This is a genomic window from Clavibacter sp. GW821-FHT01D01, from assembly GCF_059422605.1.
In genome coordinates this window covers 134,880-190,622 of the sequence record NZ_JBWKXC010000005.1, presented here as the reverse complement: position 1 = coordinate 190,622, position 55,743 = coordinate 134,880, and the positions used below count along the sequence as shown (strand labels likewise).

The 55,743-nt window shown below is 71.7% G+C and carries 55 protein-coding genes, 1 tRNA gene and 1 other RNA gene (1 of these 57 cut by a window edge); 24 read left to right on the top strand and 33 right to left on the bottom strand.

Going from position 1 to position 55,743, the window contains the following annotated elements:
• On the top strand, positions 1-213 hold the 3' portion of the coding sequence (locus AC07VC_RS09200) for a DUF4191 domain-containing protein (protein ID WP_317228755.1). Its footprint begins 498 nt before the window's first position; the window shows 213 of its 711 coding nt (coding positions 499-711); its start codon lies off the left edge, out of view; the stop codon is at positions 211-213.
• A 54-nt stretch (positions 214-267) separates the two neighbouring features.
• A complete protein-coding gene (locus tag AC07VC_RS09195) occupies positions 268-987 on the top strand; it encodes a J domain-containing protein (protein WP_494675853.1) in 720 nt (239 codons plus the stop codon).
• Positions 988-1,064: 77 nt separating this feature from the next.
• Here AC07VC_RS09195 and AC07VC_RS09190 read toward each other — a convergent pair whose 3' ends face one another.
• The gene (locus tag AC07VC_RS09190; protein ID WP_494675852.1) at positions 1,065-1,493 is read right to left on the bottom strand and encodes an RDD family protein; all 429 of its coding nucleotides are present in this window, start codon (positions 1,491-1,493) and stop codon (positions 1,065-1,067) included.
• 194 nt (positions 1,494-1,687) lie between these two features.
• Between AC07VC_RS09190 and glnA the strand changes: the two genes are divergently transcribed.
• Complete coding sequence (glnA, locus tag AC07VC_RS09185) at positions 1,688-3,112, top strand: type I glutamate--ammonia ligase (protein ID WP_094115847.1); 1,425 nt, start codon at positions 1,688-1,690, stop codon at positions 3,110-3,112.
• A gap of 120 nt (positions 3,113-3,232) precedes the next feature.
• On the opposite strand, the gene AC07VC_RS09180 is transcribed toward glnA, so the two are convergent.
• Positions 3,233-6,256, bottom strand: coding sequence for a bifunctional [glutamine synthetase] adenylyltransferase/[glutamine synthetase]-adenylyl-L-tyrosine phosphorylase (locus tag AC07VC_RS09180; RefSeq protein ID WP_494675851.1), 3,024 nt, complete (start codon positions 6,254-6,256; stop codon positions 3,233-3,235).
• A 61-nt stretch (positions 6,257-6,317) separates the two neighbouring features.
• Positions 6,318-7,655 carry a glutamine synthetase family protein gene (locus AC07VC_RS09175; RefSeq protein WP_119381111.1) on the bottom strand — a complete coding sequence of 446 codons (1,338 nt, stop codon included), beginning with the start codon at positions 7,653-7,655 and terminating at the stop codon, positions 6,318-6,320.
• A gap of 86 nt (positions 7,656-7,741) precedes the next feature.
• Between AC07VC_RS09175 and panB the strand changes: the two genes are divergently transcribed.
• Positions 7,742-8,611 (top strand): 3-methyl-2-oxobutanoate hydroxymethyltransferase, encoded by an 870-nt coding sequence (gene panB, locus AC07VC_RS09170; protein ID WP_494675850.1) that lies wholly within the window; start codon positions 7,742-7,744, stop codon positions 8,609-8,611.
• 41 nt (positions 8,612-8,652) lie between these two features.
• On the opposite strand, the gene AC07VC_RS09165 is transcribed toward panB, so the two are convergent.
• Positions 8,653-8,835 (bottom strand): SPOR domain-containing protein, encoded by a 183-nt coding sequence (locus AC07VC_RS09165; RefSeq protein ID WP_494675849.1) that lies wholly within the window; start codon positions 8,833-8,835, stop codon positions 8,653-8,655.
• A 74-nt stretch (positions 8,836-8,909) separates the two neighbouring features.
• Here AC07VC_RS09165 and ppgK point away from each other — a divergent pair, with 74 nt between their 5' ends.
• Positions 8,910-9,731 carry a polyphosphate--glucose phosphotransferase gene (ppgK, locus tag AC07VC_RS09160; protein ID WP_104290267.1) on the top strand — a complete coding sequence of 274 codons (822 nt, stop codon included), beginning with the start codon at positions 8,910-8,912 and terminating at the stop codon, positions 9,729-9,731.
• Between the two features lie 83 nt (positions 9,732-9,814).
• Here the strand turns inward: ppgK and rnpB are convergent.
• From rnpB to AC07VC_RS09125, 7 genes are all read right to left on the bottom strand, one after another.
• Positions 9,815-10,192, bottom strand: an RNA gene (gene rnpB, locus AC07VC_RS09155) — RNase P RNA component class A.
• Positions 10,193-10,243: 51 nt separating this feature from the next.
• The gene (locus AC07VC_RS09150; protein ID WP_494675848.1) at positions 10,244-10,978 is read right to left on the bottom strand and encodes a zinc ribbon domain-containing protein; all 735 of its coding nucleotides are present in this window, start codon (positions 10,976-10,978) and stop codon (positions 10,244-10,246) included.
• Positions 10,979-11,065: 87 nt separating this feature from the next.
• Positions 11,066-11,893 (bottom strand): Nif3-like dinuclear metal center hexameric protein, encoded by an 828-nt coding sequence (locus AC07VC_RS09145; protein WP_494675847.1) that lies wholly within the window; start codon positions 11,891-11,893, stop codon positions 11,066-11,068.
• 50 nt (positions 11,894-11,943) lie between these two features.
• Complete coding sequence (locus tag AC07VC_RS09140; protein ID WP_317228747.1) at positions 11,944-12,153, bottom strand: hypothetical protein; 210 nt, start codon at positions 12,151-12,153, stop codon at positions 11,944-11,946.
• Between the two features lie 105 nt (positions 12,154-12,258).
• The gene (locus tag AC07VC_RS09135) at positions 12,259-12,828 is read right to left on the bottom strand and encodes a CbiQ family ECF transporter T component (RefSeq protein WP_494675846.1); all 570 of its coding nucleotides are present in this window, start codon (positions 12,826-12,828) and stop codon (positions 12,259-12,261) included.
• A 35-nt stretch (positions 12,829-12,863) separates the two neighbouring features.
• Positions 12,864-13,565 (bottom strand): energy-coupling factor ABC transporter ATP-binding protein, encoded by a 702-nt coding sequence (locus AC07VC_RS09130; protein ID WP_494676566.1) that lies wholly within the window; start codon positions 13,563-13,565, stop codon positions 12,864-12,866.
• Positions 13,565-14,206, bottom strand: coding sequence for a biotin transporter BioY (locus tag AC07VC_RS09125; RefSeq protein WP_494675845.1), 642 nt, complete (start codon positions 14,204-14,206; stop codon positions 13,565-13,567). Before AC07VC_RS09125 ends, AC07VC_RS09130 begins: the two co-directional genes overlap by 1 nt.
• A gap of 77 nt (positions 14,207-14,283) precedes the next feature.
• Between AC07VC_RS09125 and AC07VC_RS09120 the strand changes: the two genes are divergently transcribed.
• The gene (locus AC07VC_RS09120; RefSeq protein ID WP_494675844.1) at positions 14,284-14,868 is read left to right on the top strand and encodes a TetR/AcrR family transcriptional regulator C-terminal domain-containing protein; all 585 of its coding nucleotides are present in this window, start codon (positions 14,284-14,286) and stop codon (positions 14,866-14,868) included.
• A gap of 75 nt (positions 14,869-14,943) precedes the next feature.
• Here the strand turns inward: AC07VC_RS09120 and AC07VC_RS09115 are convergent.
• A tRNA-Val gene (locus tag AC07VC_RS09115) sits at positions 14,944-15,016 on the bottom strand.
• A 90-nt stretch (positions 15,017-15,106) separates the two neighbouring features.
• On the opposite strand from AC07VC_RS09115, the gene AC07VC_RS09110 reads away from it, so the two are divergent.
• Positions 15,107-15,796: a hypothetical protein gene (locus tag AC07VC_RS09110; protein ID WP_494675843.1), complete on the top strand. Its 690-nt coding sequence runs from the start codon at positions 15,107-15,109 to the stop codon at positions 15,794-15,796.
• A 28-nt stretch (positions 15,797-15,824) separates the two neighbouring features.
• Here the strand turns inward: AC07VC_RS09110 and AC07VC_RS09105 are convergent, their stop codons facing one another.
• Positions 15,825-16,298, bottom strand: a complete 474-nt coding sequence (locus tag AC07VC_RS09105) for a peroxiredoxin (protein WP_317228742.1) — start codon at positions 16,296-16,298, stop codon at positions 15,825-15,827.
• A 249-nt stretch (positions 16,299-16,547) separates the two neighbouring features.
• On the opposite strand from AC07VC_RS09105, the gene aceE reads away from it, so the two are divergent.
• The 6 genes from aceE to AC07VC_RS09075 all read left to right on the top strand — a co-directional run bounded on the left by aceE (position 16,548) and on the right by AC07VC_RS09075 (position 24,248).
• On the top strand, positions 16,548-19,274 hold the full coding sequence (aceE, locus tag AC07VC_RS09100) for a pyruvate dehydrogenase (acetyl-transferring), homodimeric type (RefSeq protein ID WP_317228741.1): 2,727 nt from the start codon (positions 16,548-16,550) through the stop codon (positions 19,272-19,274).
• A 16-nt stretch (positions 19,275-19,290) separates the two neighbouring features.
• Entirely contained in the window at positions 19,291-20,565 is a 1,275-nt protein-coding gene (locus AC07VC_RS09095) for a PucR family transcriptional regulator (RefSeq protein WP_317228740.1), read from the top strand.
• A 94-nt stretch (positions 20,566-20,659) separates the two neighbouring features.
• Complete coding sequence (locus AC07VC_RS09090) at positions 20,660-21,580, top strand: ACP S-malonyltransferase (protein WP_494675842.1); 921 nt, start codon at positions 20,660-20,662, stop codon at positions 21,578-21,580.
• Between the two features lie 31 nt (positions 21,581-21,611).
• Positions 21,612-22,625, top strand: a complete 1,014-nt coding sequence (locus AC07VC_RS09085; RefSeq protein ID WP_317228738.1) for a beta-ketoacyl-ACP synthase III — start codon at positions 21,612-21,614, stop codon at positions 22,623-22,625.
• Between the two features lie 53 nt (positions 22,626-22,678).
• Positions 22,679-22,927, top strand: a complete 249-nt coding sequence (locus tag AC07VC_RS09080; RefSeq protein WP_012038305.1) for an acyl carrier protein — start codon at positions 22,679-22,681, stop codon at positions 22,925-22,927.
• 79 nt (positions 22,928-23,006) lie between these two features.
• On the top strand, positions 23,007-24,248 hold the full coding sequence (locus AC07VC_RS09075; RefSeq protein WP_317228737.1) for a beta-ketoacyl-[acyl-carrier-protein] synthase family protein: 1,242 nt from the start codon (positions 23,007-23,009) through the stop codon (positions 24,246-24,248).
• A 92-nt stretch (positions 24,249-24,340) separates the two neighbouring features.
• Here the strand turns inward: AC07VC_RS09075 and AC07VC_RS09070 are convergent, their stop codons facing one another.
• Positions 24,341-24,859, bottom strand: a complete 519-nt coding sequence (locus AC07VC_RS09070) for a DUF3145 domain-containing protein (protein ID WP_012038303.1) — start codon at positions 24,857-24,859, stop codon at positions 24,341-24,343.
• A gap of 267 nt (positions 24,860-25,126) precedes the next feature.
• Here AC07VC_RS09070 and AC07VC_RS09065 point away from each other — a divergent pair, with 267 nt between their 5' ends.
• The gene (locus AC07VC_RS09065; protein WP_494675841.1) at positions 25,127-25,729 is read left to right on the top strand and encodes a PadR family transcriptional regulator; all 603 of its coding nucleotides are present in this window, start codon (positions 25,127-25,129) and stop codon (positions 25,727-25,729) included.
• Position 25,730: 1 nt separating this feature from the next.
• On the opposite strand, the gene AC07VC_RS09060 is transcribed toward AC07VC_RS09065, so the two are convergent.
• The gene (locus AC07VC_RS09060) at positions 25,731-26,582 is read right to left on the bottom strand and encodes a DUF1684 domain-containing protein (protein WP_494675840.1); all 852 of its coding nucleotides are present in this window, start codon (positions 26,580-26,582) and stop codon (positions 25,731-25,733) included.
• A 95-nt stretch (positions 26,583-26,677) separates the two neighbouring features.
• Between AC07VC_RS09060 and AC07VC_RS09055 the strand changes: the two genes are divergently transcribed.
• Complete coding sequence (locus AC07VC_RS09055) at positions 26,678-26,863, top strand: hypothetical protein (RefSeq protein ID WP_146081627.1); 186 nt, start codon at positions 26,678-26,680, stop codon at positions 26,861-26,863.
• Between the two features lie 72 nt (positions 26,864-26,935).
• Here AC07VC_RS09055 and AC07VC_RS09050 read toward each other — a convergent pair whose 3' ends face one another.
• A complete protein-coding gene (locus AC07VC_RS09050) occupies positions 26,936-28,606 on the bottom strand; it encodes a bifunctional 3'-5' exonuclease/DNA polymerase (RefSeq protein WP_494675839.1) in 1,671 nt (556 codons plus the stop codon).
• Positions 28,607-28,873: 267 nt separating this feature from the next.
• Here AC07VC_RS09050 and AC07VC_RS09045 point away from each other — a divergent pair, with 267 nt between their 5' ends.
• The 5 genes from AC07VC_RS09045 to AC07VC_RS09025 all read left to right on the top strand — a co-directional run bounded on the left by AC07VC_RS09045 (position 28,874) and on the right by AC07VC_RS09025 (position 33,861).
• Entirely contained in the window at positions 28,874-29,077 is a 204-nt protein-coding gene (locus AC07VC_RS09045) for a cold-shock protein (protein ID WP_012038298.1), read from the top strand.
• Between the two features lie 116 nt (positions 29,078-29,193).
• Complete coding sequence (locus tag AC07VC_RS09040; protein ID WP_494675838.1) at positions 29,194-29,481, top strand: hypothetical protein; 288 nt, start codon at positions 29,194-29,196, stop codon at positions 29,479-29,481.
• Positions 29,482-29,625: 144 nt separating this feature from the next.
• Entirely contained in the window at positions 29,626-31,197 is a 1,572-nt protein-coding gene (locus tag AC07VC_RS09035) for a sugar transferase (protein ID WP_494675837.1), read from the top strand.
• 85 nt (positions 31,198-31,282) lie between these two features.
• Positions 31,283-32,485, top strand: a complete 1,203-nt coding sequence (locus AC07VC_RS09030; protein ID WP_494675836.1) for an acyltransferase family protein — start codon at positions 31,283-31,285, stop codon at positions 32,483-32,485.
• Between the two features lie 113 nt (positions 32,486-32,598).
• Positions 32,599-33,861, top strand: coding sequence for an O-antigen ligase family protein (locus tag AC07VC_RS09025; RefSeq protein WP_494675835.1), 1,263 nt, complete (start codon positions 32,599-32,601; stop codon positions 33,859-33,861).
• 18 nt (positions 33,862-33,879) lie between these two features.
• Here the strand turns inward: AC07VC_RS09025 and AC07VC_RS09020 are convergent, their stop codons facing one another.
• Both AC07VC_RS09020 and AC07VC_RS09015 read right to left on the bottom strand, forming a co-directional pair.
• On the bottom strand, positions 33,880-35,100 hold the full coding sequence (locus AC07VC_RS09020; protein WP_494675834.1) for a lipopolysaccharide biosynthesis protein: 1,221 nt from the start codon (positions 35,098-35,100) through the stop codon (positions 33,880-33,882).
• Complete coding sequence (locus AC07VC_RS09015; protein ID WP_494675833.1) at positions 35,097-36,101, bottom strand: glycosyltransferase family protein; 1,005 nt, start codon at positions 36,099-36,101, stop codon at positions 35,097-35,099. Before AC07VC_RS09015 ends, AC07VC_RS09020 begins: the two co-directional genes overlap by 4 nt.
• Positions 36,102-36,676: 575 nt before the next feature.
• On the opposite strand from AC07VC_RS09015, the gene AC07VC_RS09010 reads away from it, so the two are divergent.
• Positions 36,677-37,789, top strand: coding sequence for a glycosyltransferase (locus tag AC07VC_RS09010; RefSeq protein WP_494724458.1), 1,113 nt, complete (start codon positions 36,677-36,679; stop codon positions 37,787-37,789).
• A gap of 52 nt (positions 37,790-37,841) precedes the next feature.
• On the opposite strand, the gene AC07VC_RS09005 is transcribed toward AC07VC_RS09010, so the two are convergent.
• The 3 genes from AC07VC_RS09005 to AC07VC_RS08995 are packed head-to-tail and all read right to left on the bottom strand — an operon-like array spanning position 37,842 to position 40,848.
• Entirely contained in the window at positions 37,842-38,960 is a 1,119-nt protein-coding gene (locus AC07VC_RS09005) for a glycosyltransferase (RefSeq protein WP_494675831.1), read from the bottom strand.
• Positions 38,957-39,508 carry an LbetaH domain-containing protein gene (locus tag AC07VC_RS09000; protein WP_494675830.1) on the bottom strand — a complete coding sequence of 184 codons (552 nt, stop codon included), beginning with the start codon at positions 39,506-39,508 and terminating at the stop codon, positions 38,957-38,959. Before AC07VC_RS09000 ends, AC07VC_RS09005 begins: the two co-directional genes overlap by 4 nt.
• A gap of 50 nt (positions 39,509-39,558) precedes the next feature.
• On the bottom strand, positions 39,559-40,848 hold the full coding sequence (locus tag AC07VC_RS08995; RefSeq protein WP_494675829.1) for a glycosyltransferase family 4 protein: 1,290 nt from the start codon (positions 40,846-40,848) through the stop codon (positions 39,559-39,561).
• Positions 40,849-41,010: 162 nt separating this feature from the next.
• Between AC07VC_RS08995 and gmd the strand changes: the two genes are divergently transcribed.
• From gmd to AC07VC_RS08980, 3 genes are all read left to right on the top strand, one after another.
• Entirely contained in the window at positions 41,011-42,063 is a 1,053-nt protein-coding gene (gmd, locus tag AC07VC_RS08990; protein ID WP_494675828.1) for a GDP-mannose 4,6-dehydratase, read from the top strand.
• Positions 42,060-43,064 carry a GDP-L-fucose synthase family protein gene (locus AC07VC_RS08985; protein ID WP_494675827.1) on the top strand — a complete coding sequence of 335 codons (1,005 nt, stop codon included), beginning with the start codon at positions 42,060-42,062 and terminating at the stop codon, positions 43,062-43,064. The genes gmd and AC07VC_RS08985 overlap by 4 nt, the downstream gene beginning before the upstream one ends.
• A gap of 79 nt (positions 43,065-43,143) precedes the next feature.
• Entirely contained in the window at positions 43,144-44,085 is a 942-nt protein-coding gene (locus AC07VC_RS08980) for a beta-1,6-N-acetylglucosaminyltransferase (protein WP_494675826.1), read from the top strand.
• Here the strand turns inward: AC07VC_RS08980 and AC07VC_RS08975 are convergent.
• The 12 genes from AC07VC_RS08975 to AC07VC_RS08920 are packed head-to-tail and all read right to left on the bottom strand — an operon-like array spanning position 44,082 to position 55,649.
• A complete protein-coding gene (locus tag AC07VC_RS08975; RefSeq protein ID WP_494675825.1) occupies positions 44,082-44,537 on the bottom strand; it encodes a VOC family protein in 456 nt (151 codons plus the stop codon). The two genes, AC07VC_RS08980 and AC07VC_RS08975, sit on opposite strands and share 4 nt — an antisense overlap.
• A gap of 25 nt (positions 44,538-44,562) precedes the next feature.
• Positions 44,563-45,537, bottom strand: a complete 975-nt coding sequence (locus tag AC07VC_RS08970) for a ketopantoate reductase family protein (RefSeq protein WP_494675824.1) — start codon at positions 45,535-45,537, stop codon at positions 44,563-44,565.
• A complete protein-coding gene (locus tag AC07VC_RS08965) occupies positions 45,537-46,388 on the bottom strand; it encodes an alpha/beta fold hydrolase (RefSeq protein ID WP_494675823.1) in 852 nt (283 codons plus the stop codon). The genes AC07VC_RS08970 and AC07VC_RS08965 overlap by 1 nt, the downstream gene beginning before the upstream one ends.
• Before the next feature lie 38 nt (positions 46,389-46,426).
• Entirely contained in the window at positions 46,427-48,160 is a 1,734-nt protein-coding gene (locus tag AC07VC_RS08960; RefSeq protein WP_494675822.1) for a DUF885 domain-containing protein, read from the bottom strand.
• Between the two features lie 57 nt (positions 48,161-48,217).
• Entirely contained in the window at positions 48,218-48,973 is a 756-nt protein-coding gene (locus AC07VC_RS08955; protein WP_494675821.1) for an SDR family NAD(P)-dependent oxidoreductase, read from the bottom strand.
• Positions 48,974-48,998: 25 nt separating this feature from the next.
• Positions 48,999-49,883 carry a MurR/RpiR family transcriptional regulator gene (locus AC07VC_RS08950; protein WP_494675820.1) on the bottom strand — a complete coding sequence of 295 codons (885 nt, stop codon included), beginning with the start codon at positions 49,881-49,883 and terminating at the stop codon, positions 48,999-49,001.
• A gap of 41 nt (positions 49,884-49,924) precedes the next feature.
• A complete protein-coding gene (locus AC07VC_RS08945; protein ID WP_494675819.1) occupies positions 49,925-50,824 on the bottom strand; it encodes an isoaspartyl peptidase/L-asparaginase family protein in 900 nt (299 codons plus the stop codon).
• 53 nt (positions 50,825-50,877) lie between these two features.
• On the bottom strand, positions 50,878-51,714 hold the full coding sequence (locus tag AC07VC_RS08940) for a M55 family metallopeptidase (RefSeq protein WP_494675818.1): 837 nt from the start codon (positions 51,712-51,714) through the stop codon (positions 50,878-50,880).
• A complete protein-coding gene (locus AC07VC_RS08935; RefSeq protein ID WP_494675817.1) occupies positions 51,711-52,784 on the bottom strand; it encodes an ABC transporter ATP-binding protein in 1,074 nt (357 codons plus the stop codon). Before AC07VC_RS08935 ends, AC07VC_RS08940 begins: the two co-directional genes overlap by 4 nt.
• Positions 52,781-53,791: an ABC transporter ATP-binding protein gene (locus tag AC07VC_RS08930; protein ID WP_494675816.1), complete on the bottom strand. Its 1,011-nt coding sequence runs from the start codon at positions 53,789-53,791 to the stop codon at positions 52,781-52,783. The genes AC07VC_RS08935 and AC07VC_RS08930 overlap by 4 nt, the downstream gene beginning before the upstream one ends.
• Positions 53,792-53,793: 2 nt before the next feature.
• Positions 53,794-54,693 carry an ABC transporter permease gene (locus tag AC07VC_RS08925; protein ID WP_494675815.1) on the bottom strand — a complete coding sequence of 300 codons (900 nt, stop codon included), beginning with the start codon at positions 54,691-54,693 and terminating at the stop codon, positions 53,794-53,796.
• Positions 54,690-55,649 (bottom strand): ABC transporter permease, encoded by a 960-nt coding sequence (locus AC07VC_RS08920; RefSeq protein WP_119382113.1) that lies wholly within the window; start codon positions 55,647-55,649, stop codon positions 54,690-54,692. Before AC07VC_RS08920 ends, AC07VC_RS08925 begins: the two co-directional genes overlap by 4 nt.
• Positions 55,650-55,743 lie beyond the last annotated feature (94 nt).

Genomic DNA, 55,743 nt, shown 5'->3' with positions numbered 1-55,743 from the left:
CCCAACGTCCCCGTGCACTTCGTCTTCGTGGGTCCGGACGCCGACTCGGTGGAGCTCCACAAGCTGGCGGGACGCCTCCAGCGCTTCCCCCGCACGATCACCAAGGCGGAGGTCATGGCCGTGAACAACCGCCTGACCTCCCTGGGCCAGAACAGCATGCCCATCCCCAAGGGCGTCGACCCGTTCAAGGTCCGCCCGTCGCGGGCACGCTGATCCCGCTCCCGTCGGCCGTTTGCGCGGGCTCCTCGCCCGGCGCAGACTGAGCCCATGGATCCGGCCTCCGCTGCGGCGCTGCTCGGCGTCGACGCGGACGCCGACCGGCCGACCATCAGCCGAGCCTACGCACGGCGCGCACGGGAGACGCATCCCGACCAGCTCCCCGGGGCCACCCCCCAGCAGCTGCGGGCTGCGCACGAGCGGTTCGTCCAGCTGACCCTGGCGCGCGACGCCCTGCTGCTGGGCCAGCGCGCGCACGCCGGAGCGGGCCCGTCCGCCGGTACTCGTCCGGCAGGCGCTCCGCCGGGACCGCCGCGCCCGCCGTCCCCCTCCCCGACCACGGAGCGGCTGTCGCCGTACGGGCGCTCACGGCGCGAGCGGGCGCGACGCGGTCTCGGACCCTCCATCGCCGCGGTCTGCGCGCTGGCGGGCGTGCTCGTCGTGCTCGTGAGCTTCCAGGACTCCACGCGCGCCCGGTTCACGACCGTCGGCGCCGACCTCACGCAGGGCGCGACCGTCGTCGCGGTCCTCGATCCCGCCTCCCGTGCCAGCGAGTGCGTGGATACGAGCTCCTGCACCCTCCTCGACATGACCGCCCCCGAGGACTGCAGCGCCGCCCTGGTCCGCTTCGAGGTCACGACCGGGCGGTCGGACGACGGCCGGGAGACCGAGAGCCGGGAGCTCGGCGCGGTGCGCGCGGGGTCCCCGGCGCGCGTCGTCCTCGGCGGGGTCGATCCGGAGCTCGTGTACCTGGGGTGCGAGCCCGGCTGAGGTCCCGGCGGCACCGGGGGCACGCGTCCTGGGGCCGTCGGATGGCCGGCCCGCGGGCCGCATCCGCGCTCCGCCGGTCAGGAGGTGCGGACGAGCACCGTCCCGGAGAAGACGTCGTGGAGGCCGCGCTGGTCGGCGTTCCACACGACGGCGGGCAGGACGAGGCAGACGAGGACGGTGCGCACGGCGGGCCGCCACAGCGACACGTAGCCGCCTCTGAGGGGCCGGACGCGCATGCCGAGCACGACGTGCCCCACGCTCCCGCCGAGCGTGACGATCAGGACGTACTGCATCACCGCGAAGACCGCGAGCGTGGCCGTGGCGTCGTAGGCGAAGAAGGCCCAGGAGACGAGCACGGCGAGGGCCCAGTCGATGCAGATGCCCAGGATGCGGCGGCCGGCGCGGGCGACGGAGCCGCGTCCGCGCTCCGGGAGCCCGAGCCGCTCCCCCGGCCAGCGGTTGCGGGACGGATCGCCGAGTTCGGGGTACGTGGGAGTCGCGGGCACCTCCCGATCCTAGGCGCGCATCCCGCGGATCCCCTGATCCGCTGGGGATGCCGGGGGCTCGCGACGCGCCCGGGGTCGTCTGCGTAACATCGCGGAAACACGGCGGTTATGGCGAGGTAACCCCTTCCCCCTAGGGTCGGAGAGGCTGAATCCGTCAGTCCCATCCGCTCCGGCCCCCCTTTTGGAGACACCACATGTTCAGAGACTCATCCGAGGTGCTCGCGTTCATCAAGGACACCGACGTCAAGTTCCTCGATATCCGGTTCACCGACCTCCCCGGGGTGCAGCAGCACTTCAACATCCCCGCGTCGACCGTCGACGAGGAGTTCTTCTCCGTCGGCCAGCTGTTCGACGGCTCCTCGATCCGCGGCTTCGCGAGCATCCACGAGTCCGACATGCAGCTCATCCCCGACGTGACGACGGCGTACGTCGACCCGTTCCGCATCGAGCGCACGCTCATCATGGTGTTCGACATCTACAACCCCCGCAACGGCGAGATCTACGCCCGCGACCCGCGCCAGGTGGCCAAGAAGGCCGAGAAGTTCCTCGCCGCGTCCGGCATCGCCGACACCGCGTTCTTCGCCCCCGAGGCCGAGTTCTACATCTTCGACGACGTCCGCTACGAGGTGAACCAGCACACGAGCTTCTACTCGGTCGACTCCGAGGAGGGCGCCTGGAACTCGGGACGCGAGGAGGAGGGCGGCAACCTCGGCAACAAGACGCCGTACAAGGGCGGCTACTTCCCCGTCAGCCCCGTCGACAAGCAGGCCGACCTGCGCGACGACATCAGCCTCAAGCTGATCGACGCGGGCCTCATCCTCGAGCGCGCGCACCACGAGGTGGGCACCGGCGGCCAGGCCGAGATCAACTACCGCTTCGACACCATGGTGCACGCGGCGGACGACATCCTGAAGTTCAAGTACATCGTCAAGAACACGGCCGAGCAGTGGGGCAAGACGGCCACGTTCATGCCGAAGCCGCTCTTCGGCGACAACGGCTCGGGCATGCACACGCACCAGTCGCTGTGGAACGACGGCAAGCCGCTCTTCTACGACGAGGCCGGCTACGGCGGGCTCTCCGACCTCGCACGCTGGTACATCGGCGGAATCCTGAAGCACGCGCCGGCGATCCTGGCGTTCACGAACCCGACGGTGAACTCCTACCACCGCCTGGTCCCCGGCTTCGAGGCGCCCGTCAACCTGGTCTACTCGGCCGGCAACCGCTCGGCGTCGATCCGCATCCCGATCACGGGCACGAACCCCAAGGCCAAGCGCATCGAGTTCCGCGCGCCCGACGCCTCGAGCAACCCGTACCTCGCGTTCGCGGCGCAGCTCATGGCCGGCATCGACGGCATCAAGAACCGCATCGAGCCGCACGAGCCCGTCGACAAGGACCTCTACGAGCTCCCGCCCGAGGAGGCGAAGAACATCCCGCAGGTCCCTGCGTCGCTCGGTGCGGCCCTCGACGCCCTCGAGGCCGACCACGACTTCCTCACGGCGGGCAACGTGTTCACGCCCGACCTCATCGAGACGTGGATCGAGTACAAGCGCGAGAAGGAGATCAAGCCCCTCGCGCAGCGCCCGCACCCGTTCGAGTTCGAGCTGTACTACGGCGTCTGATCGCCACCCGGGCGTGCCCTGACCGGCCGTCCGCACTACGGGCCGTCCTCCTCCGGGAGGGCGGCCCGTCGCCGTCGGACCGGCGCGGGCCGGGGCGCGAGCCGGTCGTCCGCGGACGCCTCAAGCCCCGCGCGGATCCGGGCGGTCGTCGATGCCGTAGAAGAGCCGCTCGAAGACGGCCCGGGAGCGGCGCGTCACCCCCAGGTACTCCTCCTCGAGCACCGATGCGGAGCCCGGCGGGTACTCCAGGAGCCGCGCGATCGCGTCGAGGGCCGCCCGGTCGGCGGGCAGAACGTCGGCGGTGCGGTTCGTCCACAGCGTCATCGCGGATCGGACGCGGGACGCGAGCACCCAGGCGTCCCGCAGGCGCCCCGCGTCCTCCGCGTCCATGAGGCCCGCGTCCACGGCGGCGTCGAGGGCGCCCGTGGTCGTCGGCGTACGCAGGGCGGGGTGGTCGTGCGCGTGCTGCAGCTGGATCAGCTGCACCAGCCACTCCACGTCGCTCAGCGAGCCGCGGCCGAGCTTCAGGTGGCGCGTGGGGTCCGCGCCCTGCGGGAGCCGCTCGTTCTCGACCCGGGCCTTGATCCGCTTGATCTCGCGGACGTCGGCGTCGCCGATGCCGACCGGGTACCGGAAGCGGTCCGCGAGGGCGGTGAAGTCCGCGATGAGGCCGCTGTCGCCGACGACGCCCCGCGCCCGGAGGAGCGCCTGGGCCTCCCACGTCAGCGACCAGCGCTCGTAGTAGGCGCGGTAGGACGCGAAGGAGCGCACGACCGGTCCGTTGCGTCCCTCCGGGCGGAGGCCGGTGTCGAGGTCGAGCGGCAGGCGCGAGTCCTCGGTGAGGCGCGTCAGCTCGGCGACGATGAGCTGCGCGCGGCGCTGCGCGAGCTCGGGGTCCATGCCCGCGATCGGGCGGAACACGTGCATGACGTCGGCGTCGGATCCGAAGCCGAGCTCCGCCCCGCCGTAGCGCCCCATGGCGACCACGGCGAACTCGGGCCACGGCCCGTCCTCGCGGCGGATCGCGCGCATCACGCCGCGCAGGGTGGCGGTCGTGATGTCGGCGAGCGACGGACCCAGCGTCTCGACGTGGGTGACCCCCACGATCGCGCCGATCGCGAGCCGCAGGATCTCCCGGCGACGCAGGGTCCGGAGCGCGGCTGCGGCGGCGTCGGCCGTGGGATGCCGGTTGACCGTCGCGACGGCCTCCTCCTCGAGCGCTGCCCAGGTCCGCGGGCGGAGGTCCTCGTCGCGGGCGAGCCAGGCGGCGGCCTCGGGGACGCGGTCGAGGAGCTCGGAGACGTAGCGGGATCCGGAGAGCACCTGGGCGAGGCGCTGGGCGGCCCCCGCGGAGTCGCGCAGCATCCGGAGGAACCACGTCGCCTCCCCCAGCGCCTCGCTGAGGCGGCGGAACGCGAGCAGGCCGTGGTCGGGATCCGGCCCGTCGGCGAACCACTGCAGCAGCACGGGCAGCAGATGGCGCTGGATGGCGGAGCTGCGCGACACGCCCTGCGTGAGCGCCCGGATGTGCCCGAGGGCGCCGCGGGCGTCGACGAACCCGATCGCCGAGAGCCGCGCGGCGGCCTGGTCGCTGGTGAGCGCGAGGGTCTCCTCGGGGAGCGACGCGACGGCGGCGAGCAGCGGCCGGTAGAACAGGCGCTCGTGCAGCGTGCGGACGCGCGTCTTGGTCGTGGTCCACCGCGTCACGAGCTCCTCGGCCCGGGCGTCGAGCCCGGTGCTCCGCGCGAGGACGCGGAGGCGCTCCTCGTCCGTGGGCATGAGGTGCGTGCGGTGCAGGCGCTCCAGCTGCAGGCGGTGCTCGAGCAGCCGGAGGTAGCGGTAGTCGCGGGCGAAGTCCCCGGCCTCGGTGCGGCCGATGTAGCCGGCGTCGGCGAGGGCCACGAGCGCCGGCAGCGTGCCCCGGTGCCGGACCTCCTCGTCGGTCTGCCCGTGCACGAGCTGCAGCAGCTGCACGGTGAACTCGATGTCCCGGATCCCGCCCGGCCCGAGCTTGATCTGCTGGTGCAGCTGGTCCGCGGGGATGTTGTCCGTCACGCGGGTGCGCATGCGCTGCACCTGCCCGACGAAGCCCTCCCGGCTCGCGCTCGACCACACCAGGGGCGCGACGGCCTCCGCGTAGCGCTGCCCCAGCTCCGCGTCGCCGGCAAGCGGCCGGGCCTTGAGGAGCGCCTGGAACTCCCAGTCCTTCGCCCAGCGCTCGTAGTACGCGAGATGCGAGTCGAGCGTCCGGACGAGCGCACCGGCCTTGCCCTCCGGGCGGAGGTTGGCGTCGACCTCCCAGAGGGCCGGCTCGACCTCGTGCTCGTCGATCCCCCGCATCGCGAGGACCGCGAGCCGGGTGGCGAGCTCGACGGCGCGGTGCGGCTCGATGACGGGGTCGCCGCCCGCATCCGTGGCGGCCTCCGCGACGAAGATGACGTCGACGTCGCTCACGTAGTTGAGCTCGCGGGCCCCGGCCTTGCCCATCCCGATGACCGCGAGCCGGGTCGCGCGGATCTCCTCGGGCCGGGCCCGGCCGAAGGTGCCGGGGGCGGAGAGCTCGGCGCGCGCGACCGCCAGCGACGCCTCGAGGGCAGCACCGGCGAGGTCGGCGAGGGCGGCGGTGACGGGGCGGACGGCGACGAGGGGATCCGGGTGCACGAGGTCCCAGGCGGCGACGCGCGCGACCAGCGCGCGGTAGCGGATGCGCAGCGCCGCCCGCGCCGGGGTCCCCGTGAGGGCGGCGACCCCGTGCTCGTCCGCGCCGACGGCGGCGAGCAGCTGCTCCCGCACGTCGTCCGGCGAAGGCGCGTGGCCGAGCGGCAGGGCGAACGCGTCGAGCTCGGCCGGGTGCCGGACCAGGAACTCGGCCAGCCCCTCCGACGAGCCGAGGACACGGGCGAGGCGGTGCCGGGAGTCTCCGTCGTCGAGGACGGCGCGCGTCCGGTCCGGGTCGGTCCCCAGCAGCCGCACGAGCGCGTCGAGGGCGCCATCGGGGTCCGCGCTGGGGGTGAGCGCGTCGACCAGGTCCGCCTCCGCCCAGCCCGACAGCTCGGCCGCCTCCGTCAGGGTCGCCCCGACCTCGCTCAGCCGGGCGAAGCCGGCGCGGGCGAGCGCGCCGATCAGTGTCTGTCCGCGTCTCATCGGCTGCTCCGGACTCGTCGGATGCCGCCCGGGGTGCCGGTCGGCCGGTGGGTGGCCCGGGTCAGAGCATCTCGAGGTTGGAGCGCAGCTCGTACGGCGTCACCTGGGCGCGGTAGTCGCGCCACTCCTGCCGCTTGTTGAGCAGCACGTAGTTGAACACCTGCTCCCCCAGCGTCTCGGCGACGAGCTCGGAGCGCTCCATGAGCTGGATGGCGTGGTCGAGGCTCGACGGCAGCGGCGCGTAGCCGAGGGCACGCCGCTCGGCGTCGCTGAGGCTCCACACGTTGTCCTCCGCCTCCGCCGGGAGCTCGTAGCCCTCCTCGATGCCCTTGAGGCCGGCGGCCAGCATGAGCGAGAAGGAGAGGTAGGGGTTCGCCGCGGAGTCGATCGCCCGGTACTCGACCCGGGAGCTGTTGCCCTTGTTCGGCTTGTACAGCGGCACGCGCACGAGCGCGGACCGGTTGTTGTGCCCCCAGGTGACGAAGCTCGGGGCCTCACCGCCGCCCCAGAGCCGCTTGTAGGAGTTCACGAACTGGTTCGTGACGGCCGTGATCTCCGGGGCGTGCCGGAGCAGGCCCGCGATGAACTGGCGTCCGATGGTGGAGAGCTGGTACTCGGCTCCGGACGCGTAGAAGGCGTTGACGTCGCCCTCGAACAGCGACATGTGCGTGTGCATGCCGCTCCCGGGCTGCGCGGCCAGCGGCTTCGGCATGAACGTCGCGTAGACGCCCTGCTCGATCGCCACCTCCTTGATGACCGTGCGGAAGGTCATGATGTTGTCGGCGGTGGTGAGGGCGTCCGCGTAGCGGAGGTCGATCTCGTTCTGGCCGGGGCCCGCCTCGTGGTGGCTGAACTCGACGGAGATGCCGAGGTCCTCGAGCATCCGGACGGACCGCCGGCGGAAGTCGTGCGCCGTGCCGCCGGGCACGTTGTCGAAGTAGCCCGCCGCGTCGACCGGCTCGGGGCCGTCGACGCCGAACTCGGACGACTTGAGGAGGTAGAACTCGATCTCCGGGTGCGTGTAGAAGGTGAAGCCGCGGTCGGCCGCCTTCTCCAGCGTGCGCTTCAGGACGTTGCGCGGATCCGCGATGGCGGGCTGGCCGTCCGGCGTGGAGATGTCGCAGAACATGCGCGCGGTCGGGTCGATCTCCCCGCGCCAGGGCAGGATCTGGAACGTCGTCGGATCCGGGTGGGCCAGCATGTCGGCCTCGTACGAGCGGGTGAGGCCCTCGATGGCCGAACCGTCGAACCCGAGGCCCTCGGCGAACGCGCCCTCGACCTCCGCCGGGGCGATGGCCACCGACTTCAGGGTGCCGGTCACGTCGGTGAACCACAGGCGCACGAACTTGATCCCGCGCTCCTCGATCGTCCGCAGGACGAAGTCACGCTGCTTGTCCATCCACCTGCCCTCTCGTCGGTCTCCAACCTACCGGCTGACCAGGGGCGCGACGGCCCGCCACGGAGGCCCGCCGTAGACTTCCGGACATGCAGACCCCCGACGCTGCCGTCACCCCGCCCGAGCCCGCCCGCCTCCCCCCGGAGCCCGCCGCACCGCCCAAGCGGGTCCGCATCCGGCACTTCGCGCGGGCCAAGGAGCAGGGCCTCAAGATCACCGGGCTCACCAGCTACGACATGCTCACGGCGGGCGTGTTCGACGAGGCCGGGATCGACTTCCTCCTGGTCGGCGACTCCGCCGGCAACACCGTGCTCGGCTACGACACGACGGTCCCCGTCACGGTCGACGAGCTGATCCCGCTCGCCCGCGCCGTCGCGGCCTCCGCCCAGCGCGCGCTGGTCGTCGCCGACCTGCCGTTCGGCTCCTACGAGTCGGGTCCCGACCAGGCGCTGGCGACCGCGGTGCGCTTCATGAAGGAGGCGCGCGCCCACGCCGTGAAGCTCGAGGGCGGGGTGCGGAGCGCGGAGCAGATCCGCCGGGTGGTGTCCTCCGGCATCCCGGTCATGGGCCACGTCGGCTTCACCCCGCAGAGCGAGCACGGTCTGGGCGGGCACATCATCCAGGGGCGCGGCGACGCCGCCGAGGCACTGCTCGCCGACGCCCGCGCCGTCGAGGACGCGGGGGCCTTCGCCGTCGTCCTGGAGATGGTGCCGCAGGAGATCGCCCGCCGCGTCAGCGCGGAGCTGCGGATCCCGACCATCGGCATCGGCGCCGGCAACGGCACCGACGGGCAGATCCTCGTGTGGACCGACTTCGCGGGCCTCACCGCGGGGCGCGTCCCGCGGTTCGTCCGTCGCTATGCGGACATGCGCGCGGTCCTCCTGGACGCCGCGACGCGCTACCGGGACGACGTCACCAGCGGCGCGTTCCCCGCCGAGGCGGAGAGCTACTCCGACTGACGGTACGGGCGCGGCCGTGGGCTCCTCCCCACGAGCTGTGCCTAGTCGTCGTCGCGCTCCTCGGCGGCCCACTGCTCGGCGCGCTCGCGCAGCCGCTGTGGTGCCCGTGCAGCCTCCTCGGCGGTGGCGAAGGGGCCGATGCGGTGGGCGGCCGGGGACAGCATCCCCTTCTCCACCTCGCCCGTGCGGTCGTCGTACCAGTACTGCTCGTCGGTGTCGCTCATGCTGCCGATGGTAGGCCCGTCCGCGGGTCGCGCGGAGGGCCAACCGGGGTCGGCCAGCCGGTAGGGTCGCTCTCATGAGCGACGACGCGACGACCGCAATCGGCATCGACATCGGCGGGACGGGCATCAAGGGCGCGATCGTCGACGTCGCGACCGGCGAGCTGCGCAGCGAGCGCGTCAAGCTGCCGACGCCGCAGGGCGGCGAGCCGGAGGACATCGTCGCCACCGTGAAGCAGATCATCGAGGCGCTCGGCGAGGTCCCCGCGGGAACACCGCTCGGCGTCTGCTTCCCCGCCGCGATCGTGCACGGCACGACCATGTCGGCGGCCAACGTCTCCCCGACCTGGATCGGGCTCGAGGCGGAGAAGCTGTTCGAGGAGCGCCTCGGGCTCGAGATCACGTTCGTCAACGACGCGGACGCAGCCGGCTACGCCGAGGCGCGCTACGGCGCCGCGAAGGACGTGCGGGGCCTCGTCATCATGACCACCCTGGGCACGGGGATCGGGACGGCGCTGATCCACGACGGCGTCCTCATCCCGAACGCCGAGCTCGGCCACATGGACGTCGCCGGACGCCGCGACTTCGAGCGTCGGGCCTCGTACGCCGCGAAGGAGCGCGCCCACCTCAACTGGAAGCGCTGGGCCGCGCGGCTGCAGGTCTACTACGGGCAGCTCGAGAAGCTCATGTGGCCGGAGCTGTTCATCGTGGGCGGGGGCGTGTCCAAGAACCACAAGCACTTCCTGCCCCTGCTGCGGCTCCGCACCCCGATCGTCCCCGCGGAGCTCCGCAACAACGCGGGCATCATGGGCGCCGCGGCCCTCGCCGCGCACGCCGTGGGCGCGAGCACCCACGCCCCGGCGTCCGACCTGGTGGACAAGACCAAGCCCGAGGACTGACGCCACCCGGCCACGGGCCGGGCGCACGGCAGGACGGCCGGGACCCGCGGGGTCCCGGCCGTCCGGTCGTGATGCGCGAGGTGCGGATGGGCCGGCTGATACGCCGGGTTCTGTCCCGGTGCCGGAGCACCATGGACGGCCATCTATCTCGGAGCTGCGTCACCGCAGCCCTCCAGCGGTCTACCCGGGGACTGGACGAGCAGCCTGTGCGTCCCCTGTTCGACCTTGCTCCGGGCGAGGTTTGCATAGCCGACCCGATCACTCGGGCCGCTGGTGGTCTCTTACACCGCCGTTTCACCCTCACCCGCCGCTCGCGCGACGGGCGGTCTGCTCTCTGTTGCACTGTCTCGCGGGTCGCCCCGGGTGGGTGTTACCCACCGCCCTGCTCTGTGGAGCCCGGACGTTCCTCGACGCGGCCGGTCCCGGAGGATCGACCGCGGCGCGACCGTCTTGCCGACCCATCCGCGTGAACGATCCTAGGGGTGCGCGACGCGATGGTCGCGCCGAGGCGCCTAGAGGCCCGACTCGTCCGTGCGGACGAGGATCGCGCTGGACTCGGGATCCAGCACCACGTCGTCGGGGGCGAGCTTGCGGAGGGCGTCCAGGTCGCTCTGGTTCAGCGTGATGTTGCTGCCGAGCGAGATCCCGCGGTGCAGCATCGCGGCCCCGACGCCGTAGCGGGCGCGCTGCTTCTCGTAGAGGGCGATGAGGTCCGCCGGGAACCGGGGCGCGAGCGCGTCGCGGTCCTTCTGCGCCTGCTCGGCCTGGACCCGCAGCTCCGCGGCCGCCGCGTCCCGCTCCGCCTCGGCCCGGGCGATGCGCTCCGCCAGCCCGTCGCGCTCGACGACGACCTCCCCCTGCGCCGCCTGCGCCTCCTCGAGCCGCTGCATGACCTCGAGCTGGACCTCCTCCAGGGCGTCGCGACGGCGCAGCAGCGACTCGAGCTCGCGCTCGAGCGCCTGGACGTCCTTCGAGCTGCCGCCCGACTCGATGCGGGTGCGGTCGCGGTCCATGCGCGCCTGCACGACGGCGACGTCGGACTCGATGCGCGAGAGCTCCGTGCGCGCGTCCTCGACGACGCCCGTCCGCTCCCCGAGCCGCCGGCGGACCAGCTCCATCTCCCGCTGGAGCGCGTCGATCTCCTTCAGCTGCGGGAGCTGCCCGAGCTGCCGCTTCAGGTGCGTGAGCCGGGTGTCGATCTCCTGCAGGTCGAGGAGCTCCTTCTGGATGCTCGGATCTGCCTTCATGCTCTCCCTCTCGTGGTGCGGCGCCGCCGGCCGGTGCGGGTGCGCGGTGCTGTCGTGGATGCGCGCCCGCGGGCGCGCGGTGGGCGGTCACTGCGTGACGACGAAGTCCCAGGGGTCGGTGCGGATGTCGCTGACCGTGACCTCGACGTCCGGCAGGGCTGACCGCAGGGTGTCCGCGGCCTGGTCGAGCCACAGCCACTCGCTGGCCCAGTGGGAGGTGTCGACGAGGTAGGGCGTGCCGCCGCGGAGGGCCGCCGACTCGCGCGCCTCGCTCGCGGGATGGTGCCGCAGGTCGGAGGTGACGTACACGTCCGCCCCGGTCACGCCGGCGGACGCGAGGAGCGAGTCGCCCGCGCCCCCGCAGAGCGCGACGCGCGTGACGGGAGCGTCGTAGGGGCCGGAGACCCGGATCCCCGTGGCGGTCGGGGGCAGGATGCGCGCGAGCTCCCCCGCCAGGCGGCCGAGCGTGGTGGGCGCCGGCAGGTCGCCGACGCGCCCGATGCCGCGAACGCCGCCCTCGGCGGGCTCGAGCGGGCGGACGGTCTCGGGGACGAGGCCGAGGAGCGCGGCGAGCCGGCCCGAGGTCCCCTCCTCCACCACGTCCGCCGTGGTGTGCGCGGCGTGCAGGGCGCAGTCCCCGCGGATCAGGTCGGCGAGGAGCGCGCCCTTGTAGCCGGTCTCGGCGACGGAGGTGATGCCGCGCAGGAGGAGCGGATGGTGGACCAGCAGCAGGTCGGCGTCGGCGGCCAGGGCCTCGTCGACGGTGGCGCGCACGGCGTCGACCGCGAGGTGGATCCGGCGCACGGGGCGGCCGGTGTCCCCCGACACGAGTCCTGACGCGTCCCAATCGGATGCGCCGGAAGGCGGCCAGGCGTCCTCGACGGCACGGACGACGTCGGCGAGGGTGGGGATCACGGTCCCATCGTAACGACGGCGGGGTCGCGGCCCGTCACCGTGCGGTGCGGTCAGTCGCGTCGGGCGGAGCGGCGGGAGGCGTCGCCGCGCTCGGACGGGGCGTCGTCGTCCGCGGCGTCGGAGGACCGGGCCGGCGACGGGACGAGCGGCTCGAGCGGCCACAGGCTCCGCTGGGCGGATCCGCGGTGCGTGCTGGATCCGTGCGTCGCGGCGTCGACGACCGACCAGGCGGCGGCGTCCTCGGCCGTGTCGGAGCTCATGGGGCCGATGCTACCGCGACACGCCCGCGGTGACACGGGTGGCGCCGTGGGTGGATGCGCCGTCGCAGGGAGGCCGATGGCCCGTGGAGGCTCGGCCGCACCGACTCAGCGCACGCCGCGGGCGGTGAGCGCGTCGCCGAGCTCGTCGGCGTGCTTCAGGGCGACGACGAGGAAGGGCACGACGAAGGTGCGGAGGCCCGGGCGGGCGCCGCGGGCCCGCTGGGCCTGTCGGACGTCCCACGCGAGCCGGCCGAGCACCGGGACGGTCCCCGCGGTCACCGTGAGCAGCAGCGACACCCGCTCGGTGTCGACGCCGATCCGCTGGAGGGGACGCAGCCCGCGCTCGATGCCGTCCAGGAGCTCCGTCATAGTGGTGGTGAGCACGAGCAGGCCCGCGATCGCGATCGCCGCCGTGACGCGCGCGGTGTTCGCGACCGCGGGCTCCGGTCCGAGCAGGACGAGCTGGCTGACGAGCGTGAAGAGCATCACCCAGCGCACGGCGCGCACCTGGCCGGCCAGCCGCCGGAGGCCGAGCGCGCCGTCCCCGAGCTGGGCTCCCGCGTAGGCGCCCACGGTGACGACGGCCGCCGCGCCGGCCGCCCACCAGGTGGAGGGCAGGAGCGAGACGCCCAGCACGACGGCCATCAGCAGGAGGAGCTCCCGTCCCGCGGGCATGCGACCGAGCCGGCCGCGCCGCGCATCGCCGAGGGTCACCCGAGCATCGCCTCGTACGCGTCGACGACCTCACCCGGTCCTCCGCTCCGGATCACCCGCCCGCCGGCGAAGAGCACGGCGGCGTCGCACCGGGCGGCGGCGGCGAGGTCGTGCGTGACGAGCACGAGCCGGTGCCCCTCCTCGAAGAGGTGGTCGGCGACCCGGCGCGCGTTCCGGGCATCGAGGTACGCCGTCGGCTCGTCCGCGACCACCAGCTCGGGTCGACGGACGAAGGCGCCCGCGAGGGCGAGCAGCTGCTTCTGCCCGCCGGAGAGCTCGTGCGACGAGCGCTCCGCGAGATGCGCGATGCCGAACCGCCGCAGCGCCTCGGCGACGCGCGCCGCGGACTCGGCGCGGGGCAGCCGCTCCGGACGCAGCGAGAACGCGACGTCCTCCGCGACGGTGGGCATGACGATCTGCGCATCCGGGTTGCTGAAGACCAGCGCGACGCGGCGTCGGAGCTCCCGCGGGCCGCCGGCCGGGTCGACGCCGAGGACGCGCAGCTCACCGGAGCTGCGCTCCACGAGGCCGCCGACGAGCCGGGCGAAGGTGCTCTTGCCGGATCCGTTCTCGCCGATGACGGCCAGGGTGCGCGCGTCCACGTCGAGCGTCACGTCGCGGAGCGCCTCGAGCTCGCCGAGGCGGACGCTGACGCCGTCCAGGTGCAGAGCCGCCGGGGACGCGCCCTCGGGCGTGATCACCGCGTCGCGGTCGTGGCGCCGACCGGCCGGGAGGAGCGCCACCCGCCGGCGCGGCGGAACGCGCGCGGGTACCCGCGGACGAGCGTCATGACGATCCCGGTGGCGATGGTCGCCTTCACGAGGTCCCCCGGGAGGAAGACGAGGCTCGTGAGCGCGGTCTCGGCCAGCGGCAGCCGCGTGACGAGGCTCTGCACGGGGATGCCGACCGCGTAGATGACCGCGATGCCGCCTCCCAGCATCGCGAGCGCGGTGCGCCAGGCCGTGGGCCGCCGTCCGCCCAGGTGCACGACGAGTCCGACGACGGCCGCGCCGAGGATCCAGCCGACGAGGTAGCCGCCGGAGGGCCCGAGGAACACGCCCAGGCCGCCGGTGCCTCCCGACAGCAGCGGGAGCCCGACCGCCACGAGCGCGAGGAGGACGGTGAGCGCGAGCGCGCCGAGGACGGGCCCGAGCACGGCCCCGGCGAGCATGACGCCGAGCGTCTGCGCGGTGATGGGCACGCCGCCCATGACGCTGATGCTGCCGGGCAGGCCCAGCACGGCGACGACCGCGGCCATCACGGCGACGCGAGCGAGGTCGGTGGCGTCGAGCCGGGCCGCGCGCGCGGAGCCGGTGGCGACGGGGCGGGTCGAGGTCATGGGCGTCCTTCGGGTGAGAGGGAGGAGGCGGCGCCTGAACGGCGTTCACCTGAACGCCGTTCACTATAGTGGGGGGCATGGTGCGACAGGGGGCTTCCGGAAGGCGCACCCGCGACGACGTGGCACGCACCGCCCTGCGGATCCTCGACGAGCACGGGCTCCCCGACTTCACCATGCGGCGTCTCGGCGCCGCCCTCGACGTGCAGCCCAGCGCCCTGTACTGGCACTTCCCCGACAAGCAGAGCCTCCTCGCGGAGCTGGCCGACCGGATCGTGGCCGAGGCCGCCGCGCCGCCGGTAGATCCGGGAGCAGGGTGGGGCGAGCGCGTCCGGCAGCAGGCCGCCGCCCTCCGCCGGGCGCTCCTCGCCCACCGCGACGGGGCCGAGGTCGTGGCCAGCACGACCGCGCTCGGGCTGGGCGCCACCGCCGCCCGTGACGCGCTCTCCGCGGCCGTCGCGGCGGGCGGTCTCGGGGAGCGGGAGGCGGCCCGCGCCGCGGCGGCGGTCCTGCACTTCGTGCTGGGGCACGTGACGCACGAGCAGCAGCGGATCGGGCTCCGGCGCCTGGGCTTGCTGCCCGTCGAGATGGACGGCGACGATCCGGACGGGGACTTCGCCTTCGGCCTCGACCTGCTCGTGCGGGGACTGACGACGCGGGCATGACGCGAGGCATCGGGCGGATCGGCGGAGCCGTCGACACCCGTCCGGCCCCCCGAGGGCCCAGCGTCCCTGGCGAGGTGGGCCCTGCCGGGCTCGAACCGACGACATCCACGGTGTAAACGTGGCGCTCTACCAACTGAGCTAAGGGCCCTGGCGTCCGGTGACCCGGCGCCTGGCCATGCTAGCCGAGGGCGTCGGCGCGCCCCCGCTCCGGCGCACCGGCCCGTCGTAGCCTCTCCCCGTGCCCACCCACCCGTCCCGCCGCGCGGCAGCGGAGCCCCGCTGGCCCGCCGCGGCGGGGCTGCTCGTCGCCGTGGCCCTGTACGGCGTCGCGCCGACCGCCGTGCCCTCCGGGGTGCGCGCCGCCGTGGTCGTGATCGCGGTGGCGCTGCTCGTGCCCCTCGTCGCCCTCAACCCACTACGGCTGACCCGCGAGACGGCGTGGTCGCGGGGACTGGGGCTCGCGCTCGGCGGGCTGCTGCTCGTCGCGAACCAGGTGAGCCTCGTCGTGCTGGTGATCGCGCTGGTCGACGCCTCGGAGGCGGGTCCGGAGCTCCTCCTCACGGCGCTCCAGGTGTGGACGACGAACGTCCTGGTGTTCGCGCTGGTGTTCTGGGAGCTCGACCGCGGAGGTCCCGTCGCGCGTCGCACGCGGGAGCGCGCGGCGCTGGCGCCCGCCGACTTCCGCTTCCCCCAGGACGAGGACGCGGGCGCCGTCACCGAGGTCGCCCGCCGCTCGTCGGAGCACGCGGACTGGGTGCCGGGCTTCGTCGACTACGCGTACTTCTCGCTCACGAACTCGATGGCGTACAGCCCCACCGACACCATGCCGCTCAGCCACCGTGCGAAGGCGCTGATGGCGCTCGAGGCCTTCGCCGGCTTCGTGATCCTCGCGCTGGTCATCGCCCGCGCTGTCAACATCCTGAGCTGACGCCCCGTCGGACCGGGCGGTCGTCCGGTCAGGCGGGGACGAGCGCCAGGTCGCGGATCGCGCTGCGGTACGCCTCGAGCTCGCGGGCCTCGCCCGGGGCCGTGATGAAGCTGCCGCGGATGATGCCGCGCGTGTCGATGAGGAAGGTGGCGCGGTTCGCGAACCCCTTCTCCTCGAGGAACACGCCGTACTCCTTCGCCACCTGGCCGTGCGGCCAGAAGTCGGCGAGGAGCTGGAAGTCGATCCCCTGCTGCTGCGCCCACGCGCGCAGCGTGTGCTTGCTGTCGACGCTGATGCCGATGAGCTCCACCCGGCTGTCGGCGAACAGGGCGAGGTTCTCCTCGAGCTGGCACATCTCGCCGGTGCACGTCCCGGAGAACGCCAGGGGGAAGAAGACGAGGGCGACCGCGCGGTGTCCGCGGTACTCGCTCAACCGGACCCGCTCGCCGTACTGGTTGGCGAGCTCGAAGTCGGGAGCCTGTGTGTCGTTGGCCAGGGCCATGGGGTGCGGATCCTTCCGTGCCGGCGAGTGTCTCCTGTCTGGCACGAGGACCGATCCTACGCCGGGGATCCGCGATGTCCAGCGGCGGGCGTGGACGCGCGGCGGGGACCGGGATCGGGCGCGCCCCCGCGGCGTCCGTCGCGGGCGGTCGGCATGGGTAGGCTGGCTCTCGGCGTACGCGCGGTCTCGCACCCTTCGAGCCCCGTGGCACCGAAGACGATGTCTGCACACCACAGGAAGAGGTCGAGGGTGACTGTCAACGACCAGGATCCGTACTCGGTGAACCACACCGACCAGGATCCGGAAGAGACCGCCGAATGGAACGAGTCCCTCGACGGGCTCGTCGAGACGCAGGGCCGGGGTCGCGCGCGCGACGTCATGCTCAGCCTCCTCAAGCGCTCCAAGGAGCTGCACCTCAACGTGCCGATGGTCCCCACCACGGACTACATCAACACCATCGCGCCGGAGAACGAGCCGGACTTCCCGGGCGACGAGGACCTCGAGCGCCGCTACCGCGCCTGGATCCGCTGGAACGCGGCCGTCACGGTGCACCGGGCCCAGCGTCCCGGCATCGCGGTCGGCGGTCACATCGCGACGTACGCCTCCTCGGCCGCGCTCTACGAGGTCGGCTACAACCACTTCTTCCGCGGGCAGGACCACGCGGGCGGTGGCGACCAGGTCTTCGTGCAGGGCCACGCCTCCCCCGGCACCTACGCGCGCGCCTTCCTCGAGGGGCGCCTGAGCGAGCACCAGCTCGACGGCTTCCGCCAGGAGAAGAGCCACCAGGGCGGCGGGCTCTCGTCGTACCCGCACCCGCGCCTCATGCCGGAGTTCTGGCAGTTCCCCACGGTCTCGATGGGCCTGGGCCCGATCAACGCGATCTACCAGGCGCAGGCGAACAAGTACCTCACCAACCGCGGCATCAAGGACGCCTCCGACCAGCAGGTCTGGGCCTTCCTCGGCGATGGCGAGATGGACGAGGTCGAGAGCCGCGGCCAGCTCCAGGTCGCGGCGAACGAGAAGCTCGACAACCTGAACTTCGTCATCAACTGCAACCTGCAGCGCCTCGACGGGCCCGTCCGCGGCAACGGCAAGATCATCCAGGAGCTCGAGAGCTTCTTCCGCGGTGCCGGCTGGAACGTCATCAAGGTCGTCTGGGGCCGCGAGTGGGACGACCTGCTCGCCCGCGACACCGAGGGCGCGCTCCTCGACCTCATGAACCGCACGCCCGACGGCGACTACCAGACCTTCAAGGCCGAGAGCGGCGCGTACATCCGCGAGAACTTCTTCGGTCGCGACGAGCGCACCGCGAAGCTCGTCGAGGGCTACAGCGACGACCAGATCTGGAACCTCAAGCGCGGCGGTCACGACTACCGCAAGGTCTACGCGGCGTTCAAGGCGGCCAGCGAGCACACGGGCCAGCCCACGGTGATCCTCGCGAAGACGGTCAAGGGCTACGGCCTCGGCCCGAGCTTCGAGGGACGCAACGCGACCCACCAGATGAAGAAGCTCACGCTCGACAACCTCAAGCAGTTCCGCGACGAGATGCGCGTGCCGATCACGGACGCCCAGCTCGAGCAGGACCCGTACCTGCCGCCGTACTACCACCCCGGTCAGGACGACGAGGCGATCCAGTACATGCAGGAGCGCCGCCGCGCGCTCGGCGGGTACTCGCCCGAGCGCCGCACGGCGCACACGGCCATCTCGCTGCCGGACGACTCGGCGTACCGCATCTCCAAGAAGGGATCCGGCACCCAGGAGATCGCCACGACCATGGCGTTCGTCCGCCTGCTGAAGGACCTCATCCGGTCGAAGGACTTCGGCAACCGCGTCGTCCCGATCATCCCCGACGAGGCCCGCACGTTCGGCATCGACGCATTCTTCCCGACGGCGAAGATCTACAACCCGAACGGCCAGCACTACACCTCGGTCGACCGCGAGCTGCTGCTCTCGTACAAGGAGAGCCCGCAGGGCCAGATCGTGCACGTGGGCATCAACGAGGCGGGCGCCCTGGCGGCGTTCACCAACCTCGGCACCACGTACTCCACGCAGGGCGAGCCCCTCATCCCGATCTACGTCTTCTACTCGATGTTCGGGTTCCAGCGCACGGGCGACGCGATCTGGGCGGCCGGCGACCAGATGGCGCGCGGCTTCCTCATCGGCGCGACGGCCGGGCGCACGACGCTCACGGGCGAGGGCCTGCAGCACGCCGACGGGCACTCGCTCGTCCTGTCGCAGACGAACCCCGCGGTCGTCTCCTACGACCCGGCGTACGCCTACGAGATCGGGCACATCGTCCGCACGGGCCTCGAGCGCATGTACGGCGGGGAGCACGAGGACCCCAACGTCATGTACTACCTCACGGTCTACAACGAGCCGATCATCCACCCGGCCGAGCCCGAGGGCGTGGACGTCGACGGCATCGTGCGCGGCGTCTACAAGCTTAAGGACGGCTGGATCGACGGGCCGAAGGCGCAGCTGATGGCATCCGGCGTCGCCGTGCCGTGGGCGCTCGAGGCGCAGAAGCTCCTCGCCGACGACTGGGGCGTGTCCGCCGACGTGTGGTCGGTCACCTCATGGGGCGAGCTCCGTCGCGACGGCCTGGCGGCCGAGGAGCACAACCTCCTGCACCCGCACTCCGAGACCCGGGTCCCGTACCTGGAGGAGAAGCTGCGCGGCGCCGAGGGCCCGTTCGTCGCGGTCACCGACTTCTCGCACGCGGTCCCCGACCAGATCCGCCAGTTCGTGCCCGGGGACTACTCGACCCTGGGCGCCGACGGCTTCGGCTTCTCGGACACCCGCCCGGCCGCCCGCCGCTTCTTCGCGATCGACGGACCGTCGATGGTCGTGAAGACGCTCCAGCGCCTCGCCAAGCAGGGCAAGGTCGACCAGGACGCGCCGAAGTGGGCCATCGACAAGTACCGCCTGCTCGACGTGAACGCGGGCACGACCGGATCGGCGGGCGGCGAGGCGTGAGCTGCGCCGACCTGACGTGACCACGAGCGATCGGCACGACACCGACGTGGAGACCGGGGAGACGAAGGCGGAGACGCTGACGTGGCTCCGGTCCCTCTCGGGGGAGCTGGCGAGCGCGACCCTGCAGCGGCTGGAGGACACGCTGCCCTGGTACGGCGACATGCCGCCGGGGCGGCGCTCCGCCGTCGGGCTCGTCGCGCAGGCCGGCATCACCTCGTTCATCCACTGGTATGACGACCCCGACTCCACGCCGTGGATCGCGGCGGACGTCTTCGGCGCCGCGCCGCGGGAGCTGCTGCGCTCGGTGAGCCTGCAGCAGACGCTGCAGCTCATCCGGGTGACGGTGGAGGTCGTCGAGGACCGGGTGCGGGACCGTCACCGCACGGTCCGCGACGCGATCCTCCTGTACTCGCGCGAGATCGCCTTCGCCGCCGCCGACGTCTACGCGCGCGCCGCCGAGGCCCGCGGACTGTGGGACGCCCGGCTCGAGGCGCTCGTGGTCGACAGCATCCTGTCCGGCGAGTACGACGACGAGCTGCCGTCGCGCATCGCGGCGCTGGGCTGGCACGGGCACGGCGAGGTGTCGGTGCTCGTGGGCACCGCACCGGCGGTGCTCGACGTGGACCAGCTGCGCCGCACGGCGCGGCACCTCGACGCGGACGTGCTCATCGGGGTGCAGGGCAGTCGCCTGGTGCTCGTGATCGGCCGGGCGTCGCCCGCGGTCGTCGATCCCGAGGCCCCGGCACCCGAGACGCCGCCCGTCGCCTTCCTCGAGATCGCGACGCAGCTGGAGCCCGGCTTCGGCTCCGGCCACCTGGTCCTCGGCCACGAGGTGCCGAGCCTCGTCGAGGCGTCCCGCAGCGCTCGTGCCGCCCTCGCGGGGTTCGCGGTGGCACGGTCCTGGCGGAACGCGCCCCGGCCGACGCTCGCCGACGACCTCCTGCCCGAGCGCGCCCTCGCGGGCGACCCGCTCGCCCGGTCCACGCTCATCAACCGGATCTACAAGCCGCTGCAGGCGCACTCCACCGAGCTCCTGGCCACGCTGTGGTGCTACCTCGACACCGGGCGCTCGCTCGAGGCGACCGCCCGCGAGCTCTTCGTGCACCCGAACACGGTGAGGTACCGCCTGAAGCGCGTGTCCGACGTCATCGGCTGGGACGCCACGGGAGCCCGCGAGGCGCTCATCCTGCAGGCGGCGCTCATCATCGGCAGCATCGCGGAGGCCGGCACCGCCGTCCCCAAGCAGCAGGGCTCCGGGCGCGCCCGCCCCAAGCGCCAGGCGGCCCGGTGAGGGACGCCGCGTGTGGCCTCGTCACAATGTCGCGCCGGATCCTCTGTAGGACGTCGACTCCGGCGCTCCTCGCGCCGGGCGGGAGGATGGACGGATGATCATCGTCGTCTGCCCGGGTCAGGGCTCCCAGAAGCCCGGCTTCCTCTCCCCCTGGCTCGAGCACCCCGAGCACGCTCGACGGCTGGGTGAGCTCGGCGACGCCGCCGGGCTCGACCTCGTCACCCAAGGCACGACCTCGGACGCCGACACGATCCGGGACACGGCGGTGGCCCAGCCGCTCATCGTGGCCGCCGGCATCATGGCCCTGCACGCGCTCCTCGCCGACGGCCGCGACGCGTACGTCGCGGGCATCGCCGGCCACTCGGTCGGGGAGATCACCGCCGCCGCCGGCGCCGGGATCGTCTCCGACGCCGAGGCCATGGCGCTCGTACGCACCCGCGGCGACGCGATGGCCGAGGCAGCCGCCGTCACCCGGACCGGCATGAGCGCCGTCGTGGGCGGCGACCAGGACGCGGTCCTCGCCCGCCTCGCGGAGCTGGGCCTCGAGCCGGCGAACTTCAACGGCGGAGGGCAGATCGTCGTCGCCGGTGCTCCCGAGGCCCTCGCGGCCCTGCAGGCCGAGCCGCTGCGCGGCACGCGCGTCATCCCGTTGCAGGTCGCCGGCGCGTTCCACACCCACCACATGGCGCCCGCCGTGGCGACCCTCCGCGAGGCCATCGCCCCGCTCGCCCCCCGCGACCCGCGCTTCCCCATCTGGACGAACCGCGACGGCAGCCGCGTCGAGTCGGGTGCAGCCTTCCTCGACCTGGTCGTCGGCCAGGTGGCGAGCCCCGTGCGCTGGGACCTCTGCATGGAGGCCTTCGACGAGGCGGGCGTCACGGGCCTCATCGAGGTCGCCCCGGCCGGCGCGCTCACCGGCCTCGCCAAGCGCGGCCTCAAGGGGCTGCCCACGCTGGCCCTCTCGACGCCCGACGACCTCCCGGCGGCCATCGACATGCTCGACGCGCATGCCTGATCCCGCCGCACCCGACACCGAACAGGCAGACATGACCGCCCAGTCCCGCCCCACCATCCAGACCGCGCCCGTGGTCGAGCGCTTCACCCGCATCTGGGGCCTTGGCGCCGCGCGCGGCGAGCTCGACGTGCCGAACGAGGACCTCATCGGCCCCATCGACTCGTCCGACGAGTGGATCCGCAAGCGCACCGGCATCATCACGCGGAAGCGCGCCTCGGCCGACGTGGACGCCGTGGACCTCGCGACCACGGCCTCGCTCGAGGCCATCGCCAAGGCCGGCATCCGCCCGGAGCAGATCGGCATCGTCCTCGTCTCGACGGTCAGCAACACCGTCCAGACGCCGTCGATGGCCGCGCTCCTCGCGGACCGCATCGGCGCGAACCCCGCGCCGGCCTACGACATCTCCGCCGCGTGCGCCGGCTACACCTACGGCATCGCGCAGGCCGACTCGTTCATCCGCTCGGGTCTCGCCGAGTACGTGCTCGTGGTCGGGGCCGAGAAGCTGTCCGACATCGTCGATCCCACCGACCGGTCCATCTCCTTCCTGCTGGGCGACGGCGCGGGCGCCGCCATCGTCGGCCCGAGCGACACGCCCGGCATCTCGCCGACCGTGTGGGGCTCCGACGGGTCCAACTGGGACGCGGTCGGCATGAGCGGCACGCTGAAGGGCATGCGCGACGGGTCCGCCTGGCCGACCCTGCGCCAGGACGGCCAGAAGGTCTTCCGCTGGGCGGTGTGGGAGATGGCCAAGGTCGCCAAGGAGGCGCTGGACCGCGCCGGGATCACCGCCGACCAGCTCGCCGCGTTCATCCCGCACCAGGCCAACATGCGCATCGTCGACGAGTTCGCGAAGCAGCTCGGCCTCCCCGACACCGTCGCCATCGCGCGCGACATCGAGACCACGGGCAACACGTCCGCCGCGTCGATCCCGCTCGCGACGCACCGCCTGCTCGCCGAGGACCCGTCGCTCTCCGGTGGCCTCGCGCTGCAGATCGGGTTCGGCGCGGGACTCGTCTTCGGCGCGCAGGTCGTCGTCCTGCCCTGAGCCCCACCGCCCCATAAGCTGTTCCGGTCATCACGAACCACGAGGAGAAACACATGGCACTGTCCACCGAAGAAGTCCTGGCCGGCCTGGCCGAGCTCGTCAACGACGAGACCGGGATCGCCACCGACACCGTCGAGATGGACAAGTCGTTCACCGACGACCTGGACATCGACTCGATCTCGATGATGACGATCGTCGTCAACGCCGAGGAGAAGTTCGACGTGAAGATCCCCGACGAGGAAGTCAAGAACCTCAAGACCGTCGGCGACGCGGTCACGTTCATCACCAACGCGCAGTCCTGATCGCGCGGACGACGGCCGGTCCCGGAGCCGGGGCCGGCCGTCTCCCCTCCCCTTTCCCGACGTCGAGGAGACGCCACGCATGACCACCCCCAAGAAGATCGTCGTCACCGGGATCGGCGCCACGTCGCCCCTCGGCGGAACGGCGGAGGACACCTGGCAGGCGCTCCTCCGCGGCGAGTCGGGCATCAGCACCCTCGAGCAGGACTGGGTGGCGAAGTGGGAGATCCCCATCACGTTCGCGGGTCAGGCGAAGGTGCCGTCCTCCGAGGTCATGCAGCGCATCGAGACGAAGCGCCTCGACCCGTCCAGCCAGTTCGCGCTCACCGCCGCGCGTGAGGCCTGGGCGGACGCGGGCTCCCCCGAGGTCGACCCGCTGCGGTTCGCCGTGGACTGGGCGACCGGCATCGGCGGCGTGTGGACGCTCCTCGACGCCTGGGACACCCTCCGCGAGAAGGGGCCGCGCCGCGTCCTCCCCATGACCGTCCCCATGCTCATGCCCAACGGCCCCGCGGCAGCGGTCGGCATGGCACTCGGCGCCCGCGCCGGCATCCAGACCGTGGTCTCGGCCTGCGCGTCGAGCACCGAGTCCATCGCCAGCGCCTACGAGCACCTGCAGGCAGGGCGCGCCGACATCATCGTCGCCGGCGGGTCCGAGGCCTCCATCCACCCCCTGCCCATCGCGTCGTTCGCGGCGATGCAGGCGCTGTCCAAGCGCAACGACGACCCGGCGCGCGCGTCGCGCCCATACGACATCGCGCGGGACGGGTTCGTCCTCGGCGAGGGCGGTGCCGCCCTCGTCCTCGAGACGGAGGAGCACGCGAAGGCCCGTGGCGCCCGCATCTACGCCGAGCTCGTCGGCGGAGCGGTCACGAGCGATGCGTTCCACATCACCGCGCCGGACCCCGAGGGCACGGCGGCGGCCCGGGCGATGGTGCAGACCATCGAGGGTGCGGGCTACTCCCGTGCCGACGTGTCGCACATCAACGTCCACGCCACGAGCACGCCGGTCGGCGACATCGCCGAGTACAAGGCGCTCGAGCGCGTCTTCGGCGACGCGGTGCACGGGATCCCGGTCAGCGCGACCAAGGCCTCCACCGGCCACCTCCTCGGCGGCGCCGGAGCGATCGAGGCGGTCTTCACCGTCAAGGCGCTGGCGGAGCGCACCGCTCCCCCGACGATCAACCTGACGGAGCAGGATCCCGACATCCCGCTCGACGTCGTCACCTCGCCCCGCGCGCTCGGCGACGGCGACCTGCTGGCGATCAGCAACTCGTTCGGCTTCGGCGGGCACAACGCCGTCATCGCGTTCCGCAGCGTCTAGCGACGGGCGCACGACGAAGGGCCCCGACCGATCGGTCGGGGCCCTTCGTCGTGCATGGGCGGGAGGAGGAGCCGCCGGCCGGGTCGCTGCGGTCAGCCGACCTTGTGCAGCCAGACGACCGGGCTGAAGTCGCTCGCGTGGCGGAACGCCTCGAGCTCGTCGTCCCAGGCCTGGCCCATCGCGAGCCGGAGCTCGCGGTGCAGCTCGAGGGTGTTCGACCCGGCGACGTCGAGCGCGTAGCGGATGCGGTCCTCCGGGATGACCGTGTTCCCGGCTGTGTCGGTCTGCGCGAAGAACACGCCGAGGTCGGGCGTGTGCATCCACCGCCCACCGTCCCGTCCCGGTCCCGCGTCCTCGGTGACCTCGTAGCGGAGGTGCTCCCAGCCGCGGAGGCCGCTGGCGATCGCGGCGCCCGAGCCCTCCGGACCCTCCCAGTAGTACTCGGCGCGCATGGCGCCCTTCAGCACCGGCTGCGGATCCCACGTGAAGTTCACGGCGTGACCGAGCGCACGACCGGCGGCCCATTCGACATGGGGGCAGAGCGCGCGTGGGGAGGAGTGCACGTAGAGCACTCCTCGAGCCGGTCTTGAGTTGGCGACGGGTGCTTCCATGGGGTCTCCTCCATCCGATCAGATGCGTCTTCCCCAACGATCTGCGTGCGATGGACGAGCTCCACACCTGCCGGTGCGGCCGGCGCGAGCGCCGACGGGTCTCATCATGCCCGGTGATCCTGGGGATCGGCAACATCGGCTGCACGACGCGCCGGGCCGCCGCCGGTACGCGCGGCATCGTGCGGACGCGGCGGGTCCCCCGGGAATGCATTCCCGGAATGCCTAGGCTCCAGGTGGCGGTCCGCTGGGCCGGGAAACGAGGAGTCGATGTCGGTACGGCACGCGCTCCTCGCGGTCCTCACCGAGGGCACCTGCTACGGCTACCAGCTGCGGACGGAGTTCACCCGACGCACCGGCACCGCCGCGCCGCTCAACGTCGGCCAGATCTACAACACCCTCGACCGGCTCGAGCGCGACGGGCTCGTCGTCAAGGGCGCCACGGATGACGCGGGGCACGTGCCGTACACGATCACGGCCGCCGGCGTCGCGGAGGTCGGGTCGTGGCTCACTGCGAGCGTGGGAGCGGTCGGGACACGGGACGAGCTGCTCGTGAAGGTGACCCTCGCGCTGTCCCTGCCCGACGCGGACGCGCGGGAGGTCGTGCGGGTGGAGCGCGAGGGCGCGCTGCGAGAGGCGACGGCGCTCGCCCGGCTCCGTCGCGAGCTGGAGGCAGCCGAGGGCGGGCTCCCGCTCGCGCGCCTGCTGGCCGTCGAGGCGCAGGAGGCGCAGACCGCCGCGCGGCTGTCCTGGCTGGACGCGGCGGAGCGTCGCATCGACGAGGCGCGGGCCACGGGAGCGGGCCCGCTCGGCCTCGCCGTCGCCCCGCGCCGCGGACGTCCAGCACGACGCGGCGGGGACGCCGACGCCTGAGCTAGTGGAGCAGCCCGCCGCCCTTCGCGAGCACGTTCTTCTCCCCCGCCTCGATGCGGACGGCGAAGCGGTTCTGCTTCGGCGGCATCGGGCAGTTGAAGTTGTAGCTGAACGCGCAGGGCGGGAGGTAGGCCCGGTTGAAGTCGAGCGTGATCGTGCCGTCGGGCGAGGGCGCGACCATCAGGAAGCGGCCGACCCCGTAGGTGGACTCGCCGCTCGTCGCGTCCGAGAAGACCAGGAGGAGGGCGCGTCCCTCGCGGAACGCGGCCAGCTCGTAGTCGACGCCGTCCTTCGTGAAGGTGATCTCCCCCGGCACGACCTTGTCCTTCGTGGCGCCGTCGTCCTTCAGGTGCTCGAACCCCATCGCGCGGCCGCCCTCGATGGGCGTGAAGTCGGCCTTCACGACCCACTCCTCGGAGTACGGGTACGCGTCGATGCCGCCGAAGTCGCGGATCGCCTCGGACTGCGCGTCCCACACGCGGAGCGCGTACGTGCCCTCCTCGCTGGCGATGACGAACGCCGAGACCGTGTCGCTGGCCACGACGGCGGAGGGCTGCGGGTCGTCGCGGCCGCGGACGACGGCCTCGCCGTCCACGAGGACGCCGTCGACGCGGAGCCCGTCGGCGGCATCGGCCTGGACGCGGAGTCCGGAGACCCCCGGCTCGAGCGGGGACCAGACGCCCGGGATCCCGTACACGGGCTGCGGGGCGGCGTCGTGCGAGATCCACTGCGTGTTGACGAGCGCGAGGTTCCCCTGGGGCAGCACCACCATCTGCTCGCGCCGCGAGCGGTAGACGGCGAGCACCTCCGCGGGATCGGCGGGGGCGGGTGCGGCGGTGGCGGGATCGGTCATCCCCCCATCCTCGCCGTCCGCCCGGCCCCCGCCAAGTCGTCCGCGTGTCCCCGGCCGGGGTTCACGCGGATGGGGCGCGAGCGTACGTTCGGAGCATGAGCACAGACCACGAGAGCACCTCGACCGACGAGAACGGCACGACGACCCACACGGAGGAGCACGTCGAGACGTCCTCCTCCGTCACCGAGGAGAGCGGATCCGACGAGACGACCCCCGACGGCTCCGGCAGCAACACCAGCGAGGGCGAGGACCACGAGGGCGACGTCGGCTCCGGCGGCTGATCCCCGGCTCCCGCCGTCGGCGACGCCCGGTCCCCTGCGGGGCCGGGCGTCGCCGTGCGCGGGCCCGCTGCCTCACTTCGCCTGGGCGTAGTCGTCGACCACCGCGATCATGACGGGGAAGTCGACGGGGGCACCGCCGAACAGCAGTCGGCCGGCCTCGGCGGCGGCGTCCGTGACGGCGGCGCGCACCTCATCCACCCGGTCGTCCGGCGCGTGCACCATCACCTCGTCGTGGAGGAAGAACACGAGGTGGGGCCGCGAGTCCGGCCGCTCCATCGCGGCCAGGCGCCGCCGCAGGCCCGCCAGCCAGCAGAGCGCCCACTCGGCGGCGCTGCCCTGCACCACGAAGTTGCGGGTGAAGCGCCCCTGGTCGCGGGCGGAGGTGCGCGCACGGGCGGCGTCGGCCGCAGACGCCTCCCCCGCCCGGCCCACCTGCTGCACGTCCCGCCACGCATCGGACGGGGGCGGCGAGGACCGTCCAAGACGCGTGCTCACGACCCCGCCGCTCTCGCCCGCCCGTGCGGCGCCCTCGACGTAGCCGGTGGCCCGGGGGTACGCGCGGACGAGCCGCGGCATCAGCCGGCCGCTCTCCCCCGAGGTCGCGCCGTACATGGCCCCGAGCATCGCGACCTTGGCGTGGGCGCGCGTGTCGACGACGCCCGTGTCGACGAGGCCCTGGTACAGGTCCGTGCCGCGGCCCGCGTCGGCCATGGCCCGGTCCTCCGCCAGCGCCGCCAGGATGCGCGGCTCGAGCTGCGCGGCGTCGGCGACCACCAGCCGCCAGCCGGGATCGGCGCGCACCGCGGATCGGATCTGGCGCGGGAGCTGCAGCGCGCCGCCGCCGCTGGCGGCCCAGCGCCCGGTGACGACGCCGCCGGGCACGTACTCCGGATGGAAGCGGCCGTCGCGGATCCACGTCTCCATCCAGGTCCAGCCGTTGGCCGCGAGGAGGCGGGACAGCTTCTTGTGCTCGAGCAGCGGGGCGATGACCGGGTGGTCGATCTCCTGCAGCTCCCACTGGCGGGTGCTCGTGGCATCGATGCCCGCGCTTCGGAGCGCCCGCAGCATGTCGGGCGGGCTGTCGACGTTGAGGTCCGGCGCGTCGAGGAGCTCGCGGATGCGGGCGGCGAGCCGCAGGATCGCGGGAGGCGCGCCGCCGTGCGCCGGTCGTCCGCCGAGCAGGTCGACGAGCAGCGCGTCGTGGACGGCGGTGTCCCACGGCAGCCCGTCGGCCGACATCTCGGCGGCGACGAGGGCGCCGGCGGACTCCGCCGCGAGGAGGAGACGCAGGCGACCGGGCTCCGCGCTGCCCGCGACGGCCTCCAGCTGGAGGCGCAGCTCGGCGACGAGGTCGTCGGGCGACCCGCCCTCCGGGGTGTCGAGGTCGTCGAACAGGGTGGCGGCGGCGGATCGCTCCCGCTCGACCGGTGCGGCACGGTCCCACGGGCCGACCGGCCGGCGGGCGAGGGCGCTGTCGGCGGTCAGGGTGGACAGCCGGAGGATCGCGTGGCAAAGACGGAGGTCGTGGCAGCGCGCGACGCGCACGCCCGCCGGGAGGAGCGTGCGGGACCAGGCGGCCGTGTCGTCCCACACCCAGCGCGGGGAGGGCTGCTCCCGCTCGCGGGACGCGGCGATCGCGGGCCACTCCTCGGAGGCGACGTCGCGCTGGCCTGTGACCGCGCCCGTCCCGTCGACGTCGATCAGGCGCACGCCGTCCGGCGTCCGCGCGACCAGGATGTGCATCCCCTCATCATCCCGTCACCGACCGACTCCGGAGACCCGTGCCGGCTCACGCCGCCGCCGTTCGCGACCCCTCACGGCACGTCATGCAGGGAAACGCCCACGAGAATCTGCGCGCATCCCCCCTCGCGCGCGGTTCACCCGCTAGGGTTGGTGACAAGTCGTCAGGTCCTCACGATCCGACCGGTCCGCCGGGAGGCTCACGAGGGGCAGACGACCCGCGGTCCCGGGTCCCGGGATCGATGCATCTCTTTTGAAGGAAATTTCGTCATGGCAACAGGCACCGTCAAGTGGTTCAACGCTGAAAAGGGCTTCGGCTTCATCGCTCCCGACAACGGAACCGCGGATGTGTTCGCTCACTACTCCGCGATCGCGACGGGCGGCTACAAGTCGCTCGACGAGAACCAGAAGGTGGAGTTCGAGGTCGCCCAGGGCCCCAAGGGTCCCCAGGCTGAGAACATCCGCCCGCTCTAACGCCACCCGCTCACCACTGGTGAGCGACGCACGCTGAGCTTCCGAGGACGGCTCCGACCATGTGGTCGGGGCCGTCTTCCATTTAACGAGCGCTTCCCCGTGCGAGAGCATGGAACGTGCCCTCCTACCGCATCACCATGACCGTCGGCGTGCTCCGCCCCGGGGCCGACCCCGCCGCCGTCCTGCCCGCCGCCGCCGGCGAGGCCGCGCGCATCGCGACGCTCGAGGCGAACGACATCCAGGTGGTGCGCGGCGAGCCCCGGCTGACCGTGCGCTTCACCGCCGACGACGACAGCGCTGCCGAGCGCATCGCCGGCGCCGTCCGCGCTCGCACGTCCGAGCTCGTCGACGTGCCGCGGGCGAGCATCACGCGCCGGGACGGCGGCACCTGGACCCGCATCTGAACCCGCCCCCGAGGGCGTCGTCCCGTCAGCACCCGTTCCGGGCGCTCCCCCGTGGTCGCGTCGGGAATGCTGAGGAACCGCTGTAGTCTCTCCCTCGGGAGTCGACGGCGCCTCAGGGGGACGCACCATCGGCTTGGGGGGACGATGATCGAACAGCAGACGACGCACGAGGACGACGCCCGGGATGAGGCGCCCGCGAGCAGGGTCCGCATGTCGGATCGATCAGCCCGAGGTCTCCGACCGGATTCCGGTCCCATCACGCAGGCCCACGGCGCGCGCGCCCACGACTGGCGCAGGACCTACGCCCTCGGACTGGTCGTCACCGATCTCCTCGTGCTGGTGTGGGTCGTCTTCGGCGTGCAGATCGCCTGGTTCGGCGTCGAGACCTCGGACGTGCAGTTCTCCGGCAACACCGCCGACATCGCCGTCAGCTACTCGGTGCTCTCGGTGATCATCATCGCTGCCTGGATGTTCGTGCTCGGCGTCTACGGCACGCGCGGGTACCGCGTCCTCGGCACCGGCCCGCAGGAGTACCGCCTCATCCTGGACGCCACGGTCCGCCTCTTCGGGCTCGTCGCCATCGTGGCCTTCCTCTTCCGCATCGACTTCGCCCGCGGCTACATCATCATCGCGCTGCCGCTGGGTCTCCTCACCCTGTGGCTGAGCCGCTGGATGTGGCGTCAGTGGCTCAACGTGCAGCGCGCGAAGGGCCGCTACTCCTCGCGGGTGCTGCTCATCGGCTCCGAGCAGTCGACCACCTTCCTCGCCCGCGAGCTCGCCCGCCAGCCGTTCGCCGGCTACCTCGTGGTCGGTGCGTGCATCCCGTCGGGCATGATCGCGGCGACCCTCCCGGGCAGCAGCATCCCGGTGCTCGGCAAGCTCGACGACCTGCAGGGCGCCATGCGCGCCGTCGACGCGGACACCGTCGTCATCGCCAGCAACGACGAGCTGTCCGCCGAGCGGATCCGCGAGCTCAGCTGGTCCTTGGAGCCCGGGCGGCAGCACCTCGTGGTGGCGCCGAGCCTCACCGACATCGGCGGTCCCCGCATCCACACGCGGCCGGTGGCGGGACTCCCGCTCATCCACGTGGAGACGCCGCGCTACGAGGGCACCAAGCAGTTCGCGAAGCGCGCCTTCGACATCCTGGCCAGCACCGTGATCCTCCTGCTCTCCTCTCCCCTGCTGCTCGTGATCGCGATGACGGTCCGGTTGAGCACGCCCGGACCCGTGCTGTTCCGTCAGGAGCGCGTGGGCATCAACGGCCGGCCCTTCCAGATGCTCAAGTTCCGCACCATGGTGACGGACGCCGAGGCGCGCCTCCTCGAGCTCGAGAAGCAGGCGCGGGACGCCGGCAACTCCGTGCTCTTCAAGATGAAGGACGACCCCCGGGTCACGCCCATCGGCAGGTTCCTGCGGCGGTACAGCCTCGACGAGCTCATGCAGCTCATCAACGTCCTGAACGGCAGCATGTCCCTCGTGGGACCGCGCCCGCCGCTCGCCCGCGAGGTGGAGGCGTACGAGACGAAGGTGCACCGGCGCTTCCTCGTGAAGCCCGGCATCACCGGCCTCTGGCAGGTGAGCGGCCGTTCGAACCTCTCGTGGGAGGACAGCGTGCGCCTCGACCTCTACTACGTGGAGAACTGGTCGATCGTGGGGGATCTCGTGATCCTGTGGCGGACGGCGCGGGCTGTGCTGGCGCGGGAGGGGGCGTATTGATGCGGCGGTCGGTGACGCAGCGCACCGGCGGAAACCGTGCCGCCGACGCCGCCGCCCGGACAACAAATTGCGGCGGAGACCGCGAATGCCGACGCCGGTGATGGCCGCCGACGCCATCCACGACGACAGGCGGCTTCCTGCGTTGACCGGGGTGCGATTCCTGGCGGCCATGACTGTACTCATCTCGCACTTTGCACACCGCGGTCTCATCGTCGTTCCGTCCGCGGCAGTGGCATTCGTCGACGGCGGGCGGACGGCAGTCGCCCTCTTCTTCGTGCTTTCCGGATTCATCCTCGCGTACAACTATGCCGACTTGACCGGACGTCGTGACCGCCGGAGGTTTTTCGTGAACCGCATCGCCCGGATCTACCCCGTCGTCATACTCTCTCTCATGATCGGGGCTATCGGCGTCGCCTATGTCGTGCTCGCTGACGATCGTCTTCGACTCCTGGACTGGTACGCGCTGAACCAGCGGGATCCGGTCGCTCTCATCGTGAGCTTCGCGAGCCAGCTGACCGTGACCACAGGCTGGTTCCCGGCGGCCCGGATCAATCAGCCATGGAACAGCCCCGCATGGAGCATCGCATGCGAGATGTTTTTCTATTTGCTGTTCCCGTACCTCATCGTGTTGATTCGTCGGTTGCGATCCACTGGCTTGGTGATCCTCGTGATCATCGCGTTCGCGTTTCAGATCATCTTCATCGTCGCAGTTCAGGCCGTGGCGCCGATGGGACAGCGTGGATTTCTTGTCAGCCAATTCCCCGTCACGCACCTCTTCGACTTCCTCGTCGGCGTAGTGGCGGCACTTCTCTTCCGAAGAGGAGGCCGCGAGTGGCTGCTCGTCGGTCGGCGGCGTCTCGTCGCGCTGGTCGTCGCGAGTGCATCGATCGCCGTGCTCTCGTTCACTGTGCCGGTGCGGCCGGCGTACCTCTTGCTCACTCCGTTCTTCGCGATCCTCATCCTCGGCCTTGCTGTGCCGCCGAGACGAGGGGCATCCTGGCTCGCCGCACGGTGGCTGCTGCTCCTCGGTGAGGCGAGCTTCTCCCTCTATCTGATCCACGTTCCCTTGATGAACCTGATGAGCCTCACAGGGTCCGCGCCGTGGTTCGGCTGGGTGTGGGTGTTGCTTACTATTGGCACGAGCGTCCTAGTGCTCGCCTTCTTCGAGACTCCGGCACGTCTAGCCACCAAGAAAGCGTTGAACAACATGCTGGAACAGCTAGGGAGACGAGCCGCGACGGATGTCGTCGTGCCTGCACCCGACGCCCCCGCGAGGGATGCATCATGAGGTCCGCATCGCGCGCGCGGACTCGTCTGACGTCGCCGTCTGGCTCAGATGCCGAGCCGCCGACGGCGAAGATCAAAATAGCCGACGTTACGCGACACGCTAGCGCTGACGCCTTGTTCGACCGCAAGCCAGCGCGGATCATTGCAGGGCTGACCGCCGCGCTGCCTACGCTCTCCGCCATCGTGCCACTCACCAGCGTCGCTACCGCGGTCTTCTTTCCGATCCGCTCACGGAAGCCATGGTCGCGCTGGAACAAAATCATCATCTCCACCGCGACGCTCTCGGTGGTCATGATGGTGGTTTCCGGGCTCATGGCGGTCTCCGGGCCGCAGTGGCCTCAAATATTGAGCGCCGTGGTATTCGGGCTATGCCTTGTTGGATTCTCGAAGGTTGCATCCGATGTGTCTACGACGGCGCAAATCCTCGCTGTAGCCGGTCTTGGTACGACGGTCTACTTCGCGGTCACGGGACGCAACGACTCCTACGACCTTGCCGTGCTGTGGAAGTACGGGGTGGCCCTGCCCTTCACCGTCGCTGTCGTCTACCTCACGTGCCGATTCCGCGGTCGTCTGGCGCCGATCGTCACATTGGGTGCCATCGCCTTCGTTAGCCTCGTGCTCGAGTACCGCTCCTTCTCCGGTGTCTGCCTCGCTGCGGTAGTGGCGTGGATCTTTCACTCGCGGGCCGGCACCAGCCGCTGGTGGGGCCTGCGGGCAGGGTCCCTCGGCGTCCTCCTCGCCGTGCTCTTTAACGTCATCATCAACATCATTGAGAGCGGTGTCTTCGGCGCCTCGCTTCGGCAGAAGACAGAAAATCAGCTCGACGGTGGTGGGCCTGCGATCTTGAGCGGCCGTGTTGAACCGCCGTTGTCAGTAGCGGCCATCTCCGAGAAACCGTTCCTCGGATGGGGCAACCCGCAGGAGATTGGGGAGCGCACCCTGAGCCTAGGTGGCCGCTTGGCGAATGCCATCGGGATGTACGACCTACCTGCCTACCGTCGAATTTGGATCCGGAGTGACGGGCAGGTTTCGCTTCACTCGATCCTCTTCGAGTCGTGGGTGTCCGGAGGCGTCCTCGCTGCGCTGTTCCCTATTGCGCTGGTAGCCCTCTTCGCAACCGCGCTATTCAAGGCCCGAGGCCGTTTCTATCCCCTCATCGCGGTCGTGTGTGTTCAGGGAATATGGGACGTCTTCTTCTCGCCCTGGGCGGTCAACCGGTCGTCGCTGATGGCTCTCGGTGCTCTTCTTGCCATTTTCGCCGTCACCCAACGGGGTATGGCTCGTGAAACTGTATCTTCATCACGGTCTCATCGAAAGTTCCGTAAATTGGGCGGCATTCCTGATTTTGGCTCGTCTTCAAGGCACGGGCCTACTTAGCACCCGGCATGACCTTCGTTACGCGCTCTGATTTCGACTCCGGACCATGACGACCACGAGCAGCACGAAGATTGTCGCTTGCGCACAGACGAAGGCCCATGCAGCTCCGACCGGGCCTGCTGTTCCTGCAAAGAGGGCAACGAGGACCAGCTGTAGGAGTACGGCGGAGGTGGTGACGAACGACACCGGCTTGTCGTACCCCAGCGACTGCTGGAAGATCGCGAGCGGCTGATTGGCGATGGCGAGGAGCGTACCCAGGGCTAGCACGCGCAGGACGGACGCCGATTCCGCAAAGGCTTCTCCGACTAGGAGATCCACGAAGAATGGCGCTGCGACGATCACGAGCACGCAGGCGCCCATGGCGGCGATGGGGAGCCAGAGGGCCTTGCGAACTACGGGCCAGGCGTTCCTCCAAGACCGTGCGCGCGCGACCACAGGGACAGCTGAGGCGGCGAACGCGGATACTGCGAGGGACATGGGCTGCGTCCATCGATTGACGGCGCCGTAGATTCCCGCGGCGGCAGGACCGGCGACCGCGGACATGATCGCGACGTCGAGAGCTTGCGACGTGACCGCCACGCTGCTCAGCCCGTAGAAGCCCGACCCTCTCCACGGGACGCGACTGATGCGCCTAGTCCTCCGAAGCGCCTGCCGATCCGGCATGCGAGTCACGAGGAGCACGGTGCTGGCCGTCGATCCCAAGACCAGCGCGATCCAGAGGGCTGCAGCTCCTTCCACGCCGAGCAACATGCTGAGAATCAAGATGCTCAGTCCGACGACGCGGTCAAGGATGAGCGACAGTGCCACCGTCAGCATCCTGGACTTGGCGCGCAACGGCACCTGCGCAGTCTGGCTGAGCAGCAAGAACATCGCGACCGGCGCCGCAGTCCAGAGTAGGTCTGTGGGAGACCAGATGAGGAGGCCCGTCCCGACGATCAGCAGGACGACGCCGGCGAAGGCGAGCTTGCCGAAGGCGCGCTCGGTGAAGTGCTCCGCGGTGAGGTCCCCGCGCGCCGCCTCGCGGAGCCAAAGGGAGTTCGTGCCGAAGTCGATCAGTCCCACGGCACTGGACGCGATGGCCACGGCCGTGACCGCGTGACCGAATGCCTCCGGGCCGCTCGATCGCGCCGCGAGTAGGTAGATGACCGCCGTCAGGATCTGAGCGAGGGCCGTCGAGCCGGCAAGGAAGGTGGCCTGGCGTCCCAGACCGCCGGAAGGGACCGGCGCGGCGTCCGTCACAGTAGAGCCGAAGTGAATCTGGAGGAATTCATACCGGAGACGGCGAGGGGCCGGTCGGCGATCGATGCGTCGGCCATGCCCTGAGCGATCGCCTCGACGGAGAGGGGCGTCCACCGCGCATGCGTGGGTACGGCACGGGCATCGTTCCGGAGGCTCGACGCGCCAGACACGAGCAGGCGCGTGCCCGAGACCACGGCCTTCCCGAAGATGCCGCTCGGGCCCTCATTGGAGTGCGCGAGGACGACGCAGTCGACCGCGGCGATTGCGGCATCGAGCTCCTTGTCCTCGAGCATGCGGTCGACGACCACGACGCGCGCGCCTCTCTGGCGCGCCTCCGAAAGGTGGGGCTTTGCCTCGGCGAGCTGCCCGTCCAGGATCGCGCCCCCGACCAGGAGGCCCACGCCGTCTCCGGCTATGCGCGTGAAAGCCTCTGCCACCATCGGGAGGTTCTTCCGCGCCGTGATCGCGCCGACCACGGCGAACCATCGGCGACCGCGGTCGAGGCCCCACTGCTCCCGCACGTCGAATACGTCGTCCGCCGTCGCGGCGAGGGTCACCGGATCCTGCGCAACGGGGAATCGGGATTTGCCAGCCCAAACGGAGGACTTGAGGACCGCGACGGTCGTCGAGCCCCGGAGGCTCACGAGCGTCATGGTGGCGAACTTGAGGATCTGGCGGACGAAGGAGCGGATTCCTTGACTGGGCCGAAGGTCGGGCTCGCGCATGATCAGTGCGGTCATATGGGGGAGGTCGCGCCCGCGGCGCGTCAGGAGCGGGATCAGGTGGCGATCTCCATCAGGGATGACGACGCGTCCAGCACCCATGTCCCGAGCCAGCTGCGAGACGGGGTGCACATCGGCGCTTGGGATCTCCACAACGGTGAACGACGACGGGAGCCCCCGCAGGAACTCGACGGCCTGTGGGCTATCCATCTGGCTCGGCGTCGTCACCAAGACGGGCTGCCCACCTCTGTCGATGATGGCATCGGCGAGGAGGCGCACGTAGTAGAACCTGTGGCCGCTCGCGTTTCCCTCGAGGATGAATACGGGTCCATCGGGTGCTGGCGAGGACCCACGCAGCCGAGGAGCGCTCATGCGCGGCTCCCACGGGTGGGTGAGAGGCCGTGCGACCGGAGGACGGTCCGGGTCAGCACGCGCGTCCGGGAACTCGCGTCCGGACACAACGGTGGCGGCCATTGCTGGCCTTACGAGTGGCGTGTCGCTGCCAGACGGATCCTTCCGGCATCGCGGTTCGTCCCCAGTCCCCCATGCGAATCCTGTCCCCCTATGTTCTCGGCCCCGAGAGTTCACCCGGTGCCGAGACCAGTATGCCGGGCGGGGCCCCTCGCCCCGACCCCTAGCCACGCATGCCGGGGACCACGCGACGGTGCAGCCTGCACTACTCTCGCCAGCGGGGGAGGGTGTCGCCGCAGGAGCGGCGCCTTGCGCGCACCGAGGCTGGTGGCATGAAGCCGACCGCTCTAGCGGCTGTTCGCACCCCTATCGTCGATGAGGGGGACCATGGGAATCGTCGTGACTCAGACCGCTTCGGTCAGGAGCTTGACTTGAGGATGCGGGTGGCTATCACCCAGCCGTACATCCCGGGCTACCGCGAACGACTCTGGGCCCTGGTGATCGACCGACTGTCGGAGGCGGAGGTCGACTGCCGCGTCTTCTATGGCGGCGACGTCGAGCAAGAGCGGGAGGTCGCCGCCCGCGGTGACAGCATCGAACCCACGTGGGCAAGCAGGGTCGGTGCCTGGACGCTCCAGCCTGTGCGCTCCATTCCGAAGTTCACGTTCCGGCGCCTCCCTCGCACCTGGCGAGGACGCGACGTGCTTCTCGTGACCGAGATGCAGGGCACCAACCTGAACGCATGGATGCGCGCGGGGCTGCGTCAGCCGTACGTCACGCTGGGGCACGGGATCTCGGAGACTACGACCCAGTCGTTCCTCGCGGATGCCGCGGAGGACCTCCTCAATACTCTTGCCACGCGGGTGCTGACGTACACGGAGACAGGTCGTCGGCACGTGCTGGCCTCGACTCGGCTGCGTGAGGACCAGGTCTCGGCGTTCCGGAACTCGACGGACACATCGCGTCTGCAGCGTGCCATGGACGCGGTCACGCCGGCCGACGAGGCGGCGTTCTTGGACCGGCACCGCATTCCACGAGACGCGCAAATCTCCTTCTTCCTCGGCGCGCTGAACCGCTTCAAGAGCGTGGACTTGCTCGTGGACGCGGCACGCATCGCCTTCGCCGAAGATCCCTCGCAGTGGCTGGTCATTGCGGGCGACGGGGAGTCGCGGGAGCTGGTTGAGGCTTTGGCCGTCGACTCAGGCCGAGTGGTGCTTCTGGGACAAGCTACAGCGGAGACCTACGCACCGGCTGCAGCCATGTCCCGACTCCTCCTCAACCCGGGACGCGTCGGCCTGGTCGCCGTCGACGCGCTCGTGATGGGTCTTCCGATCTTGACGACGGTCGGCGCCGCTCACGCGCCGGAGCACGAATACCTCCGGCCCGGAATTGACGTGGTCGAGGTCCAGGCGACGCCGGAGGACTACGCGAGTGCGTGGATCGGCCACGGAGGACGCGTCGACGCGCCATCCGCCAACCAACCGACCATCGAGGCCGCGGCGCAGGTAATTTCCAACACGATCCTCGACGCACTCGACGCACTCGACGCCCGGTAGGCCGCGCGCGGCCCTCGCGTCGAAGACGTAGCACGGGGAGCCGCCGTGGCGGCTACGAAGAGAACTTGTATCGCGAGACGAGCTCTTCTGCCACCGCGGCGATGCCGAATGCTCCCGCGACGCTGGACCGCATGCCCCGCTCCAACTCGCAGCCGATGGTCGGAGAAGTGAGTAGCTTCTCCACGGCAGCCGCGAGCTCACGTGCCGACCCGTCGGTGACCAGGGCGGCCCCCAGGGCGTCCAGCTCTTCCGCGATCCCGCAATCCTCCGTGAGGACCACTGGCGTACCTACAGCCATCGCCTCTAGCACCGTCATAGGAAATACCTCGCGCACGCTCGGTAGCACGTAGACAGCCGCCCCGGCCAGACGCTCCGTGGATTCTCCTGGGGCGACGCTGCCCTGGTAGGTCAGTGGCAGACCAGGGTGCGCGGCGATGTAAGCAGTGAGCGCCGCGAGGTCGCCTTCGTCGGGGCCGACGACGGAGAAGCGCACTCGGACACCGCGCTCGTGCAGCAAGGTGGCCATCTCGGCGAAAGCGAGCACGCGCTTGCGAGGGTGCAATCGGGCGAGGAAGAGGACCTCGGGATCCGAATCCGGCTCCCGGTGCACGGGCGCGGAGACCGACGCCACGCCGTTGCGAACATGGACGACGCGCGCATCTCCGCGGGACACGGCGTCGAGCGACTCCTCCTCGGCGTTCGTGAGCGCCAGCACGGCTCGTGCGCCCGCGAGGACGCGGCGGACGGAGACGGCGTCGAGGATACGCGACTTGACGCGCGCGTCTTCGGTCACCATCCCATGGGTCTGCAGCACGTACGGCACGCCCGCCCGTCGACAGACCTCTGCGGCCGAGAGGGCAAGCAAGTGCCGTCCTATGTGGATGTGAACGACGTCGAACTCGCGGACGTGACGCCGCAGCCCCGCGATCAAGCCGGGAGAGACCAGGCCGCTGAACCCGAGGCCGGGGAGCGCGTGCGCATGGAACAGACGCACGTCGACGCCGTCAACGGACAGGTCGACCTCGCCGTCCCATCCTGCGACGAGCACTACGCGATGCCCCTGCCGGGCAAGCTCGCGGCACTGCTCCACCGCGACGGCGACGGGACCCCCGAAAGCACCGTCTGCGGAGACGTACGGCAGGACGTGGGCGATGCGCAGGGGTCGAGTCACGATGTGGCGAAGCGCGAGCCGACGATCGCGCAGTCCGGGCCGGACACGATGGCGCCGGCGGGGACGTCGCCCGCGACGACCGTCATGGGCCGCGCGAGCGCCGAGCGGCCGACGTGGGCGCCGCCGAGCACGAGGCAGCGCGAGGTGATCCACGCGCCCGGCTCGATGACGATGGGCCGCGTGATCAGGGCCATGTCGCGTCGGTGCGCGTGGCTTCCCGTGGTGAGCATCGTCTCCTGGGAGAGGACGACGTCGTGGCCGACGGTGATGAGGTCCTGGTTGTGGAACCAGACGCCCTCGCCGATCCACGAGCGGTCGCCGATGCGGAGCTTCCAGGGGAACTTGACCCGGGTGCGGGGGCGGAAGACGACGCCCTCCCCGATCTCCGCGCCGAACGCCCGGAGGGCGCGGATGCGGAGGCCGGAGCTGATCTGCCACGGGTTGGTGACGAGGAGGAGCTCGACCGCCGCCCACAGGTAGACCGTGCGCCTCGGTCGGTCCCACGCCTGGTGCTCCCCGGGGGCCTGGGACAGGTCGATGACGGGCACGTCGGTCCGAGCGCTCGGGGCGGAGCCGCCCGGAGCGCCGGTCGCCGCCGTCACGCCGGGACCCCGGCGCGGATGGTCGACAGCTGCTGCGCGAAGCGCACGTAGCGGGCATGCGCGCTGACGGGCGAGTAGCGGTTCTGGTACATCCGCTGCGCCGCGCTGGTCAGGTGCGCCGACTGCGCTGCGTCGCAGCGCAGGTCCTGCGCCGCCTGGAGCAGGCGCTCGGGCTGGCCGGGCGGGATGATCGCCGCGGCCCCGTGCTCTCGCACGACGCTCTCGGTGATGCCGCCGTCCTCGACGGCGGCGATGATGGGGCGACGGCTGCTCGTGTACGACGTGAGCTTCGACGGCATGCTCATCTCGCGCACGCCGGGCTTCTCGTTGAGCAGGAGTGCGTCGGCCGCGGCGAGGGCGTAGGGGTAGTCGTCGCCGTCGAGCGGCGGAACGAAGCGCAGCGACCGGATCCCGGCACCCTGCTCCTCGAGCGCGGCGCGCTGGTTGCCGTCGCCGACCAGCACGAACTCGATGCCGAGGTCCCGGGTGTCGGACAGGCGCGCGGCCTCGACCACGGACTCGAGACCCTGCTTCATGCCCATGTTCCCGGTGTGGACGACCGTGAAGGCGTCGTCCGTCCATCCGAGGCGCGTGCGGGCGGTGGCGGCGGAGACGTCGACCGGCGTGATGTGGGTGAAGTTGGGGAGCCCCGAGATGCACTGCTCCTCGACGCCCTGCTCGATGAGGAGGTCGCCGAAGCGCGGCGTGATGACGCCGATGCGGTCCGCGCGGCGGAGGAGCGCGTACTCCCCCGAGGCGATGAGGCGGGAGGCGCGGCCGCCCGTGGTGCCGGACTCGCCCGCGGCGTTGCCCGTGAGGTCCTGGACGAGCACGCCGAAGGGCCGACGGCCGTGCCCGAGCGCTCCCGCGGCGAGGCCGGCGAGCGAGGGCGTGACGGCGATGACGACGTCGCTGGTGTCGCGGCGGACCTCGCGGAGCGCGCCCTGCAGGAAGCTCGACTCGAGCTTCGCCCGGCCGACCAGGTCGGGCGTCTCCGGGATGGAGTGCCGGACGCGGGTGATGCGGACGCCGTCGCGCATCTCCTCCCAGCGGCGGCCCTCGGCGTACCGCTCGTCCTGCAGCTTCCACTGCGGGTAGTGCGGGATGCCCGTGATGACGTGCACGGACGCTCCCGCATCCGTCAGCGCCTCGGCCATCGCCGTCGTGTACGGAGCGATTCCCGTCGTCTCCGGCCAGTAGTTGATGCCGACCAGGCAGACCGTGAGGCCCCCCAGGTCCTGCGACGTCTGCGTGCGCGCAGCGTCGGTCGTTCGTAGATCCCCCATGGGGTCATTCTGCCTGCTCGACGTTTCGATGTCGTTAACGCCCCGCGCGCCGTCGTACCCCGATTGCCGCCGCATGCCGCCGCCACGTTAGATTCGACCCGACGGCGCGCGCCGGGCATCGCCCCGCAGCCGTCCACATCACATGAGAATCTGGGGGGATCCATGGCCAAGAAGGCCTTCATCACCGGCATCACCGGGCAGGACGGCTCGTACCTCGCCGAGCTGCTGCTCGGCAAGGGCTACGAGGTCCACGGCCTCATCCGCCGCTCGTCGACGTTCAACACGTCGCGCATAGACCACCTCTACCAGGACCCGCACGAGGACGGCGCGAAGCTCTTCCTGCACTACGGCGACCTGAGCGACGGCTCCCGGCTCACGACGCTGATGATGCAGATCCAGCCGGACGAGGTCTACAACCTCGCCGCCCAGTCGCACGTGCGCGTCTCCTTCGACGAGCCCGAGCACACCGCCGACACCACGGGGACGGGCACGATCCGACTGCTCGAGGCCGTGCGCCTCTCCGGCATCGAGACCCGCTTCTACCAGGCCTCCTCGAGCGAGCTGTACGGGGCCACTCCCCCGCCCCAGAGCGAGACCACGCCGTTCTACCCGCGCTCGCCCTACGGCGCCGCGAAGCTCTACAGCTTCTGGATCACCAAGAACTACCGCGAGGCGTACGACATGTTCGCCGTCAACGGGATCCTGTTCAACCACGAGTCGCCCCGTCGCGGCGAGACCTTCGTGACCCGCAAGATCACGCGCGCGGTCGCCGCCATCCAGGCCGGCACGCAGGACCACGTCTACCTCGGCAACCTCGACAGCATCCGCGACTGGGGCTACGCCGCCGAGTACGTCGAGGGCATGTGGCGGATGCTGCAGGCCGACGAGCCCGACGACTTCGTGCTCGCCACCGGCGGCAACTTCACGGTCCGCGACTTCCTGGAGACGGCGTTCTCGCACGCCGGGCTCGACTGGTCCGAGCACGTGCGCTTCGACCCGCGCTACCTGCGCCCCACGGAGGTGGACGCCCTCGTCGGTGACGCCTCGAAGGCGCGCGAGAAGCTCGGCTGGGAGGCGACCGTCGACACCACGATGCTCGCCCGCATCATGGTCGACGCCGACATCGCGGCGCTCTCCTCCGAGGGCAGCCCGTGGATCGACACGGTGCGCCTCGCCAGCTGGGGCACGGCCGAGCCGACCCCGGTCCAGGCGTGACCGCGGCCGCCGCCCCTGCCGCGGACGAGCGCGACGCCGTCGCCTTCGCGCCCGCACCGCTCGACCGATCGGCGCGCGTCTATGTCGCCGGGCACCGCGGGCTCGTGGGGTCGGCCATCGTCCGCCGGCTCGAGGCGGAGGGCTTCACCGACGTCGTCGGCCGCACGTCGGCGGAGCTCGACCTCAAGGACCGGGACGCCGTATTCGCCTTCTTCGCCGCCGAGCGTCCGGTGCACGTCGTGCTCGCGGCCGCGAAGGTCGGGGGGATCCTGGCGAACAGCACCTACCCCGTGGACTTCCTGAGCGACAACCTCCGGATCCAGGTCAACGTCCTCGACGCAGCCCTCGCGCACGGGGTCCAGCGGCTGCTGTTCCTCGGCTCCTCCTGCATCTACCCGAAGCTCGCACCGCAGCCCATCACCGAGGACAGCCTCCTGACGGGCCACCTCGAGCCGACCAACGACGCCTACGCCATCGCCAAGATCGCGGGCATCATGCAGATCCAGGCGGTCCGCCGCCAGCACGGGCTGCCGTGGATCTCGGCCATGCCGACGAACCTCTACGGCCCCGGCGACAACTTCTCGCCGCAGGGCTCGCACGTGCTGCCCGCGCTCATCCGCCGGTACGACGAGGCGCGCGCGTCCGGGGCGGAGTCGGTCACCAACTGGGGCACCGGGACGCCGCGTCGCGAGTTCCTGCACGTGGACGACATGGCGGCCGCGTGCCTGCACCTGCTCGAGCACTACGACGGTCCGGAGCAGGTCAACGTCGGCACCGGCACGGACGTGACGATCCGCGAGATCGCGGAGACCATCGCGCACGTCGTCGGCTACGAGGGCCGCACGGAGTGGGACGCCACCAAGCCGGACGGGACGCCCCAGAAGCTCCTCGACGTGTCCAAGCTGGCGGCGGCCGGATGGACCTCCTCCATCGGGCTCGACGCCGGGCTCCGCTCCACCGTCGAGTGGTACCGCGAGCACATCACGACGCTGCGGGAGTAGCGCTGCGGTTCCGGCGTCCAGCAATCGCCGTGCCGTGCAATCGAAGCACCACCGCAGTTCGATCAGACAGGTACCAGCCATGACCGTCTTTCTCATCTACACGTTCCGCGAGCCGGAACTCCTCAGCCGTACGATCCGGCGCCTGGCACCCCATCAGGTCGTAGTGCACATCGATCAGAAGGTTGACGAGAGGCCGTTCGCATCGGCTGTGGCGGCGGCGGACAGAGGTCGAGTGGAGTTCCTCGCCGATCGTGTGCGGGTGAATTGGGGCGGCTACTCCCAAGTGCAAGCGATCCGCGGGCTCGTTGTAGCGGGTATCGCGCGTGCCCGTCACGACGAGCACCTCGTGCTCCTCTCCGGGCAGGATTACCCGATCCGACCCGTGGCGGAGCTCGAGGACATGCTCGTCAAGTCCGGCGGCAAACAATATCTGCGGTACTTCGACGTCTCGACATCGGACACTAAGTACACTTTGCAGGTCGATCGCCGCTACCACCGCGACCTCGCCTTCCTCAGTACTCGGACCACCAACCCGCGTCTCAGACGTACACGCAACTTGACCATTCGCCTGCTCGAAGCCGGTTCCCGCCTGAGGGGTCGGCTCCGCCCGCCATCCGATTTCCGAGTCGCGCACGGCGTGACGCACTTCGCGATGACCGCGGATTTCGCCGCCAGCCTCGAAGCGTCGGTGACACCATCCATCGAGCGCTACTTCAAGCGCATCTTCGTCGCGGAGGAGAAGTTCTACCAATCGCTCGCTCTTAATTCACCGCGCGGCGCAGAGACCGGAGGTACACTTGCAGGCGGGGCCGAACCCTATTCGGGGCCGGGCAACTGGCGATATGCGAACTTGCACCACATAGACCCGTCCCTGACGAAGGTCTACACAGAAGCCGACTGGCGCGAAGTCGTCGAATCGCCCGCGTACTTCCTGCGAAAGCTCGAGTCAGGGCGGAGCGCCACGCTGTTGGAGCGGATCGACCGAGAACTGCTCGGAGCCGAAACGCCTCCACACGACTAGACCCCGTCGGCCGCGCGCTCGAGCTCCGCGATGTCGAGGCGGCCCATGGCGAGCATCGCCTGCTGGGCGCGGGCGGCGCGGTCCGGGTCGGGGTCGCCGAGGAGGGCGGGCAGGATCGTCGGGACGATCTGCCAGGAGACGCCGAACGGGTCGGTGAGCCAGCCGCAGCGGCTCGGGGCGCCGCCGTCGGCGATGAGCGCGTCCCAGATGCGGTCGAGCTCCTCCTGCGTCTCCACGGGCACCGAGAGCGAGAAGGCCGGGGTCTGCGGGAACATCGGTCCGCCGTCGAACAGGAGGATCCGCAGTCCGCCGACCGACACCGTGGCGGAGCCCGCCGGACCGTCGCCCGCGGGCAGGTCGACGACGCGGGAGTCCGGCAGCACCTCGGCGTAGAGCGTCGCGGCCTCCCGCACGCGCCCGTCGAGCCAGATGAACGGGGTGATGGCCTGCATGACGTCCTCGTCTCTCCTCGGATGGTCAGCGTACCGGCGCGGACCCTCCCGCCGGGAGGGCGGCGACGCGCGCGGCCAGTTCGTCGAGGTTCCGGACCTCGCACGTGCGGCGGCCCTCCTCGATGTCGTGGATCATCTCGACGATCATGTCGAACACCGGCCCCTTGATGTCGCGGTGCACCTGGTCGACCTCGGTCTTCCTCCGGCGCACCATGAGGTCGCGGTAGATGCCGCTGTGCGTCTTCGCGCTCCGCCGGTTGAAGGCCGCGAGCCGGTCGAGCGACCCCTCCAGGTCGTCCGGCTCGAACCCGTCGAACCCCTCGACCTGCACGGGCGCCTGGGCGAGGACCTCGCGGGCGAGGGCGACCATGAGCGGTCGGTAGGCGGGGCGGTCGAGCGTGTCGGCGATGGGCAGGTCGGAGACGGCGCCCGCCCAGAGCATCGCGCCGTAGACCTCCTTGCCCCACAGGTAGCCGAGCACGTTCCCGGTCGCCCGGGCGTAGGGCAGGGCATCCACCATCTCGCGGACCCGGGGCGTGATCTCCCCGCCCGCCAGCTCGCCGACGTGGAACGCGGCGACGTTGCCCTGCAGGATCCGGCCGGGACCGAGGAGGTCGGCGCCGACGTTGACGAAGCTCGACACCACCCGCTCCGGGCCGAGGACGTCGACGAGCACGTCGGCGGTGAGGCCGTTCTGCACGGTGAGCACCCAGCCGTCGGGCGCGAGCCGGTCGCGGAGGAGCTCGGCCGCGGACGCCGTGTGGAGGCTCTTGACGGCGACGATGGCGTGGTCGATGCGGTCGGGCAGGCCGTCGGGCGTCACCGCGTCGACGCGGACGGTGAACTCCTCGACCGGTCCCTCGATGCGGAGCCCGTGCTCCCGGATGGCGGCGACGTGCTCGGCGTCCTGGTCGCAGAGGAGGACGCGGTGGCCGGCCCGAGCCATGTGCGCGCCCAGGGTCCCGCCGATGGCGCCGGCGCCGATGACGACGACGTCCATCAGGCGACCTCGGCGCTCGGGTGGACGCGCTCGAGGAACCCGCGGAGCGTCTGCTGGAACAGCTCCGGCTCCTCGGTCTGCGGCGAGTGGCCGGAGCGCTCGAACACGACGAGCTCGGCGCCCGGGATGAGCGACGCGATCGTCTCCGAGGAGCTGACGGGCGTGACCCAGTCCCGGCGCCCCACCGTCACGAGCGTCGGCACGGCGATCCCCGGGAGCCGGTCCTTCACGTCGTACGCGCCCCAGTTGTGCTGGAAGCACCAGTTGTGCGCCTCGTGCCGGTAGATGCCGGCCTCCACGCGCTCCGCCGACCGGACGGGGTCGTAGTCGAAGTCGTAGAGCGGGATGATCTCCGCCCAGCGCGCCTTGAGGTCCTCGTCGGAGGTGATGCGACCCGACCAGTAGCGGTCGAACGACTCCCAGTCGATCTCGATCCGGTCCTGGTTCCGCGCGTTCTCGAACGCCAGCTCCAGGTTCGATCCGTCCGGCGACGTGTCGCGGAGGATGATCCCGCTCACGTGCTCCGGGTACGCGATCGCGTACTCGAGCGCGATGAACCCGCCGTAGGAGCCGCCCGCGACGATGACGCGGTCGACGCCGGCCCACTGCCGGATCCCGTCGAGGTCGGCGGCCCACTGCGCGTGCGAGTAGGGCTCGATGCCCTCGCTGCGGCCGCAGCCGCGGGCGTCGTAGACGATGACGCGGAAGCGGTCGGCGAGGGGGCCGAAGGTCGAGCGGGGCTCCGCGAGGGAGCCGATGCCGCCGCCGCCGTGGTGGGCGATGATGACGGGCGCGTCCTCCGGGCCCGTCACCTCCACGTTGAGGCGGCAGCCGTTGATCGTGATGTCCATGTGTCCTTCTCGTCGCGTGGGTGGTCGGGTGTCGGATGTCAGGCGGGGACGGCGTCGCGCCAGCGGGTGACGGTGCGCTCCAGCACGGAGAGCGGCACGGCGCCGTCGCCGAGCACGACCCCGTGGAACCCCGGCAGCGTGAAGCGGTCGCCGAGCGCCCGGCGCGACTCCTCGCGGAGGCGCAGGATCTCGCGGCGGCCGATCATGTAGGCGAGCGCCTGACCCGGCCAGGAGATGTAGCGGTCGACCTCGCTCTGCACGTGGGCGCGCGTCGTGGCGGTGTGCGCCCACATGAAGTCGACGCCCTGCTGGCGCGTCCAGCCCAGGTGGTGGATCCCCGTGTCGACGACGAGCCGGCACGCGCGGAGGGCGAGGAAGGACAGCATCCCGAGGCGCGAGACGTCGTCGGTGTAGAGGTCCATCTCGTCGGCGAGCTGCTCGGAGTACAGGCCCCAGCCCTCGTTGAAGCTGCAGGCCTCCACGTCGAGGTGCCGGCGATAGCGCGGGATGTCGAGCGTCTGCGCGGTGGCGAGCTGCAGGTGGTGCCCCGGCACGGACTCGTGGAACGCAAGGCACTCGTACTCGTAGCGGTACCGGGTCTCCGGGTCCGTCGCGAGGAGGCAGTGCGCACCGGGGCGGCTGCCGTCCACGGCGGGCGGCCGGTAGTAGGCCAGGGCGGAGTGCTCGGCCTCGATGGGGTTGATCACCTCGAGCACGCAGTCGCCGATGTCGTAGGCCGGGAACAGGAGCGGGCGCGCCGCCTGCGCGCGGTCGAGGGCGCCCTGCGCCACGTCGATGATCTGCTGGCTGGTCTCGAAGCGGAGGGCCGGGTCGTCGCGCATGCGGGCGGCGATGCGGGGCAGCTCCCGCTCGCCGAGCGCCCGGCCGCCGATCTCCGCCCAGCGCGGGACCATGTCCTCGAGCACCTGGAGGCCGATGCGGTGGATCTCCTCGGGGGCGAGATCCGTGGTGGTGTGGCGGCGGACGGCGTCGAGGTAGCCGTCCGCTCCGCCGGCGGTGTGCTGGATGCCGACGCGGTCGTCGGGGCGGGCGCCGGGGATCAGCTCGTCGGAGAGGCGCGCGGCGAGGCGGGCCATGGCGGGGCGGATGGACGCCTCGACCGTGCGGCGGGCGCGGTCCGCGGCGGCGACCGCGGCGGCGCCGCCCGCACGGGTGGGGCCGAGGAGGGCGTCCTCGTCGATCGGGAGGGCGAGGTACCCCTCGAGCTGCTGGACCGCGTGCTCGAGGCCCATCCGCGTCGACGGCCGCCCCGCGGCCGTCTCCTCGGCGTACCGGTCCCCCAGCGCGTCGAGGACGGCGGCGATGCCGTCGAGGCGGGAGAGGTAGCGGTCCGCGGCCGGCGCGTCCCCGATGGTCATGGCCGGCACCGCCTGGAAGACGAGGCCCTGCCGGCTCACGTAGCCCTTCGCGGAGGCGTTGGCCGCCCAGAGCGAGTGGCGCGCGTCGTCGGACGCGCCGCGGGCGAGGACGGCCAGGACGTCGCGGTCGGTGCGCTGGGCGTCGTCGAGCTCGGCGTCGTCGAGCTCCCCGGCCTCCCGGGCGACCTCGGCGAGGGCGGATGCGGCGTCGGCGCTGGCGGCCGCGCCCGGGTCGCCGGCCAGATGGTCGAACTCGTCGATGCCGAGGAGGGTCGCGTTGTAGGGGTCGTACGAGTGCTGCACGTGGAAGTAGCGCTCGCCGAGCGCGGCGAGGCGGGCGGCAGCGGCCGTCGGGATCGCGGCGGTGGAGACGGCGGGGACGGGGTCGGTCATGGTGCTCCTGGGCGTGGGTCGGTTCGGGCGCGGGTCGTGACGGGCGCGGGCGGCGGATCAGAACAGCGAGTGGCCGCCGTCGATGGACAGGGTCTGGCCGCTGATCCACCCGGCGTCCGGATGGGCGAGGAACACCACGCCGCGCGCGATGTCCTCGGGCGTGCCCGTGCGGCGGACGGGGATGCGCTCGAGGAGCGCCCGCTGGCCGTCGGGGCCGTAGGACTCCCACTGCGCGACGGTGGTGGGGTTGGACAGCACGAAGCCGGGGGCGATGCCGTTCACCGTGATGCCGTGGGGCCCGAGCTCGTGCGCCATCTGCCGGGTGAAGCCGATCTGCGCGGCCTTGGCGGACGCGTAGGCCTGGATCCCCGTGAGGCTGACGCTGCGTCCCGCCCCGGAGGAGATGACGACGATGCGGCCGGTGCCGCGCGCCTTCATCGACCGGGCCGCGGCGCGCGTGCAGGCCATCGTGGTCGTGAGGTTCGCGCGCACGACGTCGTCCCACGCGGCGTCCGTCAGCTCGTCGATGGGGGTGTGCGTCTGGCCGACGACTCCCCCGGCGACGTTCACGAGGACGTCGACGTCGCCGACGGCGGCGAAGAACGCCTCCACCTCGGCGGTGACGCTGAGGTCGACGGTGTCGCGGTCGACGCCGTGGACGCGGGCGCCGGCGTCGCGCAGGGCCTCCGCGACGGCACGGCCGATGCCCTGCGCGGTGCCCGTCACGACCGCGGTACGGCCGGCGAACGGGAGCGCCGCGGAGGCGGAGCGGGTGGGGGCGGCGGTGTCGGTGGGGGCGGCGGTGTCGGTCACGCGGGTTCCTGTCGTCGGGGGTGGATCACGGGGCGTCGCCCTCGGCGGGCGGCTCGACGTCGCCCGCGCGGTAGGCGCGGAGGATGTGCACGGACTCCTCCCACTGGCGCATGCGCTCGAGGCCGGACTCGCCTGTCGCCTGCAGCACCTGCTCGACGAGCGCCTCGAGCAGCACGAGCAGCGCCGCCATGGAGTCGAACGGGATCCCGTCGACCTTCACGGGGAGGACGACGTCGGCGCCCTCCGCGGCGGGGCTCAGCCACTGGTCGGTGATGATGATGGTCGAGGCGCCCTGCCGGCGCGCGAGCTCCGCGGCCTCCTTCGCCGCGAGCTCGTACCGCCGGAGGTCGATGATGATGGCCAGCGAGCCGCGCCCGAGCCGCAGGTACCGGCCGATGTCGTGCCCGAGCGGCTCCCCCACGAACTCGATCCCCGGCACGACCTGGTCGAGCTGGGTCGCGAGGAGCATCGCCAGGAAGCGGCTGAAGTAGCCGCCGGACACCACGACGTGCTTGGGCTTCCCGGCGAGCAGCTGCACGGCGCGCTCCAGCTCGCTCGGCGGCACCGTGTCGCGGAGGCCCTCGACGAGCTGGATCCGGCTCGCCGTGGACCGGGAGAACAGCTCGCCGTCGTCCGCGCTCGGCCGGCTCCGCGTGGTGCGGGTCACCGGGCTGTTCATGTGGTGCGTGATCTCGTCGCGGAGGCGCTGCTGGAAGTCGGGGTAGCTGCCGATGCCGAGGCGCGTGACGAGGCGCAGCACCGTGGGGGTGCTGGTGCCCGCGGCCTTGGCGAGGGTGGCGGCGCTGCCGAGCCCGGCGCTCGGGTAGCTCGCCAGCAGGGTGCGGGCGACCTTCCGCTCGGCGGGCGTGAGCTCGTCCATGCGGGCGAAGATCTCTTCCTTGAGGGGCATGTTCCGTCTTTCCGTCGGGGGGTGGGCGGGATCGTGCGCTCCTATGTCAGCACGACGAGCCGTCCGTCCCGCGGGAACGCCGCGAACAGCGTCGGCGAGTTGTGGGCGATGACGAGCGTGCCGTCGCCGCCCACCGCGACGAGGCCGCCGCTGGCGTGACGCGCCGTCAGCTCGGCCTCGACGGTCGCGAGCACGGCCTCCTCGAGGGTCGACCCGAGGTAGCGGACGCGCGACGCGATGTCGTGCGACACCACGCCGCGGAGGAACGACTCGCCCTCCCCCGTGCAGGAGACCGCGGCCACGCCGTCGCGCGCGTACGTGCCCGCGCCGATGACCGGGGTGTCGCCGACGCGGCCGATGCGCTGGTTCACCATGCCGCCGGTGCTGGTCGCCGCCGCCAGCGCACCCGTGCGGTCGCGGGCGACCGCGCCGACGGTGCCGTGCCGGGCGCCCTGGAGGAGGTCGGCCCGGACGCGGGCGAGCTGCCGCAGGCGCGCCTCGGTGACGAAGTACGCGGGCTCTGCCGTGGCGAGGCCCCAGCCGGCGACGAGCTCGGCCGACGGCGCCACGAGGAGGACGTGGTCGGTCTCCTCGAGGACCGCGCGGGCCGCCCGCACGGGGTTCCGGGCGTGGCGGGACACCGCGACGGCTCCGGCGAGGCCGGCGCCCGTCATCACGGCCGCGTCGAGCTCCGCCTCGCCGTCGGCGGTGAGGGCGGCTCCGCGGCCGGCGTTGAACAGCGGGTCGTCCTCGAGCCGCTCGACGGCCGCGCACACCGCGTCGAGGGCGGATCCGCCGCCCGCCAGCACCGCGGAACCGGCGTCGTGCGCTCGGGTGAGGCCCGCCTCGAAGGCGGCGGCCTCCTCCCGGGACAGCTCGAGGATCCGTCCGCCCGCGCCGCCGTGCAGCGCGAGCGCCGTGCCGTCGGGTCCGGGTGGCACGCTCCATGAGCGCGTGGCGCGCGGCGCCTGCGCGGACTCCTCCGCGAGGCCCATCAGCGGCCCCCGGCCTGCCGGGTGATGTAGTTGACGGCGACGAAGGAGCGGAAGACCTGGAGCAGGTCGTCACCCTCGATGCGGACGCCGCGCTCGGTCGACTTCTCGGCGCCGCGGACCCAGGACGCGACGTCGGCCATGTCGGCCGTCTGGACGTCGAGCTCGAGCACGGCGGGCCGCGCGATCCCCGGCAGGCGCATGCCGCGCTCGGCCACGGTCCGGACGGCCTCCTCGGCGCCGAGGCGGATCAGGCGGCAGGACTCGTCGGGGTGCAGGTTCAGCGCGCTGAACCGCGACGCCGACTCCTTGGTCTGCACGTGGACGGCGTCGGGAGCGAACGGCTCCGTCTCCGTCCAGGTCACGGCGTCGCCGGAGACGAACGCGATGGGGACCCCGTAGTGGTCGGCGACGAGGGCGTTGATCCCGCTCTCCCCCACCTCGGTGCCGTTGACGCGGGCCCCCGAGAACACCTCCGGGTTGTACGTGTGCGACATGGTCGACGGCGGCCCCGAGATGGAGCCGTGGTACCCGACGAGGAAGATCGCGTCGAACGAGTCGTCGAGGCCCTGCATCATGTAGCCCGGCTTGTGGCGGCCCGAGAGGTACTGCGCGCCGCCCGCGATGCGGCGCGGGTCGAGGTTGGCCATGCGGCTGTGCGAGTCGTTGAGGACGATCTCCGTCGCCCCGCCCGCGATCGCGCCCTCGATGGCCGCGTTCACCTCCGCCTGCAGGAGCTCGCAGCCGAGCGCGTAGGCGGCGCCGCTGTCCGGCCGGCACTGCTCCCAGTCGACGACGCCGGCGACGCCCTCCATGTCGAGCGACATCCAGATCCTCATGCGTTCCCCTGTTCCTGTCCGTCGGCGCCCGTGGGGGCGTCGAGCTCTCGGGCCCGGATGCACGCGCTCGCGTGCCCGGGCGTGACGGCCTCGAGGGCCGGGTCGGTGGTGCGGCACGCCGCGACCGCGTACGGGCAGCGCGGGTGGAACCGGCATCCGCTCGGCACGGCGAAGGGGCTCGGCGGCTCGCCCTCCAGCACGGCCTCGGCGTTGACGCTGCCGGCCGACATGCGCGGGATCGAGTCGATGAGCGCCCGCGTGTACGGGTGGCGCGGATCCCGGAAGAGCTCCGCGGTGTCGGCGACCTCGACGATGCGGCCGAGGTACATCACGGCCACGCGCTGGCTGAGGTGCTGCACGACCGCGAGGTTGTGCGCCACGAACAGGATGCTCAGCCCGAGCTCGCGCTGGAGCCGGGCGAAGAGCTCGAGGATCGTCGCCTGCACGGAGACGTCGAGGGCCGAGACGGGCTCGTCCGCGATGAGGATGTCCGGGCGGACCGCGAGGGCGCGCGCGATCGCGATGCGCTGCCGCTGGCCCCCCGAGAACTGGCTCGGGTACGCGTCCAGCGCGTCCTCCTCGAGCCCCACCAGGTTCAGCAGCCGCACGCTCTCGGCCCGCACCTCCCGGCGGGGCACGATGCGGTGCAGCGTCAGGAGCTCCGCGAGCATCGCCCCCACGCTCATGCGCGGGTTGAGCGACGAGTACGGGTCCTGGAACACCATCTGGATGCGCCGGCTGGCCTCGCGGTCCCGCCGGGCGGGCATCGGCGCGCCGTGGTACTCGACGTCCCCCGAGGTGGGCGCGGTGCTCCCCACCAGGATCTTCGCGAGCGTGGACTTGCCGGATCCCGACTCCCCCACGAGCGCGAGGATCTCGCCCTTCCCGAGGTGCAGCTCCACGCCGTCGAGCGCCGTGAGGTGGGATCCCGCCTCGCTGCGGCGGGTGATCTGCGACAGCACGGATCCGCCCACGCGGTAGGTCTTGGTGATGTCGGCGACGCGGAGGACCGGCGGTGCGGCGGCGTCGACCGCCTGCCCCGCTCCGGACCCCGCGACGACGGCGCTCACGCCGGCACCCCCAGGAACACGCGCGACGACTCGATGCAGGCCGCCCGGTGATCCGGCGCCACCACCTCGAAGGGCGGCATCGCGACGGTGCAGGCGTCGACCGCGAACGCGCAGCGCGGTGCGAACGGGCACCCGGAGGGCCGGTTCGCGACGTTCGGCGGGAAGCCGGGGATGGCCACGAGCTCCCGGTCCGGCTGGTCGAAGTCGGGCGCGGAGTCCAGCAGCCCCTTCGTGTACGGGTGGCGCGGGTCACGGAAGACGTCCTGGACGCGGCCCGCCTCGACCACGTGGCCCGCGTACATCACCGCCATGTCGGTGCAGGTCTGGTTGACGACGGCGAGGTCGTGCGTGACGAACGCGAGGGCCGCGCCGGTCTCGACGCACAGCCGCTCGAGGAGCCGGAGCACCTGGTGCTGCACGGTGACGTCGAGGGCGGTCGTGGGCTCGTCGCAGAGCAGCAGGCGCGGTCGGCAGGAGAGCGCCATGGCGATCATCACCCGCTGGCGGAGGCCGCCGGAGAGCTCGTGCGGGTAGGCGCGGGCCCGCCGGGCGGGATCCGGGATGCCGGTGCGGGCCATCATCTCCACGGCGAGCTCGAGGGCCGCCTTCCGTGACAGGCCGAGGTGGCGGCGCGGCCCCTCCGCGATCTGCTCGCCGACGCGCATGACGGGGTTCAGCGCCGTCATCGGCTCCTGGAAGATCATCGCGATGCCGGGGCCCATGAGCAGGCGGCGCTTCGCGGCGGGCATCGGCACGAGGTCGACGCCGTCGAACAGGATGCGGCCGGAGAGCACCTCGACGCCCTTCGGCAGGAGCCCCGCGATCGCGCGGAGGGTGAGGGACTTGCCCGATCCGGACTCCCCGACGATGCCGAAGCGCTCGCCCTCGAGGACCTGGAACGACAGGTCGTCCACGATGGCGGTCGGCGGGCCGCCGCGGCGGCGGATGCCGAGCGTGAGGTGCTCCACGCTGAGGAGCACGGCGGGGGCGGGGGTCGCGTCCTGCACGGTCACTTCCTTCTCTCCGGGCTGAGCATGTCGGACAGGCCGTCGCCGAGGAGGGACAGGCCGAGGCTCGTCACCACCACCACGAGGCCGGGGATGGTGGCCTGCTGCCACTGGGTGGTGATGAACTCCTGGCCGTCGACGATCATCGAGCCCCACTCGGCGGTGGGCGGCGCGATGCCGAGGCCGAGGTAGCCGAGGGTGACGATCGCCATGATGTCCATGACGATGTCGCTCATCCCGTAGATGATCGCCTGGCTCAGCACGTTCGGGCCGATGTGCTTGACGAGCACGCGGCCGTGCGACATGCCACCGAGGCGGGCGGCGACGACGTAGTCCTGCTTCTTCGCCACGAGCACCTCGCCGCGCACGATCTTGGCGTAGGAGACCCACGAGACCGCCGCGATGGCGAGGTAGATGCTCTGCTCGCCGGCGCCGAAGACGAACACCAGGACGATGACCATGACGTAGAACGGGAAGGCGAAGAACACGTCGACGATGCGCATGACGACGGTGTCGAGGATCCCGCCGAAGTAGCCGGAGACGGCGCCGACGATCGTGCCGAACACGAAGGGCAGGAGCACGGCGAGGAAGCCGACCCGGAGGTCGACGCGCGCGCCCCAGATGAGGCGGGACAGCACGTCCCGGCCGTACTTGTCGGTGCCGAGCCAGTGCTCGGCGCTCGGGGACTGCAGCGCGTTCGGGAGGTCCTGCACGATCGGGTCGTACGGGGCGATGACGGGGGCGAGGATCGCGACGAGCACGAGCGCGCCCGTGATGATGCCGCCGGCCACGAGCGGGCCGTTGCGGTACCAGGGCTGCAGCGCCCGGGAGCCGCGCCGGCTGCGTCGCCGGGCCTGGAATCCCGCGAGCACCGCGGTCGGGGTGGTGATGCCCGTGCTCATGCCGCGTCCTTCCCGCCGAGCGTGACCCGGGGATCGAGCATCGTGTAGACGACGTCCGTGAGGATGCCGACGATCACGACGAAGAGGGCGACGAAGAGCGTCACCGCCTGGATGGTGGGGAAGTCGCGGCTGAAGATCGCGTTGACCATGAGCGAGCCGAGGCCCGGCAGCGCGAACACCTTCTCGATGACGAGCGAGCCGCCCACGAGGTAGCCGAGGTTGACGCCGATGATGGAGACGGTGGGGATGGCGGCGTTCCGGAGCACGTGGTCGCGGAACAGGTGCACGCCCGCCGACCCCTTGGACCGCGCGGTGCCGACGTGCTCCGACTCGAGCACGTCGATCATCGAGGCGCGGAGGCTCCGGATCACGGTGGGGCTCATCGCGATGGCGAGCGTCAGGGCGGGCAGGAACAGGAAGCGCACGTGCTCCGCGGCGTCGCGGCCGTAGCCGCCGACGGGGAACGCGCCGAGGCCGACGGCGAGCAGCAGGATCAGCATGATCCCGACCCAGAACTGCGGCATGCCCTGCCCGACGAGCGTGAAGAGGCGGACGCCGAGGTCGCGGGAGGATCCGGGACGGCTGGCGGCGAGGGCGGCGAGCGGGATGCTGATGGCGAGCGACAGCACGAGCGCGTAGCCGAGGAGCGACATGGTGACGGGGATCGCCTGGAAGACGAGCTCCGTGACGGGCAGCTGGTAGGTGAGGCTCGTGCCGAGGTCCCCGCGCACGAGCTGCGCGAGGAAGATGCCGTACTGCTCCCAGATGGGGCGGTCGAGGCCGAGCTGCTCGGTGAGGGCGGCGACGCTCGCGTCGGTCGCGCGCTCCCCCAGGATCGCGAGGGCCGGGTTCCCGGGGAGCAGGTGCGCCATGAAGAAGACGATGAGCGTCACCCCGAAGGCGACCGGGACGGCTTGGAGGAGCCGGCCGGGGATGAAGCGCAGGCGGTGCAGCATTGCTCCTCCTCGAGGCGTGATGCGGTGGACGGCGGGTGGTGCGGGTGGCGGCGAGGGGGGCCTGGAGTCCGCGCGCCGCGGCTACCCACACGCC

What these genes read in the sequence shown, in the direction of transcription:
- AC07VC_RS08970 (WP_494675824.1), bottom strand. Translation starts at nt 45,537, where the DNA reads ATGGACGTCGTCGTCATCGGCGCCGGCGCCATCGGCGGGACCCTGGGC.
- AC07VC_RS08980 (WP_494675826.1), top strand. Translation starts at nt 43,144, where the DNA reads ATGACCGTCTTTCTCATCTACACGTTCCGCGAGCCGGAACTCCTCAGC.
- AC07VC_RS08975 (WP_494675825.1), bottom strand. Translation starts at nt 44,537, where the DNA reads ATGCAGGCCATCACCCCGTTCATCTGGCTCGACGGGCGCGTGCGGGAG.
- gmd (WP_494675828.1), top strand. Translation starts at nt 41,011, where the DNA reads ATGGCCAAGAAGGCCTTCATCACCGGCATCACCGGGCAGGACGGCTCG.
- AC07VC_RS08920 (WP_119382113.1), bottom strand. Translation starts at nt 55,649, where the DNA reads ATGCTGCACCGCCTGCGCTTCATCCCCGGCCGGCTCCTCCAAGCCGTC.
- AC07VC_RS09150 (WP_494675848.1), bottom strand. Translation starts at nt 10,978, where the DNA reads ATGAAGGCAGATCCGAGCATCCAGAAGGAGCTCCTCGACCTGCAGGAG.
- AC07VC_RS09140 (WP_317228747.1), bottom strand. Translation starts at nt 12,153, where the DNA reads ATGAGCTCCGACACGGCCGAGGACGCCGCCGCCTGGTCGGTCGTCGAC.
- AC07VC_RS09070 (WP_012038303.1), bottom strand. Translation starts at nt 24,859, where the DNA reads ATGGAAGCACCCGTCGCCAACTCAAGACCGGCTCGAGGAGTGCTCTAC.
- AC07VC_RS09035 (WP_494675837.1), top strand. Translation starts at nt 29,626, where the DNA reads ATGATCGAACAGCAGACGACGCACGAGGACGACGCCCGGGATGAGGCG.
- AC07VC_RS09120 (WP_494675844.1), top strand. Translation starts at nt 14,284, where the DNA reads ATGGTGCGACAGGGGGCTTCCGGAAGGCGCACCCGCGACGACGTGGCA.
- panB (WP_494675850.1), top strand. Translation starts at nt 7,742, where the DNA reads ATGCAGACCCCCGACGCTGCCGTCACCCCGCCCGAGCCCGCCCGCCTC.
- AC07VC_RS09195 (WP_494675853.1), top strand. Translation starts at nt 268, where the DNA reads ATGGATCCGGCCTCCGCTGCGGCGCTGCTCGGCGTCGACGCGGACGCC.
- AC07VC_RS09090 (WP_494675842.1), top strand. Translation starts at nt 20,660, where the DNA reads ATGATCATCGTCGTCTGCCCGGGTCAGGGCTCCCAGAAGCCCGGCTTC.
- AC07VC_RS09165 (WP_494675849.1), bottom strand. Translation starts at nt 8,835, where the DNA reads ATGAGCGACACCGACGAGCAGTACTGGTACGACGACCGCACGGGCGAG.
- AC07VC_RS09055 (WP_146081627.1), top strand. Translation starts at nt 26,678, where the DNA reads ATGAGCACAGACCACGAGAGCACCTCGACCGACGAGAACGGCACGACG.
- AC07VC_RS09075 (WP_317228737.1), top strand. Translation starts at nt 23,007, where the DNA reads ATGACCACCCCCAAGAAGATCGTCGTCACCGGGATCGGCGCCACGTCG.
- AC07VC_RS09125 (WP_494675845.1), bottom strand. Translation starts at nt 14,206, where the DNA reads ATGACCTCGACCCGCCCCGTCGCCACCGGCTCCGCGCGCGCGGCCCGG.
- AC07VC_RS09050 (WP_494675839.1), bottom strand. Translation starts at nt 28,606, where the DNA reads ATGCACATCCTGGTCGCGCGGACGCCGGACGGCGTGCGCCTGATCGAC.
- AC07VC_RS08950 (WP_494675820.1), bottom strand. Translation starts at nt 49,883, where the DNA reads ATGCCCCTCAAGGAAGAGATCTTCGCCCGCATGGACGAGCTCACGCCC.
- AC07VC_RS08940 (WP_494675818.1), bottom strand. Translation starts at nt 51,714, where the DNA reads ATGAGGATCTGGATGTCGCTCGACATGGAGGGCGTCGCCGGCGTCGTC.
- AC07VC_RS09175 (WP_119381111.1), bottom strand. Translation starts at nt 7,655, where the DNA reads ATGGACAAGCAGCGTGACTTCGTCCTGCGGACGATCGAGGAGCGCGGG.
- AC07VC_RS09045 (WP_012038298.1), top strand. Translation starts at nt 28,874, where the DNA reads ATGGCAACAGGCACCGTCAAGTGGTTCAACGCTGAAAAGGGCTTCGGC.
- AC07VC_RS08960 (WP_494675822.1), bottom strand. Translation starts at nt 48,160, where the DNA reads ATGACCGACCCCGTCCCCGCCGTCTCCACCGCCGCGATCCCGACGGCC.
- ppgK (WP_104290267.1), top strand. Translation starts at nt 8,910, where the DNA reads ATGAGCGACGACGCGACGACCGCAATCGGCATCGACATCGGCGGGACG.
- AC07VC_RS09065 (WP_494675841.1), top strand. Translation starts at nt 25,127, where the DNA reads ATGTCGGTACGGCACGCGCTCCTCGCGGTCCTCACCGAGGGCACCTGC.
- AC07VC_RS09105 (WP_317228742.1), bottom strand. Translation starts at nt 16,298, where the DNA reads ATGGCCCTGGCCAACGACACACAGGCTCCCGACTTCGAGCTCGCCAAC.
- AC07VC_RS09030 (WP_494675836.1), top strand. Translation starts at nt 31,283, where the DNA reads ATGCCGACGCCGGTGATGGCCGCCGACGCCATCCACGACGACAGGCGG.
- AC07VC_RS09080 (WP_012038305.1), top strand. Translation starts at nt 22,679, where the DNA reads ATGGCACTGTCCACCGAAGAAGTCCTGGCCGGCCTGGCCGAGCTCGTC.
- AC07VC_RS09180 (WP_494675851.1), bottom strand. Translation starts at nt 6,256, where the DNA reads ATGAGACGCGGACAGACACTGATCGGCGCGCTCGCCCGCGCCGGCTTC.
- AC07VC_RS08925 (WP_494675815.1), bottom strand. Translation starts at nt 54,693, where the DNA reads ATGAGCACGGGCATCACCACCCCGACCGCGGTGCTCGCGGGATTCCAG.
- AC07VC_RS08995 (WP_494675829.1), bottom strand. Translation starts at nt 40,848, where the DNA reads ATGGGGGATCTACGAACGACCGACGCTGCGCGCACGCAGACGTCGCAG.
- glnA (WP_094115847.1), top strand. Translation starts at nt 1,688, where the DNA reads ATGTTCAGAGACTCATCCGAGGTGCTCGCGTTCATCAAGGACACCGAC.
- AC07VC_RS09060 (WP_494675840.1), bottom strand. Translation starts at nt 26,582, where the DNA reads ATGACCGATCCCGCCACCGCCGCACCCGCCCCCGCCGATCCCGCGGAG.
- AC07VC_RS08965 (WP_494675823.1), bottom strand. Translation starts at nt 46,388, where the DNA reads ATGGACATCACGATCAACGGCTGCCGCCTCAACGTGGAGGTGACGGGC.
- AC07VC_RS09135 (WP_494675846.1), bottom strand. Translation starts at nt 12,828, where the DNA reads ATGCCCGCGGGACGGGAGCTCCTCCTGCTGATGGCCGTCGTGCTGGGC.
- AC07VC_RS09085 (WP_317228738.1), top strand. Translation starts at nt 21,612, where the DNA reads ATGACCGCCCAGTCCCGCCCCACCATCCAGACCGCGCCCGTGGTCGAG.